Origin of the sequence: Streptomyces sp. AHU1 (genome assembly GCF_045343905.1) — a bacterium.
GTDB lineage: Bacteria > Actinomycetota > Actinomycetes > Streptomycetales > Streptomycetaceae > Streptomyces > Streptomyces triticiradicis.
Map to the genome: position 1 here is coordinate 1787501 of NZ_CP174283.1, position 57671 is coordinate 1845171.

The window sequence follows — 57671 nt, forward strand, 5'->3', positions numbered from 1 at the left end:
CAGGACCCCGAGCTGACGGCCGATGTGAACCGGCGGATCGCCGTCGGCAGCACGGCCGAGCGCGCGGTCTACGACGCGCTCGCCGCCTACCGGGCGCTGCTGGCCGGTGCCGGTGAGTACCTCGCCGGTCGTGTGGCCGATCTCGACGATGTGCGGAACCGTATCGTCGCCCGACTGCTCGGCGTGCCCATGCCAGGCGTTCCGGACAGCGACGAGCCCTACGTCCTCATCGCGCGTGATCTCGCGCCCGCCGACACTGCGCTGCTGGACCCGACCCTGGTCCTCGGCTTCGTCACCGAAGAGGGCGGGCCGACCAGCCACAGCGCGATCCTGGCGCGTGCGCTGGGTGTACCGGCCGTCGTGGCGCTCCCCGGCGCGAGTGAGCTCGCCGAGGGCACCGTGATCGCCGTCGACGGCAGCACGGGTGAGATCTTCGTGGAGCCGAGCGCGGAGAAGAAGGCGCAGATGGAGGCCGCGGCCGCCGAGCGCAAGGCCGCGCTCTCCGCGTCGACCGGCCCGGGTGCCACCTCCGACGGGCACAAGGTGCCGTTGCTGGCCAACGTCGGCGGCCCGGCGGACGTGCCGGCGGCCGTGGAGGCCGGTGCCGAGGGCGTCGGCCTGTTCCGTACCGAGTTCCTCTTCCTCGACGACAGCAAGACGGCGCCGTCCGAGGAGAAGCAGGTCGAGGCCTACCGTCAGGTGCTCGAAGCCTTCCCCGAGGGCCGTGTCGTGGTGCGGGTCCTGGACGCCGGCGCGGACAAGCCGCTGGACTTCCTGACCCCGGCCGACGAGCCGAACCCCGCGCTCGGCGTGCGGGGACTGCGTACGCTGCTCGACCACCCCGACGTACTGCGTACACAGCTCACCGCTCTCGCGAAGGCCTCGGACGGACTGCCGGTCTATCTCGAGGTGATGGCGCCGATGGTCGCGGACCGTACGGACGCGAAGGCGTTCGCGGACGCGTGCCGTGAGGCCGGGCTGCGGGCGAAGTTCGGCGCGATGGTGGAGATCCCGTCGGCCGCGCTGCGGGCGCGGTCGATCCTGCAGGAGGTCGAGTTCCTCTCCCTGGGGACCAACGACCTCGCGCAGTACACGTTCGCCGCCGACCGGCAGGTGGGTGCGGTGTCCCGTCTGCAGGACCCGTGGCAGCCGGCCCTGCTCGACCTGGTCGCGCTGTCCGCCGAGGCGGCGAAGGCCGAGGGCAAGAGCTGTGGTGTCTGCGGTGAGGCCGCGTCGGACCCGCTGCTGGCCTGTGTGCTGACCGGTCTGGGCGTCACCTCCCTGTCGATGGGCGCCGCGTCGATTCCCTATGTGCGGGCGACGCTGGCCAAGTACACGCTGGCCCAGTGCGAGCGGGCCGCCTCGGCCGCGCGTGCCGCGGACACGGCGGAAGAGGCGCGCATCGCGGCGCAGGCGGTGCTGTCCGGCGAGTGAGCCGGACGCTGTCGTCGGCCGACGACAGCGGTTGACGGTACGGAGGGGCGCTCCATCGGTGGACGGGGCGCCCCTTTTCGCGTCAGTGCGTGTGGCCCGTCCGCTTTCCCTCGTCTCCGAGGTCGGGCGGTACGCAATAGTCGACGCCCGATTCCGGGGAGACCAGATCCCCGGATTCGATGTCGGTGCAGTAGGCGTCGAACACCTCCCCGGCGGTGAGGGGCTCCAGGTCGCCGCCGCGCAGGCGCCATCCGTAGACACGGTCGGTGGTGCCGGGTGCGGTGGTGCGCATGACGAGTCCGCAGGCGCTTCGGGTGGCGATGCCGAGAGCCAGGACAGTGGTGAATTCGAGGGCTTCTGATTCGTCGAGGTGTGCGGTGCCTTCGGTGCGTCCTTCTGTCCGCAGCACGGCGACGAGCGTGTCGGGGACGGTCGAGACGCTGCACACCAGGTGGAGGTCTCCCGGGCTCGCGGTGTCGACGACACGGGTGAGCAGGTGGGTGGCGCGGACGAAGGAGGCGCGGCCGATGTCCTCGCCGCAGGTCGCACAGGTACCGATACGGGCCAGGAGAGTGGTGGCGTACTCCCAGGTGGCCCGGCGGACCGCTTCGTCGACGAGGTCGGGGACCAGTTGGTCGAGGGGTTGTCCGTCGTAGGGGATGGTGGGGCCGGTCGCCGCCAGTCGGGCGGTGAAGCGGGTTCGGCTGACCGGGGTGTCGGGTTCCAGGCCGCTTTCGGCGCAGAATTCGGCGTACTCCTCGGGGTCGAAGAGTGCCACCGTGGTGTGGCCGCCCTGGGCCGCGAGGGTCTTGAGCAGGGCCTCGACCTGCTGGAGATAGGTCGTGTGGTCGTCGAAGGCGAAGGTGCGGTAGCGCCGCATCGCCCGGAAGTCCTGTTCGTCGGTCAGCAGGCCGATGGTGCCGGCGATTTCGCGGCGCAGGACGCGTCGCATGCCGTGGTTCTGGGTGTGTGCCATGTTTCCCCCTGTGCACGGTCGATCAATGCTCACTCACAGTAACTGGCGGCACTGACAATGCGGGGCGGGTGAGTCGGTCGCGCACGAGGCGGTGTTGAAACATGCAGGTCAGGGCTATGGTGGCGCCGAAGAGGGTCCATCCGAGGGGGCCGGTGGCGATGGCCGCTGTGACGGTGAGTGGTCCGACGCTGCGCTGCGCGGCCTGTGCCAGTCCGTGGACGCCGAGGTAGGCACCCTGTGCGGTGTCCGGGGCGAGCGCGACGGAGAGTTCCCAGGAGACGGTGGCGTGGAGCATCTCGGCGACCGTGAAGGCGATGGCCGCCGCGGTGAGGGAGAGGGTCACGGCCGCGGTTCCTCCCGTCGTGGAGAGGGCCATGGCGGCACCGCCGAGGGCGAAGAAGGCGGAGAGCGGGACGAGCAGCGCACGCGCGGCGGCTGTCGTGGCGCCGAACCGGGCCAGGGGGACCTGGAGGGCCACGACCATCACGCTGTTCAGGACCTGCAGCAGGGGTGCGAGGCCGTGGGGCGCGCGGTCGGAGTGGGCGATGCACAGGGGCAGTCCGACCTTGAACACGGCGTCGTCGAGGAAGAGGACGGTCTCGGTGGCGACGTAGGCGAGGTAGGTGCGGTCGCGCCAGGGGCCGACGGGCCGTGCCGCGGGGGCGGGGGTCTTCGACGCGGTGACCGTGCGGGCGGCCGAGGGCGGTTCGCCGCAGCGGGCGGTGGCGAGAGCCACGATCACGAACGAGAGGGCGTCACCGGCGAGCAGCCACTGGTACGCGGCCGTGGTTCCGAGGGCCAGTGCCGCTGCCGCCACGAGGCCTCCCAGGGCCCAGCCGGCGTTGGCGACGGTGCGGTTGAGGGCTTGGTAGCGGACGCGGTCGGGTCCCGAGACGCGGGTGGCGTAGAGCTTGGTCAGGACGTTCGCAGCGCGGTCCCCGAAGCCGCCGACAGCGGAGAACACCATGAGGAGGGCGTAGTCGTCGGTGGTCAGCAGCGCGAAGGAGGCGAAGGCCCGCAGGAGTTGGAGCGCGATGAGGGCGCGGGTGAGCGGCAGGCGGTCGGCGACCATCCCGCCCAGGGGCGGGCCCGCGATGCCGACCGCTCCGGCCACGGCCGCGACGGTGCCGATCTGCGCGACCGAGAGACCGGTCACGTAGGTGAAGTACAGGACGGAGACGGATGCCCACAGGCCGCTGCCGACGCGGTCGGCCAGGGAGATCCAGAGCATTCTCCGTCCGTCGGGGCCTCCTGGTATGCGTGCCGGCCGTGCGGCTGCGCGACGCGTCGGACTCACTGCTCCCCCTTGCCTCGAATTATGTATTGATACATACTTAGAAACGTGGCAGCACAATATTCGATCACTGGTACGACAGCCAAGGGAATTGCCGCGTCCGTCGAACGGGGCGTGGCCGAGGGTGCGTTGGAGCCGGGTACGGCGCTGCCTCCGGTGCGCGCGCTCGCCGACCGGCTCGGAGTGAGTCCCGGGACGGTCGCCACGGCGTACAAGGAGTTGCGGCAGCGCGCGATCGTGGTGACCCGCGGGCGGGGCGGGACCGTGGTGGCCGCCGCACCCGCGGTGGCGTCACGGCGGCCACCACGCGTGCCGGACGGGCTGCGCGACCTGGCGGGCGGGCACCCGGACCCCGGGCTGCTCCCCCACCTGGTGCCGCCGTCGCGGCTCTCCCCCGGTGCCCGTTCCCACCGCAGTACGCCGCGTCTGGCACGGCTGGAAGGAGTCGTGCGCGACTGGCTGGAGCCCGATGGGGTGCCGGCGGAACACGTGACGTTCGCTCATGGTGCGCTGGACCTGATCGGACGGCTACTGTCGGTGGAGCTGCGTCCGGGGGACGCGGTCGCGATGGAGGACCCCGGCTATCACCATCTGCTGGATCTGGTCACGGCACTGGGACTGCACACGGTTCCGGTCGCGGTGGACGACCAGGGCATCCGCCCCGAGGCCTTGCGGGCAGCGCTGCGGGCGGGGGTGCGCGCGGTGGTGTGCAGTCCGCGGGCGCAGAACCCCTGCGGGGGCAGTTTCTCGGGAGCCCGGCGGGACGCGCTCGTGGAGGTGCTCCAGGAGGCACCCGATGTGCTGGTCGTGGAGAACGATCACGCGTCGTCGGTCGCCGACGCGCCGCTGCGCACCCTGACCGCGGGCGGTCTGAACCGCTGGGTCCATGTGCGCACGGTGAGCAAGTTCCTGGGGACCGACCTGCGGTGGGCGGCCGCGGCGTGCGATCCGACGACACTGGCCCGTCACGACGGCCGCCTGCTGCTGACCTCGGGCTGGGTCAGCCATCTGCTGCAGGAGACGGTGCACGGGCTGATGACGGACGACGGCACGCGCGCGTTGGTGGCCCGCGCCCGGGAGACGTACGCGCTGCGCCGGAACGCGCTGCTCCGTGAGCTGGCCGACCGCGGCACGAAGGCGCACGGTGCGAGCGGGATGAACGTCTGGGTACCCGTGCGGGACGAGTCGGCGGTCGTGAACGGGCTGCGTTCCCACGGATGGTGGGTCGCGGCGGGCGCGCGTTTCAGGACCTCGGCCGCGCCCGGTGTACGGATCTCGGTCGCGGAACTCCCGCCCGCCGACGCCGCCCGCCTGGCCTCCGACTTCACCGCCGTGCTCGGCGAGTCGGAGACCACCTACGGAGGCTGATCAGCCGCGCTCGCGGGCCAGCTTCTCGTAGAAGCGCAGGAGTTCGACGTCGTCCACGGAACCGACGTTGACGGCCTTCTCCATGGACGCGCCCTGGAGGAGACGTTTGACCGGTACCTCGATGCGCTTGCCGGTCAGGGTGTGGGGCACTCCGGGCACTTCGATGACCTCGTCGGGGACGTGGCGCGGGGAGAGCTGCTCTCGGATGGTCCCCTTGATGCGGTTCAGAAGGTCCTCGTCCAGGACGGCTCCGGGAGCGAGGTGGACGAACAGCGGCATCCAGTAGCCGCCGTCGGGCTGCTCGACACCGATGACGAGCGACTCCTTGATCTCGGGGAGGCGCTCGACGGCTTCGTAGATGTCGGCCGAGCCCATCCGCACGCCCCCTCGGTTGAGCGTGGAGTCGGAACGGCCGTGGATCACGACGGAGCCCCGTGAGGTGATGGTGATCCAGTCGCCGTGGCGCCACACTCCGGGATACGTGTCGAAGTAGCTGTCGTGGTAGCGGCTGCCGTCGGGGTCGTTCCAGAAACGGATGGGCATGGACGGCATGGGGTTGGTGACGACCAGTTCGCCGACCTCGTCGGTGAGGGGCTTTCCGCTGGGGTCCCAGGACTGGAGGTCGGTGCCGAGGCCGGCGGCCTGGAGTTCGCCGATGTACACCGGGAGCGTCGGCACCGCTCCGGCGAAGCAGGAGCACACGTCGGTGCCGCCGCTGACGGAGGCGATCCACAGGTCCTCGCGGACCTCGTCGTGCAGCCAGCGGAATCCGTCGGGCGGCAGGGGCGAGCCGGTCGTGGCGACGCATCGCACCCGGCCGAGGTCGAAGTCGCGCGAGGGGTGGACACCCGCCTTGCGGCAGGCCATCACGTACGCGGCGGACGTGCCGAAGAGGGTCGCCCCGGTGCGTTCGGCGATGCGCCACTGGGCACCCGTGTCCGGATACCCGGGGCTGCCGTCGTACAGCACGATCGTGGTGCCCGTGAGCAGGCCGGAGACGAGGAAGTTCCACATCATCCAGCCGGTGGACGTGTACCAGAAGAAGCGGTCCCCGGGACCCAGGTCGCAGTGCAGGCCGAGCTGCTTGAGGTGCTCGACGAGGATGCCGCCCTGGGACTGGACGATGGCCTTGGGGAGGCCGGTCGTGCCGGAGGAATAGAGCACCCACAGCGGGTGGTCGAAGGGAACCTGCTCGAAGACGGGCTCCACGTCGGCGGCGGTCAGCGCCGACCAGTCCAGGGCACCCTCGGGAGCCTCGGTGCCCAGCAGCGGGATGTGCACGACGGCGCTCAGGGTGGGCAGCTCACGGCGCAGCTCGGCGACCGTGTCACGGCGGTCGTGCTCCTTGCCGCCGTAGCGGTAGCCGTCGACGGCGAACAGGACCACGGGTTCGACCTGCTGGAAGCGGTCGAGGACGCTGCGGGCGCCGAAGTCGGGGGCGCAGGAGGTCCAGACTCCGCCCACGGCGGCCGTGGCCAGCAGGGCGACCACGGCCTGCGGGACGTTCGGGAGGTAGCCGCTGACACGGTCTCCGGGACGTACCCCGAGGGCGCGCAGCTCGGCGGCCAGGGAGCCGACCTGGCGGCGCAGCTCGGACCACGTCACGGGGACGGACTCGTGGGTCTCGTCGACATGCAGGAGGGCCGGTTCGTCCGCACGGGTCTCCGCGGCGCGCAGGGCGTGCTCCGCGTAGTTGAGGGTCCCCCCGGGGAACCACTCCGCGCCGGGCATGGCGCGATCGCCGAGCACGCGCGCGTAAGGGGTCGAGAACCGTACGTCGAACCATTCGGTGACGGCTTTCCAGAACGTGTCCAGCTCGTCGACCGACCAGCGGTGCAGGGCCGCGTAGCCCCCGTCGGACGGGGCTCCGTGCCGTTCGGCCGCCCAGGCCTGGAACTTCGTGACCTGCGCCTTGCCGATGCCCTCGGCGGTGGGCTGCCAGAGCGGTGAGGGGTTCGTGGTGGACATGGGGCGTCTCCCGGGCTGTGCGCGTCGTGGGCGTCGGTCGCGCACGAGCGGGGGTGTGCGCGTCACGCGGCTGACACGGACGATGCCATGTGATCGACTTCTTTACCAGGGCACGCCCCACATAGTCGGCTACATGAAGATGTGGCGTCGCAACAGGTGAACGGCAGTTGAACGACGCACTCGACGAGCGTCGGTAGTGGCAGGGTGAGCGGCATGGACGGTCGTGACCTGGTGCGTTCGGTGAAAGCGGTCGGCTCGGGGGGTACCGCTCAGAGGTTCCTCACCGTGCGGGCCGCGTGGCGTAGGAGGCGTGCGGATGCCACCGGGCTGCCGCGGCGGGGCTCGGAGCGGGCGCGGGTACCCGGGCCGGTGCTCGGTGTGGAGCCGGGCCCCGGTGGCGGGGTCGTCCGCTTCACGCGCTCGGAACTGCGGATCACGGTCACGGTGGGCGGGGCGGTCTTCTGGGGCTGGGACGCGGCCGCGCCGGAGCCGTCGTACGCCCTTGCCGACCGCTCCCCCGAGCCGGACCCGCGGGCCGTTCTGGAGCCGGACAAGGACGGCGGCTGGCGGGTCGTGGCCGAACGGGTCACGGTCGTGGTCTCACGGCACGGCGCGGTCCAGGTCCTCACCCCCGGCGGAGTGGTCCTGCGCCGGGATCTGCCGCCCCGGTGGTGGGAACCCGTCGACGGTGGCGAGGGCCGCTGGATGCAGCGTTCCGAAGTGGCGGCCGACGCCCGGTTCTTCGGTCTGGGCGGCCGGGCGGCGGGGCTCCGGCTGCGTGAGGGGACGTACCGGCTGTGGAACACGGATCCGGGACAGGCCTTCGGGCAGGGCGACGATCCGCTGTACCTCACGATGCCCGTGCAGATGGTCGTCGCCGACGCGGGCACGCACCTCGTGTTCCACGACACGTCGTGGGACGGCACCGTGACCCTGCGGGAGGGCGAGGAGGGCGCCGGCTCCGGACACGACCGGGCGGGCTCGTGCGAGCTGCGCATGGACGGCGGCCCGCTGCGCTGCTGGGTGGTGGTGGGGACTCCCGCGCGCGTGCTGCACTCGTGGGCGTCGCTGACCGGTGCCGCGGCGCTGCCGCCCGCGTGGGCGCTGGGGTACCAGCACGCGCGGTGGGGTTTCGGCAGTGAGCAGGAGGTGCGCAGGATCGTCGCGGGCTACCAGGAGCGGGACCTGCCGCTGGACGCCGTGCACCTGGACGTCGACCACCTCGACGCCCACCAGGCGTTCACCGTCGATCGCGACCGCTTCCCGAAGCTTCCGCTGCTCGCCGACGAACTGCGGCGCGACGGGATACGTCTGGTGTCCGTCGTGGACCCGGCGGTCAAGGCGGAGCCGGGCAACGCCGTGTACGACGGTGGTCTCGCCGAGGACGCCTTCGTGCGGGACGCCTCGGGACAGCTCGTGCGCGGCGTCGCACGGCCCGGGGAGGCCGTTTTCCCGGACTTCACGGACGCGCGGGCGCGCGCGTGGTGGGGCAGGCTCTACGAGGAGCGGCTCGCGCAGGGGTTCGCGGGGTTCTGGCACGCCACGAACGAGCCGACGTCGTTCACGGCCTTCGGGGAGTCGACGCTGCCGCGTTCGGCCCGGCATTCCCTGGAGGGCCGCGGCGGTGACCACCGCGAGGCCCACAACGTGTACGCGCTGGGCATGGCCCGTGCCGCCCACGAGGGACTGCGTGAACTCGCTCCCCAGGAGCGGCCGTTCCTGTTCTCACGCTCCGGATGGGTGGGACTGCAGCGCTACGCGGGGACGTGGTCCGGGGACGTGGCCACGGGCTGGCCCGGGTTGCGGGCGTCGTTGTCCCTGGTGATGGGGCTCGGACTGTGCGGAGTGCCCTACTCGGGGCCCGATGTGGGCGGCTTCGACGGCAGCCCGTCGCCCGAGCTCTATCTGCGGTGGTTCCAGCTGGGGGCGTACCTCCCGCTGTTCCGCACGCACGCGAGTGCCCGGGCCGGGCGCAGGGAGCCCTGGGAGTTCGGTGACGAGGTGCTGGAGCACGCGCGCGTGGTGCTCGCCGAACGGCGGCGGCTGCTCCCGTACTTCATGACGCTGGCGCACACCGCGCGCCGCACGGGTGCCCCGTACGTCCGGCCGCTGTGGTGGGGCAGCCCCGAGGACCGGGCACTGCGCGACTGCGAGGACGCCTTCCTGCTCGGCGACGGCCTTCTGGTGGCACCGGTGCTGGACCACGGTGCGCTGCGGCGGTCGGTGCGACTGCCGCGGGGGCGTTGGTACGACACGCTCACCGAGGAGGCGTACGAGGGGCCGGCTCAGGTGGCCGTCGACGCTCCCCTGTCGCGGATCCCGGTGTTCGCGCGGGCCGGTGCCGTCCTGCCCGTGCGCGGCGCCGACGGTGGTCCGGAGCTGGAGGCGTGGGCACCCGCGCGCGGAGGCGGTGGGGGCGGGGGCGGGCTCGTCGTGCCGGACAGCGGGGACGGACGGGAGGAACCGGAGGCCGAACGCTACGTGTCCCGCTGGGAGGGGGACGAGGTGGTGGTGCGACGGACCGACGGCGCGGGGGGCCTGAGCGGGCCGTCGTACCCGGTGCGGGTGCGGGGACTGGGGAAGGCCGGACCCTGACCCTCAGATGTACCGTCCCTCGAACCAGGCGCGGGCCGCCGAGGTGTGCAGCGGGAAGGCGAGTTCGGCCGGGCGGCGCAGCAGGTGCCAGCCTTCCGTCTCGTCCGTGGCGGCGGACCGCGGCAGTTCGGCGGCGGGACGTTCCGGGAGGAGCCCGAAGAGCAGCAGATGACCCGCGGGAGAACTCATCGCGTCGGCGAGCCGCACGTCCCTGCTCGCCGCGTCGATCCCCGTCTCCTCCTTGAGCTCGCGCACGACGGCCTGCCGCCAGTCCTCCCGGTGGTCGATGAATCCCCCGGGCAGCGCCACGCCCCCGCGCGCGGGGGCGATGGTCCGGGTGATGACGACCAGGGAGGCGCCCTTGTCGTCGTACACGGGTTGCAGGGCCACCGCGACCGGCAGCGGATTGCGGTAGGCGACCGTGCCGCAGGCGGCGCAGGTGCGGGGCCAGCCGGAGACGCCCTCTCCGTAGGGAGCGCCGCAGCTCGAACAGTGGGAGCCGGGCGCGAAGTCGGCGGGTGGGTGCGGGGTTTCGGACACGCCGCGGACTGTAGCCCATCACGGAACGGACGTCTTCGGATCGGGACGGATGACGGACCGGGGCGGAGCGGTCCAGGACGGAGCGGTCCGGACGGGGTGTCCGGAATCGTTCCCGTGGTCCCGGACGCCCGGCAGGCGCTCCCCCTCCCGGGAGCACCCGTGGGTCCGTCCGGACGCCCTGCCCAATTCGCGGCGCCCGTGGCACACTTCTGACGTTCCGTCAGATCGAGCGCCCTGGAGGGACCGTGCCGCGCACACGCACACCTGTCGTCGCCGGGTGGTTCACCGGGGAGGGGGACGGCTTCCGCCTGCTCGGCACACGGTGCTCGGCCTGCTCCTCGGTGTTCTTCCCCCGCGAGGACGCCTTCTGCCGCAATCCGGGGTGCGCCGGCGGCGAGCTGACGGAGGTGCCGCTGTCCTCCCGGGGGCGCGTCTGGTCCTACACCGACAGCCGGTACCGGCCTCCGTCACCCTATGTGACCGACCCGGAACTCTCGTGGGATCCCTGCGCGTTGATCGCTGTGGAACTGGAATCCGAGCGCCTCGTGGTGCTCGGCCAGGCGGTCCCCGGGATCACCGTCGCGGATCTGGCGGTGGGCATGGAGGTGGAGGTCGTCCCCGGTGTGCTGCACGAGGACGAGGAGACGACCTGGACGACGTGGCACTGGCGGCCGACGGGGATGACGGCGTGAAGGACACGAGGCGGACGGAGGTGACGGCGTGACCGGTGATGTGGCGGTGCTCGGTGTGGGGATGCACCCGTGGGGCAAGTGGGGTCGCCGTTTCGTCGAGTACGGTGTCGCCGCGGCGCGCGCGGCGCTGACCGACGCGGGTATCGGCTGGCGGGACGTCGACTCGACCGTGGGCGCCGCCACCGTGCGCGGAGGCTATCCGGGGTACGTGGCGGGGGCGACGTTCGCGAAGGCACTGGGATGGCAGGGAGCACGGGTGGCGAGCGCCTACGCGGCCTGTGCCTCCGGGGCGCAGGCACTGGACACGGCGCGTGCGCAGATACTCTCGGGCCTCGCCGAGGTGGTCCTCGTGGTGGGCGCGGACGCGGCGCCCAAGGGGTTCTTCCGCCCCGCCGGCGGGGACCGGCCGGACGATCCGGACTGGCTGCGCTTCCGTGTCCTGGGGGCGACGAATCCGGCGTACTTCGGTCTGTACGCGCGGCGCCGGATGGCCCTGTACGGCGACACCCCGGAGGACTTCGCCCAGGTGAAGGTGAAGAACGCGGCTGTGGGCGCGCTCAATCCCAACGCCCGCTACCGCAAGAGGGTCACGGCCGAGGAGGTCGCCGCGTCGGCCGTCGTCGCCGATCCGCTGCGGCTGCTCGACATCTGCGCGACGTCGGACGGCGGTGCCGCCGTGGTGCTGGCCGGCATGGAGTTCGCCCGGCGGCACGGGGTCGCCGAGCCCGTACGGATCCGCGCCGTGTCGACCGTGTCGCCGCGCTATCCGAACACCGTGCTGGATCTGCCGGACATCGCCACGGACTCCGCGGCCGGCGCGGAGCCGGCCGCGGAGACCTTCCGGGCGTCCATCGCCCGAGCGGCGTACGAGGAGGCGGGCATCGGGCCCGAGGACCTCTCGTTGGCCGAGGTCTACGACCTGTCGACCGCCTTGGAACTGCAGTGGTACGAGGACCTGGGGCTCTGCGGGGAGGGCGAGGCCGCCAAACTCCTGCGGGAGGGCGCCACGGCACTCGGCGGGCGCATACCGGTGAACGTCAGCGGCGGGCTCGCCTCCTTCGGGGAGGCCGTTCCCGCGCAGGCCATCGCCCAGGTGTGCGAGCTGACCTGGCAGTTGCGCGCCGGTGCGGGGGACCGGCAGGTCACCAGGGCGCGGGTGGGGATCACCGCGAACCAGGGATTGTTCGGCCACGGCTCCTCGGTCGTGGCGGTGCGGTAGCGCCGCGGCGGCGGTCCCGGCCGATCCGTGCGTGTGCGCGCCCGGGCCCCTCCCGGACTCGCCGTGACGACCCGGGAATCCTGCGTGAACACCTCGTGAATCGCCCACCGGCGCACGCCGGCAGCGACACCATGCTGTTGTGCCCTCCTGGACGGATATGATCCGTTTCGCCTTCCAGCCGGTCGTCAATCTGACGACCGGAGGGGTCGCGGCGCTGGAGACACTCGCCCGTCCGGAGTCCGGCGACATCCTGGCGCGGGCGCGTCGCGATCCCGAACTGGACGGCCGGCTGGCCGCGTTGGCGATCAGGGCCGCCGCCCGCAAGGAGACGCTGCTGCCCCTGCACGTGAACGTGTTCGCCGGAACGCTGGCCGACCTCGGCCGGCTCTCGGCGCTGCGCGACGAGGTGCGGGAAGCCGGACGGCTGCCCTGCGAGGTCACCGTCGACGTCGTCCCGCCGTACACGCACGTGCCCCAGCGCGCCCTGCTGGAGGCGGTGGCCGCGGTGCGCGGCGAGGGTTTCCGCATCTGCGCGGACGGGATCGGCGACGGCGACGTACCGCTGCGCCTGCTCACGGATCTCGCCCCGGAGCTGATGAAGCTCGACGTGTCCCTGTTGTCGCGGCCCGCGGCGGTGCGCGCGATGCGGACACTGTGCGAACAGCTCGGCGCGCTGCTGTCCGTCGAAGGCGTCGAAACGGAACTGCAGTGCGCCGCCGCGCTGTCGGCGGGGGCACAGCTCGCGCAGGGCGACCTGTTCGCACCGCCCGCCCGGCGGCCCTCGGCGGACGTATACGTTCCGCCGCTGTCGCCCGACGTCCGTGGCGCGCCCCGGTCCGGGCCGTCCGTGGGGCAGTTCGTCCGCCCGGCCGCGCTGCTGCCGGCCACCGCGTCGGCCGGACAGGTCAGGGCCCTGCTCACCGGGTCGCCCGACGTGTCCGGTGTGCTGCTCGTGGATCCGTCCGGGACACCGGTCCGCTCGGTGCACCGGTCGCGCTTCCTGCTGTCGATGTCCGGGCGCTACGGGCATGCGCTGTACGCCGACCGGCCGGCCGCCAGACTGGGTGACGTGCCGCGTACGGTCGGCGTCGACGCCACGGCCTGGGAAGTGCTCGATGTCGTCGCGGACGGGGACCGGGACCGTACGTCCGACGATGTCGCGGTCGTCGACCGCCACGGGCGGTGCGTGGGCGTCGTACGCCTGGCGGACCTCGTACGGGCGCTGTCGGAGAGCCGGGTCGAGGAGGCCGCCGGGCTCAACCCGCTGACCCGGCTGCCCGGCTCGGACACCGTCACCGGGGAGGTGGACCGGCGGATCGCGGACGGCCGGATGTTCGCGCTGAGCTGGCTGGACATCGACCACTTCAAACAGGTCAACGACGGAGCGGGGTTCGCGGCCGGCGACGAGCTGATCCGGTCGGTGGGACGGATGCTGCAGCACGCGGCGTCCGGAGCGACCCTGGTCGGGCACATCGGCGGCGACGACTTCCTGGTCCTCGCCGACCCGGACACCCTCGACCCGCTGGCCGCCTCGGTGCTCGACGCTCCCTGGGCAGCGGGCGGCCGTGCCGTCACCCTGTCGCTGGCCACGGTGCTGTGCGCGCCCGGCAGCGTGGTCGACCACCGGCAGGCGGCCACCTCCCTGGCTCCCCTCAAACAGGCGGCCAAGGCTCTGGACGGGGCGAGTTGGGTGCTGGGACGCGCGGGGCTTCCCGGTCATGAGGTCCGCCGCGGCACCGGGACCGGGATGGGACACGGCCCGGTGGAGCCGTACGGGCAGACACTGACCGGCTGACCCGGCTGACCCGTACGGCGCCGACGCCCCTTCGCGGCGCGTCTTCTTCGCACCCTCCAACCGGTGCGGTCCACGACCTTGACGCCCCCTGGGCGCCGGTGAACACTTCCGGGTGTCAGTCGGCATCGCCGCAATCGGACGCTGTCAGGCGCCGTACCGCTCGGGTTTCCGACCTGCGCCCAGGGCCGTTGCCCACAGGCGATTCCGCTGCGACGGCACGCTCGTCACGGACGCCGGGCGGGGCGCGGAACCTCCCTGCCTCCGGCTGAAGCAGCCATGGGAACGCACTCTGCACGGTGGCCCGGAGCGGATCGTTCCGGGCGAGAGCCTAGGAGCCGCCATGAGCAACGGAGACATCTTTGTCGGCGAGTTGATCGGCACGGCGATCCTGATCCTCTTCGGCGCGGGTGTGTGCGCCGCCGTCACCCTGAACAGATCGAAGGCCCAGGGAGCGGGCTGGATCGTCATCACCTTCGGGTGGGGCTTCGGTGTCCTGGCCGGTGCCTACACCTCGGCTCCCCTGTCGGGAGGGCAGATCAACCCGGCGGTCACCATCGGATTCGCGATCGAGGGTTCCACGAAGTGGTCGGACGTACCCTTCTACGTCCTCGGGCAGCTCACCGGGGCCGTCATCGGGGCGGTCCTGTGCTGGCTGCTCTACCTCGGCCAGTTCAACCTCAACGCCGAGGACGACGGGGCCATCGAGACGCTGGGGATCTTCTCCACGCGTCCCGAGATCGACAACCCGGTACAGAACCTGATCACCGAGATCATCGCCACCGCCGCCCTCATGCTGCCCATCCTCGGAATGGTCGGCGGCGGCAAGCACGTCGCCGGCATCGGTGACGCGGGTCTGCCGGTCCTGCTCATCTCCTTCCTCGTCGTCGGCATCGGTCTCTCGCTGGGCGGACCCACCGGGTACGCCATCAACCCGGCCCGCGACCTGGGACCACGTCTCGCCCACGCGCTGCTGCCGATTCCCAACAAGGGCACTTCGGAGTGGGGATACTCCTGGATTCCGGTGGTCGGCCCGATCGCGGGTGCCGCCGTCGGCGCCGGCATCTACAACCTGGCCTTCTGACCGGACACCGTCACCGCCGCAGTCCGGCCTCCTGACGAGAACACAGCCTCCTGACGAAGAACACGTAAGGGGACGACATGACGGACAACGCCGAGAAATACGTCGCCGCGATCGACCAGGGCACCACTTCCAGCCGTTGCATCATCTTCGACCGGGGCGGCGCGATCGTCGCCGTCGACCAGCGCGAACACCGCCAGATCTTCCCCAAACCGGGCTGGGTGGAGCACGACGCCACCGAGATCTGGTCCAAGGTGCAGGCCGTGGTCGCGGGAGCGGTCGCCAAGGCCGGGCTGCGCACCGACCAGCTCAGCGCGCTCGGCATCACCAACCAGCGCGAAACGACGGTCCTGTGGGACCGCGCCACCGGCAAGCCCGTCCACAACGCGATCGTCTGGCAGGACACCCGCACGTCGGCACTCTGCAACGAACTGGGCGGCCCGGACGGCCAGGACCGTTTCCGCGAACGGACCGGACTCCCGCTCGCGAGCTACTTCTCCGGGCCCAAGGCGGCCTGGCTGCTCGACAACGTCCCGGGCCTGCGCACACGCGCCGAACGCGGCGAGATCGCCTTCGGCACCATCGACTCGTGGCTCATATGGAACCTGACCGGCGGCACCGACGGCGGGCGGCACGTCACCGACGTGACCAACGCCGGGCGCACCATGCTGATGAACCTCGACACCCTCCAGTGGGACCCGTCCATCCTCTCCGCGATGGACATACCTGAGGCGGTGCTCCCCGAGATCAGGTCCTCCGCCGAGGTGTACGGCACCGCCGTGGGCCAACTCGGCGGTGTGCCGGTCGCGTCGGCGCTCGGCGACCAGCAGGCGGCGGTCTTCGGCCAGGCCTGCTACGACGTCGGCACGGCCAAGAACACCTACGGCACCGGCAGCTTCCTGCTGCTGAACACCGGCGACAGGCCCGTTCCGTCGAAGAACGGGCTGCTGACCACCATGGGCTACAAGATCGGTACCGAGGCGCCGGTCTACTGCCTCGAAGGGTCGATCGCGATCACGGGCGCGCTGGTGCAGTGGTTCCGGGACCAGCTGGGCATCATCCGTTCCGCAGACGAGATCGAAACGCTGGCCGCGAGCGTCGAGGACAACGGCGGCGCGTACGTCGTGCCCGCCTTCTCGGGCCTGTTCGCCCCCTACTGGCGCTCGGACGCCCGCGGCGTCATCACCGGTCTCACGCGGTACGTCACGAAGGCGCACCTCGCCCGTGCGGTCCTGGAGGCCACGAGCTGGCAGACGCGTGAGGTCGTGGACGCCATGTACCAGGACTCGGGGGTTCGGATCACCACCCTGAAGGTGGACGGCGGCATGACCGGGAACAATCTGCTGATGCAGCACCAGGCGGACGTCCTCGGCGTGCCGGTGATCCGTCCGAAGGTCTCCGAGACGACCTGTCTGGGCGCCGCGTACGCGGCGGGGCTGGCGACCGGCGTGTGGAACGACCTCGACGAGCTGAAGTCGCACTGGCAGAAGGACGTCGAATGGACGCCGTCCATGGCGGCGTCGGTGCGCGACAGCGAGTACCACAACTGGCGCAAGGCGGTGGAGAAGAGCTTCGGCTGGCACGACGACACCGTCGGATGACCCCCGCGCCCGCGTCGTCGGAGCGGCGGCGCGGGCGCGGAGCCGGCGCGGGACGGGGGTTCACACGCGCGTACGGTTCGGGTGAACCACGCGCGCGTGCATGACCGCGGCCCGTACCCCGGTCGGCGGGGGTACGGGCCGCACCTGCGCGCCGTGACGGCGGCGGCGACCGGGCGTCAGGTCGTTACGGCCTCACGGACGGCGGCGGCATGCTCCATCGCGTGCTGGACGACGCGGATGAGCACCTCCTTGACGGACTCTCGGTCCCGCGCGTCGCAGAGGACGACAGGCACACCCGGGTCGAGGTCGAGGGCCTGGCGGACGGACTCCGCGGGATAACGGGCGGCGTCCTCGAAGCAGTTGACTCCGACCACGAAGGGTATGGAGCGCCGTTCGAAGTAGTCGACCGCGGCGAAGCAGTCCTCCAGGCGGCGGGTGTCGGCCAGCACGACGGCACCCAGGGCACCGGTGGCGAGCTCGTCCCAGAGGAACCAGAAACGGTCCTGTCCGGGGGTCCCGAACAGATACAGCACCAGGTCCTCGCGCAGCGTGATCCGGCCGAAGTCCATGGCGACGGTCGTGGTGTGCTTGCCCTCCACACCGCTGGTGTCGTCGATGGGCCGGCCCGCCTCGGTGAGGAGTTCCTCGGTGCGCAGCGGCCTGATCTCGCTGACCGCGCCGACGAGGGTCGTCTTGCCCACGCCGAAGCCGCCCGCTACCAGGATCTTGAGCGTGACGGGCTCGACCGGAGGCTTCCCGCGCTCAGAACGCCCGAAGATCATCGATCTCTTCTCCTGCTGTGTGGGGTCGTGCGGCGGTGGGCCGTAGCCCCCGCCGCCGGGGGTTTCGACGACGAGTACGTCGCCGGGTCCGACGTCCGCCGCGTCGCTTCCGCCGAGTTCCGTGACGGTGCCGTCGGCGCGCTCGACCCGGTTGGCGCCGAGAGCACCGGGCTCGCCGCCCGCCATGCCGTACGGCGGCACCCTTCGGTGCTGTGAGAGCGTCGAGACGGTCATCGGCTCCAGGAACCGGATACGTCGTACGGCGCCGTCGCCGCCCCGCCAGTTTCCGGGGCCGCCGCTGCCGTGTCGAATCGCGAACTCGTCGAGCCTGACGGGCAGTCGCCACTCCAGGACCTCGGGGTCGGTGAGCCGCGAGTTGGTCATGTGGGTCTGCACGACGGGGACGCCGGGGAAACCGTCGCCCGCGCCCGATCCGGAGGCCACGGTCTCGTAGTACTGGTGGTGCTCGTTGCCGAAGGTGACGTTGTTCATGGTGCCGGAGCCCTCGGCCTGCACTCCCAGGGCCGCGTAGAGGGCTCCGGTGATCGCCTGGGACGTCTCCACGTTGCCCGCGACGACGGCGGCCGGGGGCTCGGGGGCGAGCATCGACCCCGGCGGCACGACGATGCGCAGGGGGCGCAGACAGCCGTCGTTGAGCGGGATGTCGTCGTCCACCAGGGTGCGGAAGACGTACAGGACCGCGGCGTTGACCACGGCGAGGGGCGCGTTGAAGTTGGTGGCGAGCTGTGCGGACGTGCCCGTGAAGTCGACGGTGGCGGAGCGTGCTTCGCGGTCCACGGAGACACGGACCCGGATGACCGCCCCGGAGTCCGTCTCGTAGGCGAACTCGCCGTCTTCGAGCGTGTCGACGACGCGGCGCACCGCTTCCTCCGCGTTGTCCTGGACGTGCTTCATGTACGCCTGGACGACATCGAGCCCGAAGTCCTCGATCATGCGGCCGACTTCGTCGACGCCTTTCCGGTTGGCGGCGATCTGGGCGCGCAGGTCGGCAAGGTTCGTCTTCGGGTTGCGCGAGGGGTGGGGAGGAGCGGTGAGCAGGGTCAGTGTCTCCGCCTCCCGGAAGCGTCCGTTCTCGGCGAGCAGCCAGTTGTCGAAGAGGACGCCCTCCTCGTCGATGGTGCGGCTGTTCGCCGGCATGGAACCCGGGGCGATGCCGCCGATCTCGGCGTGGTGGCCGCGCGAGGCCACATAGAACAGGATCCGCTCACCCTCCGTGTCGAAAACCGGGGTGATCACAGTGACGTCGGGGAGGTGGGTGCCACCGTGATAGGGGTCGTTGACGGCGTAGGTGTCGCCGGGCCGCATGGTGTCGCGGCGCCGCCGGACGACCTCCTGCACGCTCGTCCCCATCGAGCCCAGGTGGACCGGGATGTGCGGGGCGTTGGCCACCAGGCTCCCGTCGGAATCGAACAGGGCGCAGGAGAAGTCCAGGCGCTCCTTGATGTTGACGGACTGGGCGGTCGATTCCAGACGGGCGCCCATCTGCTCGGCGATGGACATGAAGAGGCTGTTGAAGACCTCCAGCAGAACGGGATCCGCTTGCGTGCCGAGATCGGAACTCTCCGTGATCGCCGCGCGTTCCATGAGCAGATGCCCGTCGTCGGTCGTCACGGCCCGCCAGCCGTCGTCGACGACGGTGGTCGCGCCCGCCTCGGCGATGATCGCGGGTCCGTCCACGCTCTCGCCGGGCGGGAGTTCCTCGCGACGGTGCAGGGGTACGTCGCGCCAGGCGCCGCCCGTGTGCAGTCGGACGGCCGGCGTGGTGGCCGGGCGCGAGGCGCGTGCGGCTTCACGGGGGACGAGGGCGGAGAGGTCGGGGGGTTCGGTGAGACCGGTGGCTTCCACGGAGAGGGCTTCGACGACGACCGGACGGTCGAGGGTGAAGGAGTAGGTGGCGCGATGACGTTCTTCGAAAGCGCGGGTCATGGTGTCGGGCTCGGTGAGCTCGACGGTCAGTGCCGTGTCCGTGCCGTCATAGCGGAGCTGGGCCCGGCGGGTGATCCGGATGCGGTGCTCGGGAACGTCCTCGTCGAGGAGTTCGGCGCGGGTGGCGCTCTCCAGATCGTCGGCCGTCTTGAGGATGCCGGGCATCGCGGAGGGTTCGAGGCGGGTTTCGACGGACTGTTCGCGCATGGCCGTCGTGTCGGCGAGTCCGATGCCGAGGGCGGACAGGACGCCCGCCATGGGCGGGACCAGGACGGTGCGGATGCCGAGCGAGTCGGCGACCATGCACGCGTGCTGGCCGCCGGCGCCACCGAACGTGGTGAGCGCGTAGCGGGTGACGTCGTGGCCCTTCTGCACGGAGATCCGCTTGACGGCGTTGGCGATGTTGGCCACGGCGATCTGCAGGTAACCCTCGGCGACCTGCTCCGGGGTGCGGTCGTCGCCGGTCCTCTCGTGGATCTCGTGCGCGAGGGCGGTGAACCGGTCGCGGACGAGAGCGTCGTCGAGGGGCTGGTCCCCGCCGGGGCCGAACACCTTCGGGAAGTGGGCGGGCTGGACGCGGCCGAGGGCGACATTGGCGTCGGTGACCGTCAGCGGACCGCCGTTGCGGTAGCAGGCGGGTCCGGGGGCGGCTCCGGCCGAGTCGGGGCCCACGCGGTAGCGGGAACCGTCGAAGTGGAGCACCGATCCGCCGCCCGCGGCGACCGTGTGGATGTCCAGCATGGGGGCGCGCAGCCGGACCCCGGCGATCCGGGTGGTGAAGGTCCGCTCGTAGTCTCCGGCGAAGTGGGAGACGTCCGTGGACGTACCGCCCATGTCGAAGCCGATGACACGGTCGTGGCCGGCGAGCTGCGACATCCGGGCCATGCCGACGATGCCGCCCGCGGGGCCCGACAGGATGGCGTCCTTGCCGCGGAACTGGCCGGCTTCGGCGAGGCCGCCGTTGGACTGCATGAACATCAGCCGTACGTCCCGGAGTTCGGCGGCGACCTGCTGGACGTAGCGGCGCAGCACGGGCGACAGGTAGGCGTCGACGACGGCCGTGTCGCCGCGCGGCACCAGCTTCATCAGCGGGCTGACCTCACTGGACAGAGAGACCTGCGGGAAGCCGACACGTGTCGCCAGCGCGCCCACGGCCTGTTCGTGGGCGGGGTGGAGATGACTGTGCATGCAGACCACGGCGACCGCGCGGATCCCGTCGTCGTACGCCTCCTGGAGGGAGACGGCGAGGGTGTCCAGATCGGGAGCGCGCAGGACGGTGCCGTCGGCGGCGATCCGTTCGTCGACCTCGACCACCCGCTCGTGGAGCAGCTCGGGGAGTTCGATCTCCCGGGCGAAGATGTCCGGGCGGTTCTGGTAGGCGATGCGCAGGGCGTCGCGGAAGCCCCGGGTGGTGACGAGGAGCGTGCGCTCGCCCTTGCGTTCCAGGAGGGCGTTGGTCGCGACGGTGGTGCCCATGCGGACGGCGTCGACCGGGGCGTCCGTGGAGTCCCCTTCACCGCCGAGGAGTTCACGGACGCCCGCGACGGCGGCGTCGGAGTAGCGGGCCGGATTGTCGGACAGCAGTTTGTGCGTGAGCAGCCGGCCGTCGGGACGCCGCGCGACGATGTCCGTGAAGGTACCGCCCCGGTCGACCCAGAACTGCCAGCCTGTCACGTCTGTTCCCCGTTTCCGCCCAGCTCAGAGCGCCCGGAGGCCGCTGATCACGTCGCGCAGAATACTCTCGTCCGGCAGCTCGGCAGGGGGTACGGGGCGTGTCACGTGGACCATTTCGTCATCCACCAGGTCCCCGATCAGGACCCGTACCACTCCGACGGGCAGGTCGAGTCCGGCCGCGAGTTCCGCGACCGACTGGGGGACGTCACGGCAGAGTTCGACGATGTCCACGTGTTCCGGGGACAGCGTGTGGTCCGCCTCGGGGTCCTCGGCGTGCTGTTCCGTGACCACCAGCGCGATCAGATCGAGGCGGTGCTGAGCCGCGCTGGTGGTGCGGCCGCGGGTCATGGCGTACGGGCGGACCACCGGTCCGGCCTCGTCGTCGAACCAGTGGCGTCTTCCCTGACCGTCTCCGCTCATGCCATCCCACTACCCGCCCGAAGGCAGATCGGTGCGCGGACTGGAGCCCAGATGCACGCCGACCCGCTTGACGAGGAGCGTCATTTCGTACGCGACCTGGCCCACGTCGGAGTCGGCGTCCGAGAGGACGGCGAGGCAGCTGCCGTCGCCGGCGGCCGTGACGAACAGGAACGCCTCGTCGAGTTCGACGACGGTCTGGCGGACACCGCCCGCCTCGAAATGCCGCCCGACACCTTTGGCGAGGCTGTGGAAACCGGAGGCGACGGCGGCCAGGTGCTCGCTGTCCTCCCGGGTGAGGTCCTTCGAGGCCCCGGTGGGAAGGCCGTCTCCGGAGAGCACGATCGCCTTCTGGATACTGGCGACACGGTCCACCAGTTCGTCGAGCAGCCAGTTCAGCTCGCCGGACGCGTTACCGGTCGCGGCGGGCCCTGCGGCCTTCGGTGCGGTCATCGACCGTCCCCCTTTGTCGTTCCTCTTGCTGAGCCGTCCTGGGCCTGGTCGCCCGCGGCGTTCTCTTCGCGGCCGCGCTGCCAGCCACGCTGGAGCGAGGCCATGCGGCTGCGTACTTCGTCGGCGTCCCGTTCGGCGGGATCCGGCCCCGCGCCGTCGCGGCCGTTGCCGCGCTCGGCGAGCCGTGCCGGTCCGTCCTTCAGCTGCGGAGCCAGATTCGCCTGCCGGACACGCCGGGGCAGCGGTGCGGTACCCGGTTCCGCCTGCCCCTCCGCGGTGTCGCGGCGGGAAGTCGTGTCGTCCGGTGCCGCGGCGGACGCGGTGGTGCGGGTGCGCCGGGGCAGAGCCGGGGCGTCCTGGGAGCCCGGGGCGTCCGGACGGCCGGTGCCCTCCCGGAGACCGGGCGCTCCGGGGAGTTCCCCTGCCTCGTGAAGAGCGGGCCTTCCGGGCGTTGCGAAGCTCCCGCGCGGACCGGAGGCACCGGAGCGTTCGCCGCGCCGGGCCGAGGCGGCGGACCGCTCGCCGCGCCGCTCGGGCAGGGGCTTCGCGCCTTCGAGTCCGGGCCCCCGGCGTTCCCGGTGATCCGCGTTCCCTCCCGGCTCCGGGTCCCGTGCCGATTCGAGGTCCTGGGCCGTGGTCTCGTCCGTCTGCTCGCGCCACGACCCGGACCGGGTGACGGAACGGCCGTGGGAGCTGACGAGCTTGGGCGCCCGGCGTCGCGGCAACGGGACGGGAGCTGTGTCCGGACGGTCGTCCTCCGCGGGGCGGGCGGTGTCCTCGCCGTCGCCGGTCCGCTGGTGCCGCCCCGCGGGAACCCCCGCGATGGAGCGCCGCGGGCGGAACAGTCCTCCGCGTTCGCTGTCGTCGTCGCCGAGGGCGCCGGGGAATCCGGTGAGCGTGTCCAGGTCGACGGGCTCGTCCAGTTCGACGGGGCCGTCCAGGACCGAGGCGGGCAGGCCCGGCAGCCGCGCCGACGACTCGGTGAGTGCCGCGCTGCGGCGTTCCCCGGTCTTGCGCTCCTTGGCGGACGGGGTGCGGTCGAGACGGAATCCGATGCCGTTGGTGTCCGGGACGTCGTCGCTGAGCAGGGCGTCCGGCATGAAGACGACCGCGGTGGTGCCTCCGTAGGGGGAAGGCTGCAGCGAGACGCGGACGTTCTGCCGCTGGGCGAGCCGGCTGACCACGAAGAGGCCGAGCCGGTCGGTGTCGGAGAGCTCGAACTCGGGGGTCTCGGCGAGCCGCAGGTTGGCGTCGAGCAGTGCCTCGGCGGTCATGCCGAGGCCGCGGTCGTGGATCTCCAGGGTGAAGCCGTTGGCGACACGCTCGCCGACGACGTGGACGGCCGTGTGCGGAGGCGAGAACACCGTTGCGTTCTCGAGGAGTTCGGCCACGAGATGGGTGACGTCGGTGACGGCGGGACCCGTGACGGCGACGCGCGGCAGCCGGCGCACCTCGACGCGTTCGTAGTCCTCGACCTCGGCGACGGCGGCGCGCACGATGTCCATGAGCTGGACCGGCTTGCGCCACTGCCGGGACGGTGCCGCGCCGGACAGGATGACCAGTCCCTCGGCATGGCGGCGCATTCGGGTGGTCAGGTGGTCGAGGCGGAACAGGTCGGCCAGTTCGTCGGTGTCCTCGGTCCTGCGTTCCATGGTGTCGAGGAGGGTGAGCTGTTTGTGGAGCAGCACCTGGCTGCGGCGCGCGAGATTGACGAAGACCTCGGAGACGCCCTCGCGCAGTTCGGACTGCTTGACGGCCGCCTCGACGGCGGCGCGCTGAAGGGTGTTGAGTGCCTGGCCGACCTCGCCTATCTCGTTCCTGTCGTACTCGAGGCGCGGCACCTCGGTCTCGACGTCGACCTGCTCACCCGCGGAGAGCCGCCGCATGACGCTGGGCAGCCGCACACCGGACGCCTCGTGGGCCTCTGTACGCAGCCGCCGCAGGTCGCGGATGAGGCTCCGGCCGATGCGTACGGACATGACGAGCGAGATCAGCAGAGCGATCAGGCCGACCACGCCCGCGCCGACGGCTTGGAGGATGACACCCATGGCCACCGGCCTGATCCGGTCCCGGTGGTGGTCGCCCGCCCGGTCCTCCAGTTGACCGAGTTCGGCGAGCACATGGCCTGCCGCGCCGTCCCAGCTCTTCGCGGTGACACCGCTCGGCGAGCCGGCCGTGGAAGCGGCGACGGCCTGCTCCGCCGCGCGCAGCGGCCCGGTGCCGGCGTTCTTCCAGTAGCGCTCGAAGCGCTCGCGGTCCGGCGAAGGCAGCGACGGCAGGCTGATCTCGTACAGCAGGGTGCGCTGGGCCACGAGGTCGGAGATGTCGCGGAGTTCGTCCCGGGTGATGTGCCCGGCGACCAGTGCGGAGCCGAGAAGGGCGTCCTCGCGGGAGAGCAGTTCCCGGGCGCGGGAGACATTGACGAGGGCGCGGGCCTCTTTGTCCAGCTCTACGTCGTCGACGACGTGGAGGTTGGCCAGCAGGACGTAGCAGGGATCGATCAGACGGTCGTAGAGGCCGAGTGCCTGGGCACGGTTGATGGTGCCGTCCTCGACACCGGTGCGCAGCGAGGAGATCCCGTCGACCGCGTCGAGGAGGGAGGTGAGGCGCTCCGCGGTGCCCTCGCCCAGTTCCTCGCGCACGCTCTTGTCCCTGGCGTTCCTGCGGACCTTCACCAGGACGCGGTCCGTGGCACCGCGGCTGCGCTCGAGTGCCGCGAGCCCGTCGGACGCGCGAGGATCGGCCAGGTAGACAAGTGTCTGGCGGCGTTCCCGCTGGAGGACCCTGACGGTGTCCTCGGTCGGACGGCCGATCTTCTTGACGATCTCGGAGACGCTGAGGAGCTGGCCGGCCTCACGCCCCGTCAGCATGGTCGCGAAAGCCCAGATCGCGGTCAACGACACCAGGGGCACGAGGAGCAGCGCCACAATCTTCCGGCGGATGGACTTCCCGCGAAAGCGCATGGCCTCCCCCAGCTCGACCCCCACCGGCCGGGGGCACACATGTGCGTCAACAAACGGCGTGAGCCTACTACTGACGCGGAGGTAACTCGAAGACCCGTCTGAGCACGATCCCGGCCCGACGGGGAACGAGAGATGGGGAGTTGTCCGTTCATTGGGGGAGATTGCTCCCCTGGATCCGGCACTTGGGGCCGGATCCCATCGGAGTGGGGAACTTCGTCAGTTGGCCGAAATTCTTCGCTCGACGGGAATCTTCGGGACAGGCCACTCGTCTGTATGTACGGGAATTGAGGGCGGAATCGGCCACAGGCGCCGCATGCCGCTCTCAGTCGGCGTAAAAGAACGCAAGCCGGGCAGCCACTGGGGGGCGGGGGTCTCGAGGACACCCGTGCGAGAGGGCTGCTGGGCGGTGGGGAGTGACAAGTTGATGGGCACGGCGGAGCGGAGCGGGTCACCCGCTGCTGAGGTCGCGACACGAAAGGCGGCACAACTGGCCACCCGGGAGCCGGACGACAGTGTTCCGGCAGCGGGACACGGCCGTCCGGACGCGCGGTTTACGGCGGACAGGCCCGGCAAGGCGGACCTCCAGGACACCACCCCGGACAGGGGAGGCCGAGTCGAGGAGAAGGGCGCTGCCACGAACGGACACGAGGACAACGAAGAGCGTGCGTACTACCGGCCGTTGTGGATCGAGGAGCCCGCGCGAAGGCGTCGGCTGCCCGATCCGGTGCGTACGTCCGCCGTGCGCGCGGTGCTGGTCATCTCGGTCACGCTGATACAGGCCGTGGTGGCCTTCCTGTGCACGATGGCGGAGTCCTGGCTGGCTTTCCCGATGGTCCTCAGCAGCGTGGCCAGCACGGTCGTCGCCACCTGGGCCGCCCTGGACGTCTGGGTGACACGACAGGTCTGGAACCAGCGGAACGGTGTGGTGTCGGTTCCCAGCAGCACGGCGCGGGCACTGCGGCGTGAGCGTCGCAAGGCCAGGCGTCAGGCTCGGATCACGGCGCGGGCCCAGGAGCGGATACGCAGGCGGGGCGGGGCCGGGCAGTTGTCGCACTCGTAAACGGAGCGACGGCCCTCTCCGCCGCGGTCCCTCGGTCGGCCGTCTTCGGTGATCCCCGCCCTTGCGGACCATGTCCGGTTCCTGTCGCCGGTCCGCGAACCGGATCCGCGCGTCAGGCAGTTCGGTCCGGAGCCGGGCGGGGACGGCGAAGTCGCCATGGTGCGGCAGGCGGGCGACTCCCGGACCGCGACGTGGGGTTGCCCGGTGGCGCAGGCCCCGTGTCCGGTACGGAGCCGGGCCGCACAGCACCCTCACGCAGCACGCTGTCGCTGCCGACAGGTGCCGATGCCGGCTATCACGACTTCGGCGGGCGGGGAGCGGCCGTCGGACAGTTTCGCTCCGGTGACCGTGCCGGGAGACGTTCCGTGGTCCGACGACGAGTTGCCGGACCAGGCGGACGAGCGCACCGCGAGGAGGGCGGGGAACCACGCGGCCGGCTGCTGACGGCACGCGGTTCCCCGCTGCTCGATCGCTACGGGGCGACCGGCGCCGGACGCTTGAACATCCGGGTCGCGGTGATCTCGGTGTGCACGGCCTCTCCGGCGGCCGCCTCACGCGGCAGCCCCGGCCGCAGATGCTCCTCCACGCTGATGTACTTCAGCCCGGCACGAAGGTCGGCGTCGTTGCGCAACCGGATGACGAGGGGGAACTCGGCGAGCGCGGTCGTGTCGAACAGGCCGGTGGTGTAGAGAAGCTGAACGCCCAGCGCGTCCGAGACGGCCCGCTGGAGCTCCAGCAGATAGGTCGCGTTGGCGCGCCCGATGGGGTTGTCGAGGAACAGGGTGCCGGCGTGCCGGTGCTTGTCGCGGCCGCGGTCGTTGCTGCGCAGCGCGGCCATCGTGCAGTACAGCGCGATGGCCGCGGTGAGCAGCTGGCCGCCGGAGAACACGTCGCCCATCTGTCCGACGGGGACACGTTCGGCGCGCAGTACGGCGTCCGGCTTGAGGATCTCGACGGCGACGCCCTTGGGCTGGAGCGCGGCGCTGACCCCGCGCAGCAGCAGCGACATGCCGTCGCGCCGCATGTCGGAGTTCTTCTTGACCGCCGCGCGGGTGGCCTCGTCCACGACCTCGCCGAGCCGCTCGGTGAGGGTGGCCTGGTCGGGTTCCTCGAAACGGATGCGCAGGAACTCCTGTCCGGACCACTCCCCCAGTCCCTCCGGCAGCCGGGACAGCCGCTGGGCGGAGCGAAGGGTGGCGAGGGAGGACTCGACGAGCCCGCGCAGCCGGTCCACGATCGAGTCGCGGTTGCGTTCCAGCTGCGCCAGTTCGTCGGTCAGCACCCGCAGCCGGGGCGCGAAGGCGTCCGCCCACTTCTGCGCGTGCTCGGGCAGCGAGGAGGCGGGCAGCTCGCGGATCTGCTGCCGGGCAGGGGTGCGCACCTGCTCGTAGCGCGTGGAGTTGGCGTGGCGTACGAGGATGTCGCTCGCCTCGCGGACCGCGGCCTCGGCCGTGGACAGGTCGGTGGCGCAGCCGCGCAGCGAACGGCGGCTCTCGGCCGCGGAGTTCCGCGCCTCCTCAAGGGTGCCGGAGTAGGGCTCGGGCTCGTCCTGCTCCTCGTCGACGTGGTCGCGGAGCAGGTCCCTGAGGAGCGCGGCGACCTCGTCGAAGCCGCCGGCCGCGTCCTCGGCGGAGCGGTGGGCGTCGAGGAGCTCCGCGTGTGCCTCGCGGGCGTGGTTCAACGCCTCGGTCCGGGAGGCGAGTTCGGTCGTGGCGGTACGCAGCAGGGCCTGGGCCTGCTCGGCGTCGCCCGGGACCAGCTCCTCGGCCAGCTCGGTGTGGACCTCGCCCTCCTCGGGCGCGTGCCGCTCGGCCTCGCCGCGCAGCCGCCCGAGCTGTTCGCTCGCGGTCGACATCCGGGTCTCCAGGAGCTGCACCAGCTCCTCGGCCCGTGCCGCGGCCGCCTGCCGGGAGGGGCCGTCCGAGCCGTCGGGTGACTCCAGGAGCTGCTCGGCGCGGGTGCGGACCTTGTTGCTGAGCCGGTCCAGCTCCGCGAGGGCCGCGGTCTCGTCACTCTCGGCCCGTGCCTGCTCCGCGCGCAGGTCGGCGCCCACGCCGACCTTCTCGTAGAGCTGCGACGCGGCCCGGTAAGCCTCGCGCAGGGCGGGCAGCGAGGCCTTGGCCGCCGCCGTCCCGTCCTGTGTCACGTCGTCGGGGGCGCCCGCGATCTCCGCGCGTTCGGCGCGCAGCGCGCGGGCCGTACGGCGGGCGTCGTCGGCGGCGCGCTGGGCGGCGCGGCGGTCCTCGTCGGCGGCGCGGGCGCGCTCCAGGCACACCTGGGCGCGGGCCTCCGACTCCGCCGCCTCGTCGGCGAGTTCGCGGAGTTTGACCTGCCATCCGGCGCGTTCGCGCAGCCGGAAGGCGAGTCCGGCGAGCGCGTCGGCGGCGCGCCGGGCCTTCTGCGCGGCCTCCTGCCGCTCGTCGCGTACGTGGGCCGCTTCGGCCGCCGTCTCCTCGGCCTCCGCCCGGACGGTGCGGGCCTCGGCCAGCTCGGCCTCGGCCTCCTCCGCGAACGCGCGGGCGTCGCGGGCGGTCGCGGCCAGTTCGGCGAGCCGTCCGGCGGGGCAGCCGGTGCGCCAGGACGCGAGGCGGGCGGCCAGCTCCCGGTCCTTGCCGAGTCGGGCGGCGAGGGCGCGGATCTCCTCGTCCCGCAGGACCGTCCGGGCCCGCAGTGCCTGGCGCTCCTCGTCCGCCGCGTGTTCGTCGTGCATGGCGGGGTTCGGCGGTACGAGGAAGACACCGCCGTCGTCCGTGTCGGCGGCCGGGGTGGGGGCGAGCAGGGCGGCGGCCGTTCCGACGGCCACCGTCGAGCGCGGCAGCAGCGCCGCGTCGCCGAGGACCTCGCGGGCCCGCGCATGGGTGTCGGGGTCGGTGATGATCACGCCGTCGACGAGCTCGGGCCGGGCGGCCAGTACGCGCGCGTGGTCGACGGGGTCCACGGCCTGCGCGAGGTAGCGCCACCCGGGCAGTGCGGGGATGCCGTGCTCGCCGAGGTACTCGACGGCGGCGAGGACGTCGGGGCCGGGCGGCAGCAGCCCGCCGTCGCCGAGCGCCCCGAGGATCCGCGCGTCGTCGGCCGCAGCGGTGCGCAGGTCGAAGAGCTGGCGCTCGGCGGAGGCGACCCCTTCGTCGAGCAGTGCGCGGAGTTCGTCGGCGTACCGGTCGAGCTCTTCGGGAGCCAGCGGCGCGCCCGGCGAACCGGCCGGGCCGTCGGACTCCTCGTCGCGGTGCGGCTGCGGAACATCTTGGCGGGTGTCGGTGCCCGGCAGGCCCAGCAGTTCCGCGAGCCGTTCCTCCTGCGCCAGCGCCTCGGCCGTGCGCCGCTCCGCTTCGTGCGCCCGCTCGGCCGCCGTCGCCGCGTCCGCCGCGCGGGCGGCCGTCAGCTCGGCGCGGGACTCGGCGGACGCCGCCTCCCGCGCGTGATCGGCGGCGCGCCGCGAGGCCTCGCGCGCGGTGTCCCAGGCGGCGACGGCACTCTTCTCCGCGTCGCTGGCGGCGAGCGCGGCCCGGGCCGGATCGGCGTCGGGGGCGCTGTCGTCGAGCCAGCCGGCCCGGACCGCCTCGGCGGTCTCCTGCTCGACCTCGGCCAGCCGCTGCCGCAGGTGCCCGATCTCGCTGCGGGCGCGCTGCGCGGCGGTGGCGGCGGCCGTCGAGTCGGCGTACGCCGTCTCGCCGGCCTCCAGGAGGCCGGCGGAGCGTTCCTCCTCCTCGTTGGCGAGCGACTCGGCGCCCTCGGCGGCCCGGTGCAGCGCGCGGACGAGGTCGACGGCGGCGGTGGCACGGGCCGCGAGCGCGGGGGCGGCGTCCCGTTCCGCCTCGCGGATCGCGTCGGCGACGCGGGTGGAGCGGTCCGCGGCGGCACGGTGGCGCAGCACGGCCTCGGCGGCCTGCCAGGCCGCGTGCAGGGTGCGCGCGTCGGCGAGCTCGCGCTTCTGCGCCGCGGCCGACTTCTCCGCGCCGGCGAGGGCCAGCGAGGCGTGGCGGTAGGCGAGTTCGGCGGCGATCAGCGCGCTGCGCTCACGGGCGCCCTCGGCGTGGGTGACGGCGTACGCGGCGGCGGTCACGCGCTGGGCGAGCTCACCGGCGCGCACGCGCTCCTGCACGGCCCGCGCGGACAGCCGGCGTGCCAGGGTCCTGGTGCGCCGCTCGGCACCGGTGTGGATGTCACGCGCGCGTGCCCGCGCCCCGGCGGCGTCGACGATCCGGCCGAGCAGATCCACGGAACCGGCGGTGAAGTCGCGCTCGGCGATGAGTTCGGCGCGGCGCCCCAGCTTGTTGCCGAAGCCGCCGACCAGGTCGGCGAGCCCGTCGGTGTCGCGGGTGTCGGTGACCGCGCGCAGCAGCAGATCGGTGAAGTCGGAGTCCTTCTTGACCGCGAAGAGGCCGGCGGCCTCACCCTCGTCGGCGTTCATCTCCCGCTGGTAGCGGAAGAGTTCGGGGTCCAGGCCCAGGTCGCCGAGGTGTTCGTTCCAGCGGTCGTGGATCTCCTCCCAGTGCACCTCCAGGTGCGGGTAGGCCTTGCCCGCCTCGGTGATCGCGTCGCGGAAGCCCTTCATGGTGCGCCGCCGTCCCTGCGCCCCGGAGGCGCCCTCGACGGGAGGGCGGACCGAAGTGGCCTCGGCGACGGGCAGGTTGTCCAGGCTGAGCCCGGGGCCGGGCCGGAACGAGTACCAGGCTTCGGCGAACTTCCGCGGGTCGTTGGAGACCTGGCGCCCCCGCCACTCGCTCGCCTTGCCGACCACCACGCACTCGCCGGTCAGCGTGTGCTGCCACTCCAGCGCGACGTGTCCGCAGTCGTCGGCGAGCAGGAACTTGCGCAGCACGCCGGAGCTGGCGCCGCCCAGGGTGTTGCGGTGGCCGGGGAGCATGACCGAGAAGATCAGCTTGAGCAGCACCGACTTGCCGCCGCCGTTCTCCAGGAAGAGCACACCGGCGGGCGCGGGGCGGCGCGGCGGGCCGACGGGCTCCTCCTCGAAGAACTCCGCCTGGGTGGGCGCGGGGTCGGGCACGGGTTCGCCGACTCCGCGCAGGTCCAGCACGGTGTCGGCGTAACGCGCACCGGCGGGCCCGATGGAGTAGAGGCGGACCCGGGACAGCTCGTACATGGCGGCGGACTCTCGTAGTCGAAAAGCGGGAGATCGTGGAGCGGGAGGTCGTGGAGGGGAGCCGGGAAGGACGGGCGGACGTCAGGAGTGGAACGGCAGTCCGGCGCCGGCCACGAGCTCCAGGTCGTCGGTGTCCTCGGCGGGCAGCAGCGTCGCCGTGCCGTCCGTCACCGGGACGATGCCCAGCTCCAGCAGTTCGGCCATGGCCGCGCTGCCCGCCATGTCGCGGACCTGGAGCTGGTAGCGGGCCGTCGTCCGGTACGTCCCGCCGGCGTCGTCGCCGGTGCGCTGGAGGAACCCGGAGTCGGTGAGGAAGGCGACGGCCTTGGCGATGATGCCCGTCGTCGAGCCCGCCAGTCTTCGCGCGTCCTTGGTGGCCCCGGTGGAGCTGCGCCGTGCCCAGATCCGCCAGGCCGCCTCCAGTCCGGGCGCGTCGGTCGCCGGGTCGGTGTTCTCGCCGGTCTCCTCGGCCCGCTCCTCCAGGCGCCGGCAGGCCTGTCGTACGAAGGCGTCGACGCCGTTGACCGAGACGCGCCCGATGTATCCGTCGTCGGCGAGGTCCTCGGGGCGCGGGAAGGCCAGGGCGGCCACGGCGAGGTGGGCGAGTCCGTGCAGGAACCGGTCCCCGGAGTCGGTCGAGGCGCGTCGCGCGTAGTCGCCCATGCGGACGGCGAAGACCGAGTCCTCGGCGGCGGTCACCGCCATCCCCGCGCGCGGGGACACCTCCAGGACGACGAGCCCGAGGCCGGCGGCGACCGCGTCGGCGAGCCGCGCGAAGGGCGGGTCCTCGCGGTAGCGACGCAGCAGCTCGGTGTACTCCTGGTCGCGCGCGGGCTGCAGTTTGGGCTGGAGCCCGAAGGCGACGAGCCGCGCCGCGTCGGCGGCGTCGGCAGGGGTGACGGGGGCGTTCGCCGGTGCGGCGGTGGCCTCCGGTTCACTCCACTCGACGTGCTCGGTCACGGCTGGGACTCCTTGTTCGAAAGTACGAGGGTACGTGCACGGACGGGGGCGGGTGCCCCGCGCGGGGCTCGCGGACCGGAGGCGTGCGGCTCCGCGGGACCGGTGAGACCCGTGGCACCTGACGCGGGGATCCGGGGTGTCCTGCGGCGCCCGGGGTCCCGTGGTGAACGGCTCATGACCGGTCCGCCTTCATCCCCGCCGCGTCGAGTAGGGCCATGCCCACGATCAGATCGGCCCCGCCGAACTCCGGGTCGTCCAGCTCGGTCCCGTCGTCCACGGCGAACAGCAGGCGTTCCTCGCCCTGCCGGTAGGCGGTGCCGACCGGCGGACTCGCGGCGTGCACGGCCAGGAGGGCCACCAGATAGGGCAGCTCGGGATCCTGGCGGCGGGCCTCCGCGAGCAGCCCGGACAGCCGTCGCGGCGCGTCGGGGGGAAGGTTCAGCAGTTCCTTGGCCGCGGCCAGCTGCTCCTCGCTGAAGCGGCTGTCGTCCGGTGTGGCGATCAGGTCGGGCTCGGGCATCTCCGCACCGAGGTGCTCGCGCTCCAGCGGCGGCGTCAGCAGGATGTCGACGAGGTCCGCGACCCGCACGGCGACGGGGGTGCGCAGGCCCGTCCCGTGCTTGAAGAAGGCGTCGGTGACGCATAGCGCCTGCTCCACCGGCAGGGGCAGCACCGGCGCGACCAGATGGCCGTAGAGGTCGATCCCCGAGGTCGTCATGGGGGTACCGAAAGCCTGCCGGTCCTGCTCGGCGCGGAACAGGGGGCCGGCCTCGAGGAGGCGGGACTGGAGCTGGGTGTGCCGGCGGATGCAGTCCTTGACGATGTCGACGAGCTCGGCGGCGCGCCGCTTCTGCTCGGGGTCCTCCGACTCGTCACGGGCCTTGCGGATGTTGGTGAGGATCGCGTTCTCGTGGCGGTACCGGTCGGCCACGTGGTCCAGGGCCTCGGCGATCATGTCGGGCACGGCCTGGAGCCAGTCGACGGCCCGCACGTTGCGCCGGGTGGCGTCGAGGGCCTTGCGCAGCGTCTCCGCGTACTGGACGGTGCGGTAGCGGGCCTGCTCGGCGGCGAGCTGCGCGTCGGCCAGCCGGCCGCGGCTGATCAGAACCTCCAGCTTGACCTCGGCGGCGATCTGCGCGCTGGTGACATCGGTGTCGAGGGCGCCGACGAGGACGTTGACCGCCTCGTCGGTCGTACGGAGGTAGACGCCTCCCCCGTAGCCCGGCACTTCCTCGATCAGCTTGAAGTCGTAGTCGCGGCGCACATAGGTGCCGTCGGGGGCGAAGGTGCCGTACACCGCCCTGAAGCCCCGGTCGACGCTGCCGACGTTGATCAGGTTCTCCAGGACCCAGCGGGCCACGCGCTCGTGCTCGGCGACCGGGCGGCCGGGGGCCTGGGCGGCGATGCGCGGGATGAGCCTGGCCACTATCTGGTCGTGGTCGGCGCCCGTGTCGAAGTCCATGTTCAACGTGACGAGATCGATGGCCGCGAGGGCGACCTCGGCCATGCCGTACACCGTGTACTCGCCCGCGAGATTCGCCTTGCGCATGTCCAGGTCGTGCAGCGGCGCAGTGCAGGCGAGCGCGCGCAGCCGCCGCGCCAGGCCCTCGTCGGCGGCCGGGCCCGGTGCCGGGCGCGGTCCCGCGCTGAGCTGGGGCGGAACGCTGTCCGTCGATGCAGGCGAAGTCACGGTGCACAGACTAAATCCTCGGTCCGACAACGGCCGAAACGGCGCAGAAGCGACCGCCGTCACGACCGCGCCACAACCCGCCGGCCCCGCTCCGGCCCACCGGTCCGCCCGGTTTCGGACCCACCGCCCCTCCGGTCCGCGAACCGTCGGCCGACCGTCCCCGCGCCCTCAGTCCCTCACGGCCCGACCCCGTGGCGCCTCAGGGGATCCCGCCCCGGCCCCGTGGCGCCTCAGGGGTGTCCCGCCCCGGCCGGAGTCTGCGGTGGCTCCCCGGACGCGGGCGGCCGCTCACACACCCGCTCCACGCGGCCGACGCCCTGGCACCCGCCCCGCGTGGCGGCGCCATGACACCCACCCCCGTGACCGAACGCACAGCACCGGACCCGGGCGACCGCCGCCATGGCGTCCGCCCCCGTGACCGAACGCACAGCACCGGACCCGGGCGGCCGACGCCGTGGTGCCCGCCCGCACGGCCGGCGCCGGGCGTCGGCCCGCACGGCACGCCCGCCCGTCAGACCGTGCCCTGCCCCCCGTCGGCCACCCGGCGCGCGTACACCTCGACCAGACCCCGGAGCGAGTCGTCGAGGTAGGCCGCGAGGAGGCGCTCCGCGCCGTCCCGGTCGCCCGCCCGGAGGGTCTGGAAAATCTCGTGGTTGCGCGCGAGGTAGGGCTCGTGGAGCCGCTGGGGGTCGTCCACGACGTGGAAGGCCAGACGCAGCTCCGCGAAGACGCTGCGCATCACCTCGTCGGTGCGGGCGCTGCCGGCGAGCGCGACCAGCTCGCGGTGGAAGTGGATGTTGGCGGTCGACACCCCTTTCCAGTCACCTTCGCGCGCGGCCCGCTGCCCGTCGGAGACGGCCTTGCCGATCCCCTCCACGGCGTACGGCGGACTGCCGAGCCCACGGACCACGGCGCACTCGACGAGGGACCGGGTGCGGTAGATGTCCTCGACGTCCTCGACGGTGAGCACCCGTACGAAGACCCCTCGATTGAGTTCGTGCACCAGCAGCCGCTCGTGCGTGAGCAGCCGGAACGCCTCCCGCAGCGTGTTGCGCGAGACCCCGAGGGCGCCGCCGATGCTGTCCTCCGACAGTCGCGTCCCGGGCGGGAAGAAGCCCTCCGCGATCCGGCTCCTGAGGATGTCCGAGACCCGTTCGGCGGTGCTGGTGCGGCCCAACAGGGCGCGGTCGTCGGCCAGTTCCGTGAGCTCTGCCATGCCCGGAATTCAACCGCAGACACAGGAACGAAACAACACGGGTATTGAGGGATCGTTCAACGATCCTCTACCTTGTCGGACAGGCGCTCTCCGCACACCGCTCCGCACCACCCCGAACTGCCAAGCGCCCCAAGGCTTCCGCACGGCTCGGCTCAGTCCTCACGCACCCTCCGTCCCTCATTGCGAGGTGCCCATGAGCACGACCCCTCCACCCCAGGCCCTGACCTCCGACACCGCACCCGTCACGGGTGAACCCGCCGCCCGGGAAGGCGCGTTCGGCTGGCTGCGCGCACTCGGCCCGCGGGGCCGGCGCGCCTTCGGCGGCGCGTTCGGCGGCTACGGCCTCGACGCGTACGACTACTTCACCCTGCCGCTGAGCATGGTCGCCCTGGCGGCCTACTTCGGCCTCGACAGCGGCCAGACCGGCCTGTTCACCACCGTCACGCTGGTCGTGTCAGCGGTCGGCGGCGCGCTCGCGGGCGTGATCGCGGACCGGATCGGGCGGGTCAAGGCGCTGATGATCACGGTGATCACCTACGCGGTGTTCACCGTGGCCTGCGGCTTCGCGCCGAACTACGAGACGCTGCTGGTGTTCCGTGCCCTCCAGGGCCTCGGCTTCGGCGGCGAGTGGGCGGTCGGCGCCGTCCTGGTCGCGGAGTACGCGAGCCCCCGGCACCGGGGGCGCACGCTCGGCGCGGTCCAGAGCGCCTGGGCCGTCGGCTGGGGCCTGGCGGTCGCCGTCTACACGCTGGTCTTCCAGTACCTCGACGACGGCCTCGCCTGGCGCGTGATGTTCTGGACCGGCGCGCTGCCCGCGCTGCTCGTGGTCTGGGTACGGCGCGAGGTGCGGGACGCCCCCGAGGCGGCCGCGGTCCGCGAGAAGAGCGCGGACAAGGGGTCGTTCACCGCGCTCTTCAGGCCCGGCACGGCGAAGGCCCCGGGCCTGCTGCGCACCACGTTCTTCGCGGTCCTGCTCTCCACCGGCGTCCAGGGCGGTTACTACACGCTGGCCACCTGGGTGCCCACCTATCTGAAGACGGAGCGCGGACTGTCCGTCGTCGGCACAGGCGGCTATCTGACGCTCCTGATCTCCGGAGCCTTCCTCGGCTACCTCACGGGCGGTCTCCTCACCGACAGGCTGGGCCGCAAACGCAACATCCTGCTGTTCGCGGTCCTCTCCTCGGCCTGCATCCTCGCGTACGCCAACATCCCGAGCGGCGCCGACACCCTTCTCCTGGTGCTCGGGTTCCCCCTCGGCTTCTGCATGTCGGCGATCTTCAGCGGCTTCGGCTCGTTCCTCAGCGAGCTGTACCCGGTGGCGGTGCGGGGCACGGGACAGGGCTTCGCGTACAACACCGGGCGCGCCGTCGGCGCGGCCTTCCCCACCACGGTCGGCTTCCTGGCCGACAGCTGGGGCGTGGGCGGAGCGCTGGTCTTCGGCGCGATCGGCTACGCACTCGCCGCACTCGCCCTGACCGGACTCCCCGAGACCCGTGGCAAGGAGCTCCTGTGAACGACACCGTCCAGGTCCGGCCGTCCGCCCTCTCCGGCGACGGCTCGCCCGGCCCGCTGACATCCCCCGTCCACGCGCGCGCGTGGACCCCCGCCAGAGCCCGCAGGCGGTTCCGTTCCGGACTGTCGGTCCCCACCGCCGGAATCGCCGCGGGCCACGCCCAGGCCAACCTCGTCTCGGTGCCCGCCGACTGGGCGTACGACATGCTGCTGTTCTGCCAGCGCAACCCCAAACCGTGTCCCGTCCTCGACGTCACCGACGCCGGTTCCTGGACGACCGTGCTCGCCGCGGACGCCGATCTGCGCACCGACCTGCCGGGCTACCGGGTGTGGGAGCACGGCGAGCTGGTGGCCGAGCCCACGGACGTCGTCGCCCACTGGCGGTCCGACCTGGTGTCGTTCCTGATCGGGTGCAGCTTCACCTTCGAGTGGGCGCTCGGCTCCGCGGGCGTCCCGATGCGCCACATCGAGCAGGGCCGCAACGTCTCGATGTACGTGACGGCACGTCAGTGCCGGCCCGCGGGACGGCTGCGCGGCCCCATGGTCGTCTCGATGCGCCCGGTGCCGCCCGAGCACCTGAGCACGGCGATCCGGGAGAGCAGTCTGCTGCCCGCCGTGCACGGCTCCCCGGTGCACTGCGGCGATCCGTCGGGGCTGGGCATCGAGGATCTCTCGCGTCCCGACTTCGGCGATCCGGTGGTCGCGGCCCCGGACGACATCCCGGTGTTCTGGGCCTGCGGGGTGACGCCCCAGGCGGCCGTGATGGCGTCCCGTCCGCCGTACGCGATCACCCACGCGCCCGGCCGGATGTTCATCACCGACACCCGCGACGAGCAGTACCGAGTGGCCTGAACGGGCCGGAGGAGGAGGAACGGCAGCCCATGACCCCCATCGATCTCAACGCCGATCTCGGCGAGGGCTTCGGCCGCTGGCGGCTGACCGACGACGAACAGCTGCTGTCCGTCGTGACCAGCGCCAACGTGGCCTGCGGCTTCCACGCCGGGGACGCGGCCACCATGCGGCGGGTGTGCGAGCTGGCGGCGGAGCGGGGCGTACGGATCGGCGCCCAGGTCTCCTACCGTGACCTGGCGGGGTTCGGGCGGCGGGCGATGGACGTGCCGTCCGACGAGCTGACGGCCGAAGTCGCCTACCAGATCGGCGCCCTGGAGGTCTTCGCGCGCGCGGCGGGCTCACGGGTGGCGTACGTGAAACCGCACGGCGCGCTCTACAACCGCGTCGTGCACGACGAGGAGCAGGCGGCGGCGGTCGTCGACGGCGTCCTGCTCGCGGGCGCGGGCCTGCCGGTGCTCGGTCTGCCGTCCTCGCGCTTCCTGAAGATCGCCGAGCGGGCCGGACTGCCCGTCGTCGCCGAGGCGTTCGCGGACCGCGCGTACACCGGGGAGGGCACTCTGGTGCCGCGGTCCCAGGAGGGCGCGGTGATCGCGGAGGCCGACGCCGTGGTCGAACGCTCCCTGGGTCTGGCGCGCTCCGGAGTGGTCGTCTCCCTCTCCGGGGAGCGCGTTCCGGTCCGGGCGCGCTCGCTGTGCCTGCACGGGGACACGCCGGGTGCGGTCGGACTGGCCCGCCGGGTGCGGGCCCGGCTGGAGTCGGCGGGCGTGCGCGTGGAGGCGTTCGCGTGAGGGCCCTGCCCGTGGGCGACCGGGCGCTGCTCGTCGAGGTCTCCTCGGGAGAGGCCGCCCAGGCGCTGCACGCCGAACTGGTGCGGCGCCGCGCGGAGGGCTCGCTCACCGTGCGGGAGATCGTCCCGGCGGCCCGCACGGTGCTCCTGGACGGACTGGACGACCCCGCCCGGCTCGCGGAGTCGCTGCCCGGCTGGGAGATCCCCCCGCTGAACGCGCGCGCGGAGGGCACGATCGAGATCCCGGTACGGTACGACGGTCCCGATCTGGCGGACGTGGCGGCCTTCTGGGGGGTGACGGTGCGCGAGGTGCCGGAGATCCACGCGGCGGCCGGGTTCCGGGTCGCGTTCTGCGGGTTCGCGCCCGGCTTCGGCTATCTCACCGGGCTGCCGGAGCGGTACGCAGTGCCGCGCCGGGCGACCCCGCGGACGGCGGTGCCCACGGGCTCCGTGGCGCTCGCGGGCCCGTACACCGGTGTGTATCCGCGCAGTTCGCCGGGCGGCTGGCAGCTGATCGGCACCACGGACGCGGTGCTGTGGGACCACGCGCGCGTGCCGGCCGCGCTGCTGGCCCCCGGCGCGCGGGTGCGTTTCGTGCCGGAGGGACGTCCATGAGCGACCGGGCCCTCGCGGTGGTGCGGGCCGGGGCCCTGACCACCGTCCAGGACCAGGGGCGGACGGGTCACGCCCATCTCGGCGTACCGCGCTCCGGAGCGCTCGACGCGCCCGCGGCGGCACTGGCCAACCGGCTCGTCGCCAACCCCGTGGAGGCCGCCGTGCTGGAGACGACGGTCGACGGCTGTGCCCTGCGCCCCCGTTCGACGGTCACGGTGGCGGTGACCGGGGCGTCCTGCCCGGTGAGGGTGGACGGCCGCCCGGCCGCCTGGGGGGCTCCTGTCCGGGTGCCCTCGGGGGCGCTCCTGGACGTCGGTTCCGCGCGCGCGGGGCTGCGGAGCTATGTGGCCGTGTCCGGTGGCGTGGCGGTCGATCCGGTGCTCGGCAGCCGCTCGACCGACCTCCTCTCCGGGCTCGGCCCCCCGCCCCTGACGGACGGCGCGGTACTTCCCCTGGGGAGCCCCGGCGCCCTTCACGCGCGCGTGGACGTCGCCGCGCACCGCGCACCGCCCGCCGAACTGATCCTGCACGTGACCCTGGGCCCGCGCGACGACTGGTTCACCGGGCCGGCCCTGCGGACGCTCACGACGCGCGCCTACCGGGTGTCGGCGGCGAGCAACCGCATCGGCCTGCGCACGGAGGGGCCGTCGCTGGAGAGGGCCGTGTCCGGCGAACTCCCCAGTGAGGGCATGGTGCTGGGCGCCGTCCAGGTGCCGCCCGACGGCAGGCCGGTCGTCTTCCTCGCCGACCATCCGACCACCGGGGGCTACCCGGTGATCGCGGTCGTCCGTCACCGCGACCTCCCGGCGGCCGCTCAGGCGGTCCCGGGGACCCCGGTGCGCTTCGTGGCCGTACACCGCCGCTGACACCACCGCGGACGGGCGTTCGCGAGGCGGGCACCGGCCCGTGCGGCCGGTACCCGCCTCGCGCGTCCGCCCGTCCGCCGGACCACGGCCACGCCGTCCGTCAGACCGCGTCAGGCCGTTCCGGCACGGACAGGGCCGCCAGGGCGGACGCGACGGCGTGCGAGGCGCTCAGGTCGAGGCGGGCGCTGGTGCCCCGGGCCCGGTGGCGCACCTCGGACGCGGCGAGGGTGAGCAGCTGGGGCAGCAGGTCCGTGCAGCGCCGGGCCACCCAGCCCGTTCCCGCCGTGGCCAGCCACAGCAGGCTCGCGGAGCGGGTCGGCGCGGGGAATTCGGCCTCGGCCGAGGGGGTGGTCCCGTCGGCGAGGCCCTCCTCGGTGAGCAGCGCGTGGAAGCGCAGGGCCAGTTGACGGTGCCCCAGCTCCCCCGGGTGCAGCCGGTCGGCGCTCCACACCGCGCGGTCCTCGATCCACTCCTCCTCCGCCGCGTGCAGGTGCATCGCCCCGTGCCGCTTCGAGAGCGCGTGCACCACCGCGTTGACCGCGTGCTGACGCCGGGCCAGCGGGCGGGCCAGGGCTCCCGGCAGTCCCAGCATCGAACCGGGGTCCGGCAGGCAGGCCGTCAGCACGGTCGCGTCCCGCGCGCGGAAGGCCGCGTACACCGTGTCGAGCCGTTCGGCCACCGCGTGGATGTCGAAGGTGTACCGCAGGGTGTCGTTGACGCCGATCACGACGGAGACGATGTCGGGCTCCAGGGCGAGCGCCGCCGGGTCTGCCGTTCGAGGACGTCCCGTGTCTGTGCCCCGCTGACCGCGAGGTTGGTGAAGTCCACGGGCGCATCCGCCGGGGCGAGCCCGGGGGCGAGGAGTTCGGCCCATCCCCGCCACCGGTCCCCCACGGGGTCGCCCACTCCTTCGGTGAGGGAGTCCCCGAGGGCGACGAACCGCACCGGTCTCATGCCACGCCCTCCTGGAGACGCGGCCGCGGCACGGCCACCGCGTCGTGCGCGGCGAGGAAGCCCGTCACGGCGGCGTCCCAGCCGAAGCACTCGGCACGCGCGCGTGCGGCCTGCCTGCGCTCGCTCTCGGCGCGGCCGAGCAGCAGCCGTACCGCGTCCGCGAAGGAGTCCCCGCTGTCGGCGGCGGTGGCTCCGGCGGAGCCGACGATCTCCGGCAGGGCGGAGTGCGCGCTGGCGACGACGGGAGTGCCGCAGGCCATGGCCTCCAGGGCGGCGAGCCCGAAGGTCTCCGCGGGCCCGGGTGCCAGGCACACGTCCGCCGAGGCCTGGAGCGAACCGAGCAGGGCGCGGTCGGCGACGTGCCCGAGGAAGGTGACGGGCAGCCTCCGCTCCCGGGCGCCCTGCTCCATCCGGGCCCTGAGCGGTCCGTCCCCGGCGACGACGAGCACGGCCCGCTCACCGCGCCGCAGCAGCGCCTCCAGCGCGTCGAGCGCCGTGCCGGGGCGCTTCTCCACCGAGAGGCGGGAGCACATGACGAGCAGGACCTGGTCCGCGCGCGCGTGGCGGGCGCGCAGCGCCGGGTCGCGCAGGGCGGGGTGCCGGTCCACCAGGTCGACGCCCAGGGGGGCGCGTACGACGTTGCGGGCTCCGATCCGCACGAACTCGCGCTCGGCGAACTCCGTGGTGCACACCACGCGCGCGTAGGTGTGCGCGGTACGGACGTTGAGGGCGTCGGCGGTCCGCCGGGCCATCGCCTCGGACAGTCCCCAGGTCCGCAGGACGCCGTCGGCGGTCTCGTGGGAGACCATCACCGCGGGCACCCGGGCCCGCCGCGCCCAGACCCCGGTCCAGCGCAGGGTGGTGCGGTCGGAGACCTCCAGGCGGTCGGGGGCGAGCGACTCCAGGAGCCGGGCGACCCTCCGTCTGTCGGTGAGGACGCGGTAGCCGCCGGTGCCGGGCAGCAGCGGGCCGGGCAGCGTGATCACCCGTCCCTGTCCGGTGTCGCGGTCGCTCGCGCGCTCACCGGGTACGACGAGGACCGGTTCGTGGCCGGCGGCCAGGTAGCCGGTGCCCAGCTCCCGCAGCGCGGTGCGCAGCCCTCCGGAGGCGGGGGCGACGAAGTTGGCGAGCCGTACGATGCGCAGGCTCATGCCGCCACCAGCTTCCGCGCGGAGAGCACGTCCTCGTAGTGGCCGATGAGCTGGTCGCCCACCACGGCCCAGGTGCGGCCCTCGACCATGGCACGGCCGGCGGCGCCGTAGGCCGCCCGCAGCGCGGGATCGGCGGCCAGGGCGCGCACCGCGTCCCGTACGGCGTCGGCGTCGCGGGGCGGGACCAGCAGTCCGGTGCGCCCGTGGGCGACCAGGTCGAGCGGTCCGCCCGCGGCGGGCGCGATCACGGGCACTCCGGCGGCCATGGCCTCCTGGACGGTCTGGCAGAAGGTCTCGAAGGGGCCGGTGTGCGCGAAGACGTCCAGCGAGGCGAAGATCCGGGCGAGTTCGTCGCCGGTGCGCCGGCCGAGGAAGACCGCGCCGGGGAGCGCGCCGCGCAGGGCGGTCTCGCTGGGGCCGTCGCCGACCACGACGAGGCGGACGCCGTCCAGCGCGCAGACTCCGGAGAGCAGTTCGACCTGCTTCTCCGGGGCGAGCCGGCCGACGTAACCGACGATCAGCTCGCCGTTCGGCGCGAGCTCGCGGCGCAGCGCCTCGTCGCGGCGGTCGGGGCGGAAGCGGGCCGTGTCGACACCGCGGGCCCACAGCCGCACCCGGGGCACGCCGTGTGCCTCCAGGTCGCGCAGGGCCGCGCTGGAGGGAGCGAGCGTCCGGTCGGCCGCGGCGTGCACCGAGCGGATGCGCCGCCACGCGGTGGCCTCACCCGCGCTGATGTACGTGCGGGCGTATCCGGCGAGGTCGGTCTGGTAGACGGCCACGGCGGGGATGCCGAGCCGGGAGGCGGCCGCCATGCCGCGGACGCCGAGGATGAAGGGGCTGGCCAGGTGGACGATGTCGGCGCGGTGTTCGGTGATGGCCGCGGCGACGCGCCGGCTGGGGAGAGCGACGCGGACCTGGGGGTAGCCCGGGAGCGGGAGGGAGGGGACGCGGACGACCGGGCACGGGGCGAGGGTGTCGGGCCCGTGCCCGGCGGGGGTGCCTCCCTGGTCGGGGGAGGCCGAGGACCTGGGCGAGGCCGCCGGGGCGACGACGAGGGGAGCGTGACCGCGATCGACGAGGTGCCGGGCGGTCTGGAGCGCGCAGTGGGCCACGCCGTTCACATCGGGGGGAAAGGATTCGGTCACGATGACGACACGCATACGGGTGTTCTCGCCGCACTGGACGTGGCCGCGTCAACGTCGATCTATGCGAACGATGAACGTCCCGTGAGCGTTGCCCTCCGCCCCCGAGCAGGTCAGCCCCCGTCCACGCGCTCCTGACTCCCGGGTCACCGAACGTTCATACGGCCGGCATGTCGGGCCCGATCCTGCTCCGTACCGCTGTCTGGACCTCGGCCTCCTCGGCCGGATCCGCCGCCAGCCGGCGCAGTTGGTCCACCACGCGCGCGTCACCGGTCTCGGCGTGCCGGGCGGCGATCTCCCGGGTGGTCTCCTCGCAGTCCCAGAGGCACTCGACGGCGAAGCCCGCGGGGAAGGAGGGGTCGGTGGCGGCCAGGGCGCGGGCGGCGCGCTGACGCAGGTGCGACGACGCGGTCTCCCGGTAGACGTGCCGCAGCACGGGGGCGGCGCAGGCGATGCCGAGCCGTCCGGTGCCGTCGACGAGGGTCCACAGGGTCGGCGCGTCGGGGCCCTCGCCCCGTACCGCCTCGCGCAGGGCCGCCAGGACGAGATCACGGTCCTGCGCGCCGCCCCGGCAGGCGAGCACACGGCCGGCGGCGGCACCGAGGGCGTCGGGCCGGTGCGCCCAGCCCCGCGCCCGGTCGACGGCGGCGACGCTCCGCATCCGTTCGAAGGCGTCGACGGCGGCCTCGGAGACGGCCGTCGAGACGTCCGCGGCCGCCGCCTCGATCAGGTCGAGGGCGTCCGGATCATTGCCGTCGGCGAGATAGCGCAGGGCCGTGCAGCGTGCGCCCTCCGTCCCGTGGCGCGCGGCCTCGACGATCTCGGGACGGTCCTCCGGCCCGGCGACGGCGGTCAGGCAGCGGGCGGCCGGGACGTGCAGTGCGGCCCCGCGTTCGAAGCCCTGCTGGGCCCATTCGAAGACGGCGCCGACGCTCCACCCGGGGCGGGGTCCCGACGGCCGCATCTGGCGCTGCCAGCGGTCGAAGGACCCGGCCTCCCGGGCGGCACGCACACGGGTGGCGACGGACTCACGGGAATCGTCGGCCCACAGCCGCCAGGGCCGTGGCTCGAAGGCGTCGCGCACCGCGGCGGCGAGGGCGGCCTCGCCGTCCGGGTCGGCGGGGAACCGGGCGAGCACGGGGGCGGCGAGGGCGCGCAGGCCCGCGTCGTCGTCGCGCAGGGCCAGCTCGTCCAGGGCCCAGGCCCAGTTGGAGCCGACCGCCGCGTACCTGCGCAGCAGCGCGAGCGCGTCACGCCTGCCGTACGAGGCGAGGTGCCCGAGGACGGCGAGGGCGAGCCCCGTGCGTGACTCGCAGTCGTCGAGGATGTCCTCGGCGTCGAAGAGGTGACGCTCGATCTCGTCGAGTTCACCGTTCAGGTCGAGGTAGAGACGGGCGTAGTACAGGGAGCGGTTCTCCACCTGCCAGTCGTGGCGGGGGTCCCTGAGAACACAGTGGTCCAGTGCCGCGAGCGCTTCGGCCCGCGGTGCGGTGAGCGCGTGCAGCGTTCCGTCGCCGCGGCCCCTCTGGAGCAGGCCGAGCAGGGTTCCACTGGGCGCTATGACCGGATCGAACATGGGAAACAGCCTCACATCAAGCGTCGACGCAACCGGGATCCTGCATTACCTGGCCGCGTGACAACACGTCGGGGCGCCCGCCGTCTCTTGCTTGCTGTAGACCATCTTCCTCTGCCTCTCGTCGGTGGCCCATGCGGGCCGAGTCACGGCCCGCGCGGTGCGGCAACTCCTGCCCAGCCATCGCGTCCGTGAATCACGTCGTCATGATGACTCGGTCGTTCTTCCTGCCGCGACCGTATTTCCGGCGGCCCCGTTCCGCCTCCCTTTTTTCCTGCGTATCGCCTGGTCAGAGCGTTCGATTCATGATGTGCCGAACAATTCGAGCAGGTCCGTCTTGGCGAACATGCGTGCCGTGTCGACGGCCGAGGGAGTGCCCGCGGCCGGATCGGCGCCGGCGGCCAGGAGGACCCGGATGACGGCCTCCTCGCCCTTGAAGACGGCTCCGGCGAGGGGGGTCTGGCCCCGGTCGTTGACGCGGTCGGCCTCGGCGCCGCGCTCCAGCAGGGCGCGGACCGCCCCGGCGTGACCGTGGTAGGCGGCGAGCATCACGAGCGAGTCGCCGCGGTCGTTGGTGAGGTCGGCCGGGACACCCGCGTCGACGTACGCCACGAGCGTCTCCGTCTCGCCGCGTCGCGCCAGATCGAAGATCTTGGTCGCGAGCTCCACGACCTCGGGGTCGGGGGCTTCGCTCATCGGCCGGACCGCCTCTCACTGCAACCGTTCGGGTGAATCGACAGGGTACTGGCTCCGGCGGCGCACGACAGGCATCCTCCGCTGCAAAGATCACAAAACGCGCATCGGGCGCAACGGAGCAGCTCAGGCGGCGCAAGACCGTTCCGTCACACGGATGAAATGCGCCATTTTTCACCCAGTTGCACCTTTTATCGTATGGATACATGCTGTGATCCTGGAACAACTCATGGTGACCGTCCCCACGAACCAGGAGAGCTCAAATGATTCTGTCCATGTCAGGCGTCGTCCTTCTCGGCATCATCGTCTTCCTCTTCTTCAAGAAGGACGGACTGAAGGCGTCGCACGCTTTCGTGGCCGCGCTCTTCGGCTTCTACCTCGCGAGCACGGCCATCGCGCCGAGCATCAAGGCCGGCGGGGAGAGCCTGGCCGGCCTCCTCGGCGGAATCAAGTTCTGACGACGCCCCCACCTCGTACGCACCTCCAGGAGACAGCAGTGGCCCGGCGCCCTCTCCCCCGCATCCTCAGCAACGGCACCGCGCAGATCGCCAAGAGCCGGGAGCTGGCCCGGACGGCGGCCGACAGCGCCACCGATGTCCTCCATCCGCTGATCACGGTCACCCGTGGACTGCGCCGGCTGGCTGCCGCCGGGCGGCGCAGGTGGGCCGCCACCCCCAAGGACCGGCGCGGGCCGCTGCTGTTCCTGGTGGCCTCGGTGATCCTGATCGTGGCTCTGGTGCCGTACGGACCGCTGCTCGCCGTCATCGGTCTGATGGCGGCGGCGGCCTGGACCGGTCGCGAGCGCACCCCACCGCCCGCGACCGGCCCGGACGAGGCGCAGGCCGGACGCCTCCAGTCCCTCTACGACGCTCTCGTCCCGTACTTCTCCGCGGCCGAGGACCCCGCTCCCCTGTACGCCCACGGCGGCGACTGGGAGAAGGCCTTCGCCTCGTACGACTTCGACGACGACGGGCGGATCTCCCGGCTGCTCGTCCACTACCCGGCGTACTTCACGGACGGCGAACCCGACTCCCGCGCCCGCATCGAACAGCTCCTGCACGCCAAGTCGGGCCGCGGCCGTGAGTACCACTTCGACTGGGACGAGGAGGGCAACGAACTCACCGTCACGGTCCTTCCGCCCCTGCCCACCGACATCGCCGCCCAGCGCTTCGTCACCGCGCCCGGCGAGACGGTCCTCGGGTTCACCGATCCGGCCGACGTCCAGCGCACGCTCCCCCTCACCCACGGCGAGGAGCGGCGTGACGTCCCCCCGGTCGTCTGGCGCACGGGTGCCCGCTCCACCGAGCCGCACCTGCTGGTCACCGGCGAACCGGGCACCGGTACGACCACCCTCCTGCGCTCCATCGCCCTGCAGGTCCTCCAGTACGGCGATGTCGTCGTCGTCGACGGCGGGGGCACCGGCGAGTACGCGTGTCTGACCGGGCGGGAGGGCGTCCTGGCCGTCGAGTGCTCGACGGGCGGGGCGCTCGCCAGTCTGGAGTGGGCGGCGCACGAGACCGAGCGGCGGCTGACCGCCGCGAACCGCGCCCGCCAGGCGGGACATCCCGCCCCCGACGACATCAGGAACCCGCTGTGGATCCTGCTGGACCGGCCGAGCGCGCTCGGTCATCTGGCCGCCGCCGACGGCCGCGAGGATCCCCAGTCGCTGCTGCAGATCCCGCTGCGGCACGGCCGTGCGGCGGGCGTCACGGTCGTGGTCGCCGAGCACTTCGAGAACCTCGACTTCGTCGGCGACGCGGTACGGCAGCACACCCGCGCGCGCGTGGTGCTCGGCCCCGCCTCGGCCGCGCAGCTGGAAGAGGTCCTGGGGGCGCCCCCGCACACCACCCCGACCCGGAACGTGCCGCCCGGCCGCGGCTACGCCCGGCTGGGCACCGGGCCCGTCCTGCGCCTCCAGGTCCCCGCGACACCGGACCCCTACGACAGCGCCACGAGCGAGGCGCAGCGGCAGGCGGTGCTCGACCTGCTGCCGGAACGGACGACACCGGCGGACGCGTCGAAGCCGGCGCCCGCCGAAGCCGCCGGGGTCGCCGGGGTCGCGGTGGCGGAGGGATAGCCGGGGGCGGACGGAAGACGGAGCGCGCCCCCTGGGGTCAACGCACGGATGTCCGACGGGCGGAACCCGACCCAGGTTCCGGCCCGTCCGACGTGCGGGCGAGCGACCCCGTCCAGCACACGGCAACCGGACCAGCCCGGCACACGGGCAACCGGACTCAACCGACGCGCAGACGACCAGACCCATCCGACATGCGGACAACCGGACCCCTCCGGCGTACGCGCAACCGGGCCCGCCCGACACACGGGCAACCGGACTCAACCGACGCGCAGACGACCAGACCCATCCGACATGCGGACAACCGGACCCCTCCGGCGTACGCGCAACCGGGCCCGCCCGACACACGGGCAACCGGACTCAACCGACGCGCAGACGACCAGACCCATCCGACATGCGGACAACCGGACCCCTCCGGCGTACGCGCAACCGGGCCCGCCCGACACACGGGCAACCGGGCTCAACCTGCGCGCAGGCAACCAGGTCCATCCGACGTACGGACAACCGGGCCCGTCCGGCGTACGCGCAACCGGACCCGTCCGACGTGCGGGCAACCGGACCCGTCTGGACGGGCGAGCGGGCGCCCCCGGCGTGCGTTCCCAGGGCGCTCGTGCGGTCACGCCACGAACGTCCGGGGGCCCTCGCCCCCTCCGCTCGCACCGGTCTCCACCAGCCGGGCGGCGGCGGCCAGCCGTGTCGCCGCCTCGTCCGCGACGGCGCCGCCCACGGTGAACGGCAGCCGCACGTACCCCTCGAAGGCGCCGTCCACCCCGAACCGGGGTCCGGAGGGCACCCGTACGCCCACGCGCTCGCCGACCTCGGCCAGCCGCGACCCGGACAGGCCGCCGGTGCGCACCCACAGGGTGAGACCGCCGCGCGGCACGGAGAACTCCCACCGGGGCAGCTCCCTGCGGACGGCCGCGACGAGGGCGTCGCGGTTCTCCCGGGCCTGGCCGCGCCGGACACCGACGGCCTCCTCCCAACCCCCCGTGCTGAGCAGCCAGTTCACGGCGAGCTGTTCCAGCACGGGCGTGCCGAGGTCGGCGTAGGCGCGCGCGGAGACCAGGCTGCGGATGACGTCGGGGGCGGCCCGCACCCAGCCGATCCGCATGCCCGCCCAGAAGGCCTTGCTCGCCGACCCCACGGTGATCACGGTCGAGCCGGCCGGGTCGAAGCCGCACACGGGGCGCGGCATCTCCAGCCCCTCGTCCAGGTGCAGCTCGCTCATCGTCTCGTCGGCGACGAGGACGGTGCCCGCCGAGCGCGCCGCTTCCACGAGCCCGCGCCGCTGTTCCTCGTCGGCGAGCGCGCCGGTGGGGTTGTGGAAGTCGGCGACGACGTATGCGAGCCGGGGCGCGGCGTCGCGCAGGACCTGGCGCCAGCGGTCCATGTCCCAGCCGGCCAGTCCCTCGGCCATCGCGACGGGCACCAGCCGGGCGCCGGCCTCCCGCATGAGCTGGAGGATGTTGGCGTAGGAGGGGGACTCGACGGCGATGCGCTCACCGCGGCCCGCGAAGAGATGACAGATCGCGTCGATCGCGCCCATCGCACCGGTGGTCACCATGATCTGCTCGGGCATGGTCGGGATGCCCCGTGCCGTGTACCGCTCGGCGAGCATGGCGCGCAGCGCGGGAAGGCCCGCGGGGTAGTCGCCGTGCGTGTGCGCGTACGGGGGCAGCTCCTCCAGCGCGCCCTGGACGGCCCGGGTCAGCCACGGCTCCGGGGCGGGCAGCGCCGCGCAGCCGAGGTCGATCATCGAACCGAGGGTCTCGGGCGGCAGCGGTTCCAGGCCGCGCGCGGGCAGCGGATTCCCGGCGGGGACCGCGGTCCAGCTGCCGGCTCCGCGGCGCGACTCCAGGAAGCCCTCCGCCCGCAGGGCCTCATAGGCCGCGGCGACGGTCGTACGGCTGACCGACAGGGCGAGGGCCAGCTCCCGTTCCGCGGGCAGCCGCGCGGCGACCGGCACCCGCCCCTCCAGCACGAGCAGCCGCACCCCGTCGGCGAGGGCACGATAGGCGGGCGGGCGGCGGGTCCCCGGCCCGGCGGGCCGCTCCTGCTGGGAGTTGAGGAGCCGGGCCAGTTGCGCGGCCCCCACCGCCGAAGTCCACTGCGCCATGATTCCAGTCCACCTTCCCCGAATTGGCCATGGTTGAAGCCAGTTCCCAAGCCACAGAGTGTCATGCGCCAGGCCACTGTCACCACTGGGGAGCATCACGTGTCCACACATTCCGACTCCGCGCCCGCCGGGGCGCCCGGCCCCGGGCGGCTCCCCGGCCGCCTCGTCCAGCTCTACGCCGGCCTCGCCCTGTACGGCGCGAGCTCGGCGCTCCTCGTGGAGGCGGGTCTCGGGCTGGAGCCGTGGAACGTGCTGCACCAGGGGCTCGCCGAGCTGACCGGTCTGACCATCGGCGTGGTGTCGATCGTCGTGGGCGCCGCGGTGCTGCTCCTGTGGATCCCGCTGCGCCAGCGGCCGGGCCTCGGCACCGTCTCGAACGTCTTCGTGGTCGGCCTCGCCATGGACGGCACGCTCGCACTGGTGCCGGACGTCCGCTCCCTGGCCCTGCGGATCCCGCTCCTGGTGGCGGGCGTCGTGCTGAACGGCGTGGCCACGGGCCTGTACATCTCCGCCCGCTTCGGCCCGGGTCCCCGCGACGGCCTGATGACGGGGCTGAACCGGCGCACGGGCCGCTCGGTCCGCCTGGTGCGCACGGTCCTGGAGGTAGCCGTCGTCGCGACCGGCTTCGCGCTCGGCGGCACGGTCGGCGTCGGCACGGTGCTCTACGCCGTCGCCATCGGCCCCCTGGCGCAGCTCTTCCTGCGGGTGTTCGCCGCCCGTCCGGCACCGGTCGTCAGCGCCGTTGTCGCCCCAGGTCAACCCGAGCGCGCCATACTGCCCGGGTGAGCACCCGCACCCTTCACCCCTACCTCGACCACCCCGGCCCGATCCCCTTCGCGCATCGCGGCGGGTCCGCGGACGGCCTGGAGAACACCCTGGCGCAGTTCCGCCGGGCGGTGGACGCCGGATACCGCTACATCGAGACCGACGTGCACGCCACGGCGGACGGCAGGCTGGTCGCCTTCCACGACACGACCCTCGACCGGGTGACCGACGGCGCGGGCAGGATCGCGGACCTCCCCTGGGACGACGTGCGCCAGGCGCGCGTGGCGGGCAAGGAGCCGGTCCCCCTCTTCGAGGAGCTGCTCGAGGAATTCCCCGAGACGCGCTGGAACATCGACGTCAAGGCGGAACCCGCGCTCCTCCCGCTGCTCGACCTGATCGGCCGCACCGACGCCTGGGACCGGATCTGCGTCGGTTCGTTCTCCGAGGCCCGTGTGACCCGTGCCCAGCATCTGGCCGGACCGCGCCTCGCGACCTCGTTCGGCACCCGGGGGGTGCTCAACCTGCGGCTGCGCTCCTGGGGCGTTCCGGCCGCGGTGCGCCGCTCCGCGGTCGCGGCCCAGGTCCCCGAGACGCAGTCGGGGGTGCCGGTGGTCGACCGCCGGTTCGTGCAGGCCGCCCACGCGCGCGGGCTCCAGGTGCACGTGTGGACCGTAAACGAATCGGAACGCATGCACCGGCTCCTGGACCTGGGGGTCGATGGCATCATGACCGATCACATCGACACACTGCGCAAGGTCCTGGAAGACCGGGGCACCTGGTTCTGAGCCTCCTCGCGCGGTCCGTTCACGGGGAAGCGAGGGGCACGGGTGAGCACGGACACCGTGCGGGCGGGGGCGGCCGACGAGGCCGCGGAGCGCCGGCGAGAACAGCGCGGCTGGTACTTCTACGACTGGGCCTGCTCCGTCTACTCGACGAGCGTGCTCACCGTGTTCCTCGGCCCCTATCTGACGGCGGTGGCCAAGCACGCGGCGGACGCGGACGGGTTCGTCCACCCGCTGGGGGTACCGGTCCGCGCCGGTTCCTTCTTCGCGTACGCGGTCTCCGCCTCGCTCGTCGTGGCGATCGTCGTGATGCCGATGGCGGGCGCCGCCGCCGACCGAACGGGCCGCAAGAAGCCGCTGCTCGCGGCGGCGGCCTACCTGGGCGCCGGGGCCACCACGGGCATGTTCTTCCTGGACGGCGACCGCTATCTGCTGGGCGGGCTGCTGCTGGTCGTCGCGAACGCCTCGCTGGCCGTGTCGATGGCCCTGTACAACTCCTACCTCCCGCAGATCGCCCCGCCCGAGGAGCGCGACGCCGTCTCCTCCCGGGGCTGGGCCTTCGGGTACGCGGCGGGCTCCGTGGTCCTGGTGGCGAACCTGGTCCTCTTCACGGCCCATGAAGATTTCGGCGTGTCCGAGTCGACGGCCGTGCGCATCTGCCTGGCCTCGGCGGGTGTCTGGTGGGGCGCCTTCACCCTCGTCCCGCTGAAGCGGCTGCGCGACCGGCGTACCGCCTTCGCGGGACAGACGTCCACCCACGGATGGCGGCAGCTCGCCGCCACGGTGCGCGACATGCGACGGCAGCCCCTCACACTCTGCTTCCTGCTCGCCTACCTCATCTACAACGACGGCATCCAGACGGTCATCTCGCAGGCGTCCGTCTACGGCTCCGAGGAACTGGGCCTCAGCCAGTCGACCCTGATCGCGGCCGTACTCCTGGTGCAGGTGCTCGCGGTCGGAGGCGCACTGGGCATGGGCCGGCTGGCCCGTGCGTACGGCGCCAAACGCACCATCCTCGGATCGCTCGTCGCCTGGACGCTCATCCTCGCCGTCGGGTACTTCCTGCCCGCGGGCGCGCCCGTGTGGTTCTTCGTCCTCGCCGCGGGCATCGGACTGGTCCTGGGCGGCAGCCAGGCGCTGTCGCGCTCCCTGTTCTCGCACCTCGTGCCCAGCGGCAAGGAGGCCGAGTACTTCTCGGCGTACGAGATGAGCGACCGCGGGATGAGCTGGCTCGGCCCGCTGCTGTTCGGACTGACCTACCAGCTCACGGGAAGCTACCGGGACGCGATCGTCTCGCTCGTGGTCTTCTTCGTCATCGGCTTCGTCCTGCTGGCGCGGGTCCCGGTGCGCCGGGCGGTGCGGGACGCGGGCAATCCCGTACCCGAGATGATTTAGCGTCCGGGGCCAAAGAGCGGTAGTGTACGCGTTTGGCCTGCCTGGCGTACCGTTACTGCGCGTCAATGATACTGAAGCGTTGGGTGACATCTGATGCCAGATGTGACAAACCGGGCGACGGTGGGTACAACAAGGGGCGGCTACGACGGCGACGCATGACCCACAACGGGAATCTTTACCGCCGACCGGACGTTGACCGGATGACGACGACAGCGACACCTGTCCTGTGGGCGACAAGCCCGGGAGGCACGATTCATGAGTGAGCGAGCTCTTCGCGGCACGCGCCTCGTGGTGACCAGCTACGAGACGGACCGCGGCATCGACCTGGCCCCGCGCCAGGCCGTGGAGTACGCATGCGAGAAGGGGCACCGCTTCGAGATGCCCTTCTCGGTCGAGGCGGAGATCCCGCCGGAATGGGAGTGCAAGGTCTGCGGGGCGCAGGCACTCCTGGTGGACGGCGACGGCCCTGAGGAGAAGAAGGCCAAGCCCGCGCGTACACATTGGGACATGCTGATGGAGCGGCGCACCCGCGAGGAACTCGAAGAGGTCCTCGAGGAGCGCCTGGCCGTCCTGCGCTCCGGCGCGATGAACATCGCGGTGCATCCGCGGGACAGCCGCAAGTCCGCCTGACCCCTTCGAGGGTCGAGCGGCATACACCGCACGCCGAGACCGCGGGCACCGTACCTGGTACGGGCCCGCGGTCTCGTGCGTCGTGGCGTCTCGTGCGTCGCGGCGAAGGCGGTTCCGCCGCTCTTCCCCGGGCCGTGTCACGGCCCGGGGAAGAGCGGCGGCTAGCGGTTCAGGGGCGGATAGTGGCCGCCGGGCTCGCTCGGGGTCTCGTCCCTGATGACCTCGCCCTGGACCACCTTGCCGTCGGGGCGGTGGATACGGGCCTGCTGGAAGGCGTCGCCGACGGAACCGGGGGCCGCCAGTCGCATCCTGCGCTCGAAGGCGCCCTGCGCGTAGCGGCTGACGCCCTTCTGGACCGGCGGGACCAGCAGGAGCAGGCCGATCGCGTCCGAGATCAAACCCGGGATCATCAGGAGCAGGCCGGCGAGCATCGTCAGGCCATTGCCCCGGCCGCTGTCGCCCGGTGACGCCACACCGCCCTGTGCCTGCTGGAACGTCCGGCTCAGGTTCTGGAAGGCACGGCGGCCGGCCCGCTTGATGACCACGGAGCCGAGGACGAACCCGGCGACCAGCAGCAGGAACACCGTGAAGCCGCTCGTGGCGTGCGCGACGAGTGTCAGCAGCCAGATCTCCAGCACCATCCACACCGCGACACCGAGCGGCAGGAAGGTGCGCAGCCGCGAGCGCCGCGGGCGGGAGGGAGCGGGGGTCGGAACGCCTGTCGTCATGCTCCCAGTGTGCCTGGGCCCGCCTCTGTTCGGGATAAGCGCACGCTCAATCCCTGCCGCCGGGCGGCCGGCCCCACCGTGACGGCACCGCTCGCCGGCCCCGGCGACAGCGCGGGCCCACCGGCCCGTCCTGTCGCCGCGAGGGCCGGTGGGCCCGCCCGCGCGGTACCGGGACAGTGCCGGACGGTGTCAGGGCTGCTTGCGGCGGCCCGTGATGCGGCCGACGCGCTCGCCCACGCCCCACGTGGTGACGCGCCACAGCGCCTCCACGAGGATGTCGCGGCTCATCTTGGAGTCGCCCAGCTCGCGTTCGACGAAGGTGATCGGGACCTCGACGACGTGGTAGCCGGCCCGCACCGCGCGGCGGGCCAGGTCGACCTGGAAGCAGTAGCCCTGGGAGGCGACCTCGCCGAGGCCGAGGCCTTCGAGGGTCTCGCGGCGGAAGGCGCGGTAGCCGCCGGTCACGTCCCGGATCGGCACGTCGAGCAGGACACGGGAGTAGAGGCTGCCGCCGCGCGAGATGAACTCGCGGGACTTGGGCCAGTTCACCACGCGGCCGCCCGGCACCCAGCGCGAGCCGAGGACGAGGTCGGCGCCCTTGAGCGCGGTCAGCAGACGGGGAAGTTCCTCCGGCTGGTGCGAGCCGTCGGCGTCCATCTCGATGAGGACGCCGTAGCCGTGCTCCAGGCCCCAGCGGAACCCCGCGAGGTAGGCGGCACCGAGCCCTTCCTTGCCCTTGCGGTGGAGGACCTGGACGTTCTCGTCGTCGGCCGCCAGCTCGTCGGCCAGCTTGCCCGTGCCGTCGGGGCTGTTGTCGTCCGCCACCAGGACGTGCGCCTCGGGCACGGCGGATCGCACCCGGCCGACGATCTTCTTGATGTTCTCCGCCTCGTTGTAGGTCGGAATGATCACCAAGGCCGTGCCGAGCGGGCCGAACCGCCTCCCCTGGGCTTCCGCCGCGAGGGTCCCGTCGCCGTCGTTCACTGCTGCCCCTTCGTATCCGTACGCAGGGGTCCACCATAGTGCGCCCAGCCTGCGCTGTTGCGTCGCAGCATGCCTACGGGGGTGTCGATTCGCCAAGAGGCGGGTAAGACGGGCACCCCGTGGCGGAAAACGCGTCCTGCGGATCGGGGCCCGGCGCCCTTCGGGCCGGCCCGGGACCCGCTGGCTGCGGATCGACCGAAAGCCGTTGTCTACTGAACGTCCGGGCCCCACCCGGGTCGCACCTGCCGACCTGTCGGAACGTTCCATCTCCTCGCGGCGCCGACGCTGGGCCTGGCTCCCGGCGGCGGGTGCGCCGGTCGGCGCACCACCCCTGACCCAGCGGCGCCGCAAGGCCGTGCGGAAGTTCCCCGGCCGGCCGTCCGGTGGTGGACCCGGCCGAACCTACCCGCCCCCTGCGGTCGGCTGTCAACACTGGCTTGATCTGCACCTTTCCGGCAAAGCCCAGGTCAGCGCCGAGGAAACGCAGGTCGAACGACGGGGTGCCGGGCCCCCGGCGCGACCCTGGCACCCCGGTACATCACTCGTTGGGCCGTACGAACACCGTCCGTCCGCCGACCACCGTGCGCAGACAGAGGGGGAGGTCGCCGCCGGGGGTCAGATCCGGCAGTCCGGGGGTGCCGGAGCGGGGGTCGGTGGACCAGCGCGCGACCCGGTCGTCGGGGGCCTGCACGAGGAGGCGGCCGGTGCGCCACACCGCGTAGTCCGCGGGCGCGCCCGGCACCAGGATGCCCGCGTCGTCCCGTCCGACGGCCCGCCAGCCGCCCCGCGTGTGGGCCGTGAAGGCGGCCCGCACGGACACCCGGTGTCCGGGCGTGCGGTGGAAGGCCGCCGCGCGCACGGTGCCCCACGGGTCGAGCGGGGTCACGGGGCTGTCGGAGCCGAAGGCCAGCGGCACGCCGGCGCGCAGCAGGGCCGCGAACGGGTTGAGCTCCCGGGCCCGCTCGGCTCCGAGCCGCTGGGCGTACATGCCGTCCTCGCCACCCCACAGCGCGTCGAAGGCGGGCTGCACGGAGGCGGTGAGGCCGAGCTCGGCGAAGCCCGCGACGGTCTCCGGGGTGAGCATCTCGGCGTGCTCGACGCGGTGCCGGGCGGCGCGCACGCGTGCCAGGCCGACCTTCTCGGCGGCGGCGCGGACGCCCTCGACCACCGAGGTCACCGCGGCGTCCCCGATCGCGTGGAAGCCCGCCTGGAGGCCCGCCTCGGTGCAGGCGACCACGTGCGCGGCGACGGCGTCCGCGTCGAGGTGGGCGACGCCCGTGTGGTCCGCGTCGAGGTACGGCTCGCGCAGACAGGCGGTGTGGGAGCCGAGGGAGCCGTCGACGAACAGGTCGCCGGCCGCGCCGACGGCGCCCAGGGCCCGCGCCTTCTCGACGTCGCGGTCGGCCCAGTAGCCGACGACCCGTGGTCCGGGCTCCTCGGCGGCGAGCCGCAGCAGTCCGGTGAAGTCGTCCTCGGAGGAGATCTCGGGGCCCGCGCACTCGTGCACGGAGCCGATGCCGAGCGAGGCCGCGTGGGCGAGCGCGGCGCGCTGGGCCTCCGTGCGCTGCTCGGCACCGACCGCGCCGAGGGCCGCGGCACGCACGGCGTGGTGGGCGTCGCGGGTCAGGGGGCCGTCGGGCGCGTACCCGGCGAGTGCCGTGACGCCGGGGACCAGGTCCAGGAGCGCGCTGGTGGCCACGGCGGAGTGCACGTCGATGCGGGAGAGGTAGAGCGGGCGTCCGCCGGTCGCGGCGTCGAGTTCGGTGCGGGCCGGGGGCCGGCCGCCGGGCCAGCGGGCCGCGTCCCAGCCGTGGCCGAGCAGCACCCGGTCGGCCGGACGGGCGGTGGCGAACTCGCGTACGAGGGCGAGGGCCGCCTCCAGGGACGGCGCGTCGGACAGGTCGAGGCCGGTGAGCGCGAGCCCGGTGGCGGTGGTGTGCACGTGCGCGTCGGTGAACGCCGGGGTGACCAGGGCGCCTTCGAGGTCCACGACCTCGTCGACGCCACCCGCGAAGGCGTCGGCGGCCCCTTCCGAGCCGACCCAGGCGACATGACCCCGTTCCACGACCATGGCGGTGGCGAAGGGGTCGGCGGGGCTGTGGACTTCTCCACCGCGCAGCAGCACGGTGTCCGACGGGGCGGTGCTCTCACTCATGGGAACAGTCTCGCGCCTGCCGGCGTCCGGCCGTCGCCCGGGTGGGGGCGACACGGCGGGGCGGCCGGGGAGACCCGCCCGTCCGGACGGACCCGCGGACCGGACGCCCGCACCCCGGAGGGACCCTCAGATGCGGGGCGGGCGGGACTCGTACGGTGTCGACAGGACGACCGTGGTGCGCGTCGACACGCCCGCGAGCGCCCGCAGCCGCCCGAGGAGTTCCTCGAGTTCGTGCGGGGTCGAGACACGTACCTTGAGGATGTAGTTCTCGTCGCCCGCGACGCTGTGGCAGGCCTCGATCTCCGGTACGCCCGCGAGGCGTTCGGCGATGTCGTCGGGGGCGCTGGGGTCGAACGGCTTCACCGAGATGAAGGCGGTCAGGGGCAGCCCGACGGCCTCCGGATCCACGACCGCGGCATAGCCCCGGATGACGCCGCGCTGCTCGAGACGGCGCACCCGCTGGTGCACGGCGGACGTGGACAGGCCCGTGGCCTTGCCCAGGTCGGTGTAACTCATCCGCCCGTCTGCGACGAGCAGCTGCACGATCTGTCGGTCCAGCTCCTCCATGGCGCAAGAACCTACAGGGCCGCCGATCCCCCGGGATACCTCAGCGGTGCAGGTCATACCCGCTTTGTGATGTGCCCGGTCCCGGTCGCGCGCCACCTGGCCGACAGAAACTCCGCCGGGGCCGGGCACCTGCGGGCGGCATGTGACGAAGGACACACGGATGCAACCGGGTCCGCGATGTTCGCGTGATTACCCCGGAGACGGGACGGGAAGTGCTTGCTGTGGTCGAGGTCGCAGCGCCTTGTCGGCCCACCCGAGGGGGAGAATCCCATGCAGAGTCTTAAGCGCCCTGGTCGTACCGCACCCAAGCGGCAGCAGGCCGTTCTCGAGCCCGAGCCGGAGGATGTCGAATCCGACGCCCTGGACGGTGACGAGTTCGACGCGTACGACACCTTCGAGATGTACCGGGTCATCTGCCCGGACTGCGCGCAGCCCATCGCGCTGCTGGCGGACGAGGAGGTCCTGCCGGAGCACGCCCTGTGCGCCTCCCCGTGGAACCCGTTC

The 57671-nt window shown here is 72.8% G+C and carries 42 protein-coding genes and 2 pseudogenes (2 of these 44 running past the window's edge); 21 read left to right on the forward strand and 23 right to left on the reverse strand.

Annotated features, from left to right (window positions below):
• A protein-coding gene (gene ptsP, locus ACICHK_RS08210; RefSeq protein ID WP_406836399.1) for a phosphoenolpyruvate--protein phosphotransferase crosses the window boundary here: on the forward strand, window positions 1–1434 show its 3' portion. It extends 237 nt beyond the left edge of the window; only the last 1434 of its 1671 coding nucleotides appear in the window; its start codon lies beyond the left edge, outside the window; the stop codon is at window positions 1432–1434.
• Window positions 1435–1516: 82 nt separating this feature from the next.
• On the opposite strand, the gene ACICHK_RS08215 is transcribed toward ptsP, so the two are convergent.
• Window positions 1517–2410 carry a hypothetical protein gene (locus tag ACICHK_RS08215; RefSeq protein ID WP_151468563.1) on the reverse strand — a complete coding sequence of 298 codons (894 nt, stop codon included), beginning with the start codon at window positions 2408–2410 and terminating at the stop codon, window positions 1517–1519.
• Window positions 2411–2432: 22 nt separating this feature from the next.
• Window positions 2433–3641, reverse strand: coding sequence for an MFS transporter (locus ACICHK_RS08220; protein WP_406836400.1), 1209 nt, complete (start codon window positions 3639–3641; stop codon window positions 2433–2435).
• Between the two features lie 111 nt (window positions 3642–3752).
• Here ACICHK_RS08220 and ACICHK_RS08225 point away from each other — a divergent pair, with 111 nt between their 5' ends.
• Window positions 3753–5072, forward strand: a complete 1320-nt coding sequence (locus ACICHK_RS08225; protein ID WP_406836401.1) for an aminotransferase class I/II-fold pyridoxal phosphate-dependent enzyme — start codon at window positions 3753–3755, stop codon at window positions 5070–5072.
• Here the strand turns inward: ACICHK_RS08225 and ACICHK_RS08230 are convergent, their stop codons facing one another.
• Window positions 5073–7040, reverse strand: coding sequence for an acetoacetate--CoA ligase (locus ACICHK_RS08230; RefSeq protein ID WP_406836402.1), 1968 nt, complete (start codon window positions 7038–7040; stop codon window positions 5073–5075). It lies immediately after the preceding gene.
• 213 nt (window positions 7041–7253) lie between these two features.
• Here ACICHK_RS08230 and ACICHK_RS08235 point away from each other — a divergent pair, with 213 nt between their 5' ends.
• Window positions 7254–9635 carry a TIM-barrel domain-containing protein gene (locus ACICHK_RS08235; RefSeq protein WP_406836403.1) on the forward strand — a complete coding sequence of 794 codons (2382 nt, stop codon included), beginning with the start codon at window positions 7254–7256 and terminating at the stop codon, window positions 9633–9635.
• A 3-nt stretch (window positions 9636–9638) separates the two neighbouring features.
• Here the strand turns inward: ACICHK_RS08235 and ACICHK_RS08240 are convergent, their stop codons facing one another.
• A complete protein-coding gene (locus ACICHK_RS08240; protein ID WP_151468558.1) occupies window positions 9639–10175 on the reverse strand; it encodes an NUDIX domain-containing protein in 537 nt (178 codons plus the stop codon).
• A 245-nt stretch (window positions 10176–10420) separates the two neighbouring features.
• Between ACICHK_RS08240 and ACICHK_RS08245 the strand changes: the two genes are divergently transcribed.
• The 5 genes from ACICHK_RS08245 to glpK all read left to right on the forward strand — a co-directional run bounded on the left by ACICHK_RS08245 (window position 10421) and on the right by glpK (window position 16560).
• Complete coding sequence (locus tag ACICHK_RS08245; RefSeq protein ID WP_406836404.1) at window positions 10421–10867, forward strand: Zn-ribbon domain-containing OB-fold protein; 447 nt, start codon at window positions 10421–10423, stop codon at window positions 10865–10867.
• Between the two features lie 28 nt (window positions 10868–10895).
• Entirely contained in the window at window positions 10896–12086 is a 1191-nt protein-coding gene (locus ACICHK_RS08250) for a lipid-transfer protein (protein WP_406836405.1), read from the forward strand.
• Between the two features lie 139 nt (window positions 12087–12225).
• Complete coding sequence (locus ACICHK_RS08255; RefSeq protein ID WP_406836406.1) at window positions 12226–13881, forward strand: EAL domain-containing protein; 1656 nt, start codon at window positions 12226–12228, stop codon at window positions 13879–13881.
• A gap of 340 nt (window positions 13882–14221) precedes the next feature.
• Complete coding sequence (locus ACICHK_RS08260) at window positions 14222–14962, forward strand: MIP/aquaporin family protein (RefSeq protein WP_406836407.1); 741 nt, start codon at window positions 14222–14224, stop codon at window positions 14960–14962.
• Window positions 14963–15039: 77 nt separating this feature from the next.
• Window positions 15040–16560, forward strand: coding sequence for a glycerol kinase GlpK (gene glpK / locus ACICHK_RS08265; RefSeq protein ID WP_406836408.1), 1521 nt, complete (start codon window positions 15040–15042; stop codon window positions 16558–16560).
• A gap of 176 nt (window positions 16561–16736) precedes the next feature.
• Here the strand turns inward: glpK and ACICHK_RS08270 are convergent, their stop codons facing one another.
• The 5 genes and pseudogenes from ACICHK_RS08270 to ACICHK_RS08290 all read right to left on the reverse strand — a co-directional run bounded on the left by ACICHK_RS08270 (window position 16737) and on the right by ACICHK_RS08290 (window position 24796).
• Window positions 16737–17342, reverse strand: a complete 606-nt coding sequence (locus ACICHK_RS08270) for a GTP-binding protein (RefSeq protein ID WP_406836409.1) — start codon at window positions 17340–17342, stop codon at window positions 16737–16739.
• Window positions 17323–20963: pseudogene (locus ACICHK_RS08275) on the reverse strand (hydantoinase B/oxoprolinase family protein). Before ACICHK_RS08275 ends, ACICHK_RS08270 begins: the two are co-directional and overlap by 20 nt.
• A 24-nt stretch (window positions 20964–20987) precedes the next feature.
• Window positions 20988–21383 (reverse strand): DUF742 domain-containing protein, encoded by a 396-nt coding sequence (locus ACICHK_RS08280; RefSeq protein WP_103553894.1) that lies wholly within the window; start codon window positions 21381–21383, stop codon window positions 20988–20990.
• A 9-nt stretch (window positions 21384–21392) separates the two neighbouring features.
• A complete protein-coding gene (locus tag ACICHK_RS08285; RefSeq protein ID WP_151468550.1) occupies window positions 21393–21833 on the reverse strand; it encodes a roadblock/LC7 domain-containing protein in 441 nt (146 codons plus the stop codon).
• The gene (locus ACICHK_RS08290; protein ID WP_406836410.1) at window positions 21830–24796 is read right to left on the reverse strand and encodes a nitrate- and nitrite sensing domain-containing protein; all 2967 of its coding nucleotides are present in this window, start codon (window positions 24794–24796) and stop codon (window positions 21830–21832) included. Before ACICHK_RS08290 ends, ACICHK_RS08285 begins: the two co-directional genes overlap by 4 nt.
• A 424-nt stretch (window positions 24797–25220) precedes the next feature.
• On the opposite strand from ACICHK_RS08290, the gene ACICHK_RS08295 reads away from it, so the two are divergent.
• On the forward strand, window positions 25221–25856 hold the full coding sequence (locus ACICHK_RS08295) for a hypothetical protein (RefSeq protein ID WP_406836411.1): 636 nt from the start codon (window positions 25221–25223) through the stop codon (window positions 25854–25856).
• A gap of 472 nt (window positions 25857–26328) precedes the next feature.
• On the opposite strand, the gene ACICHK_RS08300 is transcribed toward ACICHK_RS08295, so the two are convergent.
• The 4 genes from ACICHK_RS08300 to ACICHK_RS08315 form a co-directional block, all read right to left on the reverse strand.
• Complete coding sequence (locus ACICHK_RS08300; RefSeq protein ID WP_406836412.1) at window positions 26329–30960, reverse strand: hypothetical protein; 4632 nt, start codon at window positions 30958–30960, stop codon at window positions 26329–26331.
• A gap of 81 nt (window positions 30961–31041) precedes the next feature.
• Window positions 31042–31920 carry a hypothetical protein gene (locus tag ACICHK_RS08305; protein WP_151468546.1) on the reverse strand — a complete coding sequence of 293 codons (879 nt, stop codon included), beginning with the start codon at window positions 31918–31920 and terminating at the stop codon, window positions 31042–31044.
• 172 nt (window positions 31921–32092) lie between these two features.
• A complete protein-coding gene (locus ACICHK_RS08310; protein ID WP_406836413.1) occupies window positions 32093–33610 on the reverse strand; it encodes a hypothetical protein in 1518 nt (505 codons plus the stop codon).
• A 511-nt stretch (window positions 33611–34121) separates the two neighbouring features.
• A complete protein-coding gene (locus ACICHK_RS08315) occupies window positions 34122–34826 on the reverse strand; it encodes a GntR family transcriptional regulator (RefSeq protein ID WP_406836414.1) in 705 nt (234 codons plus the stop codon).
• A gap of 193 nt (window positions 34827–35019) precedes the next feature.
• Between ACICHK_RS08315 and ACICHK_RS08320 the strand changes: the two genes are divergently transcribed.
• From ACICHK_RS08320 to ACICHK_RS08340, 5 genes are read left to right on the forward strand one after another with little or no spacing between them, the layout of a single operon-like run.
• Entirely contained in the window at window positions 35020–36339 is a 1320-nt protein-coding gene (locus ACICHK_RS08320; protein WP_406836415.1) for an MFS transporter, read from the forward strand.
• Window positions 36340–36395: 56 nt separating this feature from the next.
• Window positions 36396–37190, forward strand: coding sequence for a putative hydro-lyase (locus tag ACICHK_RS08325; protein ID WP_406841177.1), 795 nt, complete (start codon window positions 36396–36398; stop codon window positions 37188–37190).
• A gap of 29 nt (window positions 37191–37219) precedes the next feature.
• On the forward strand, window positions 37220–37978 hold the full coding sequence (locus tag ACICHK_RS08330; RefSeq protein ID WP_406836416.1) for a LamB/YcsF family protein: 759 nt from the start codon (window positions 37220–37222) through the stop codon (window positions 37976–37978).
• Window positions 37975–38592 (forward strand): allophanate hydrolase subunit 1, encoded by a 618-nt coding sequence (locus tag ACICHK_RS08335; protein ID WP_406836417.1) that lies wholly within the window; start codon window positions 37975–37977, stop codon window positions 38590–38592. The genes ACICHK_RS08330 and ACICHK_RS08335 overlap by 4 nt, the downstream gene beginning before the upstream one ends.
• A complete protein-coding gene (locus ACICHK_RS08340) occupies window positions 38589–39458 on the forward strand; it encodes a biotin-dependent carboxyltransferase family protein (protein WP_406836418.1) in 870 nt (289 codons plus the stop codon). The genes ACICHK_RS08335 and ACICHK_RS08340 overlap by 4 nt, the downstream gene beginning before the upstream one ends.
• A gap of 100 nt (window positions 39459–39558) precedes the next feature.
• Here the strand turns inward: ACICHK_RS08340 and ACICHK_RS08345 are convergent.
• The 5 genes and pseudogenes from ACICHK_RS08345 to ACICHK_RS08365 all read right to left on the reverse strand — a co-directional run bounded on the left by ACICHK_RS08345 (window position 39559) and on the right by ACICHK_RS08365 (window position 44974).
• A pseudogene (locus ACICHK_RS08345) lies at window positions 39559–40412 on the reverse strand (SGNH/GDSL hydrolase family protein).
• Complete coding sequence (locus ACICHK_RS08350) at window positions 40409–41563, reverse strand: glycosyltransferase (RefSeq protein WP_406836419.1); 1155 nt, start codon at window positions 41561–41563, stop codon at window positions 40409–40411. The pseudogene ACICHK_RS08345 and the gene ACICHK_RS08350 overlap by 4 nt, the downstream one beginning before the upstream one ends.
• A complete protein-coding gene (locus ACICHK_RS08355) occupies window positions 41560–42723 on the reverse strand; it encodes a glycosyltransferase family 4 protein (RefSeq protein ID WP_406836420.1) in 1164 nt (387 codons plus the stop codon). Before ACICHK_RS08355 ends, ACICHK_RS08350 begins: the two co-directional genes overlap by 4 nt.
• A 139-nt stretch (window positions 42724–42862) precedes the next feature.
• Window positions 42863–44281 carry a HEAT repeat domain-containing protein gene (locus ACICHK_RS08360; RefSeq protein WP_406836421.1) on the reverse strand — a complete coding sequence of 473 codons (1419 nt, stop codon included), beginning with the start codon at window positions 44279–44281 and terminating at the stop codon, window positions 42863–42865.
• Between the two features lie 300 nt (window positions 44282–44581).
• Window positions 44582–44974 (reverse strand): ankyrin repeat domain-containing protein, encoded by a 393-nt coding sequence (locus ACICHK_RS08365; protein ID WP_151468535.1) that lies wholly within the window; start codon window positions 44972–44974, stop codon window positions 44582–44584.
• Between the two features lie 260 nt (window positions 44975–45234).
• Here ACICHK_RS08365 and ACICHK_RS08370 point away from each other — a divergent pair, with 260 nt between their 5' ends.
• Both ACICHK_RS08370 and ACICHK_RS08375 read left to right on the forward strand, forming a co-directional pair.
• A complete protein-coding gene (locus ACICHK_RS08370) occupies window positions 45235–45429 on the forward strand; it encodes a hypothetical protein (protein WP_103549671.1) in 195 nt (64 codons plus the stop codon).
• 38 nt (window positions 45430–45467) lie between these two features.
• A complete protein-coding gene (locus ACICHK_RS08375) occupies window positions 45468–47048 on the forward strand; it encodes a hypothetical protein (RefSeq protein WP_406836422.1) in 1581 nt (526 codons plus the stop codon).
• A 613-nt stretch (window positions 47049–47661) separates the two neighbouring features.
• On the opposite strand, the gene ACICHK_RS08380 is transcribed toward ACICHK_RS08375, so the two are convergent.
• Complete coding sequence (locus ACICHK_RS08380; protein WP_406836423.1) at window positions 47662–49161, reverse strand: PLP-dependent aminotransferase family protein; 1500 nt, start codon at window positions 49159–49161, stop codon at window positions 47662–47664.
• A gap of 63 nt (window positions 49162–49224) precedes the next feature.
• On the opposite strand from ACICHK_RS08380, the gene ACICHK_RS08385 reads away from it, so the two are divergent.
• The 4 genes from ACICHK_RS08385 (at window position 49225) to ACICHK_RS08400 (ending at window position 52733) form a co-directional block, all read left to right on the forward strand.
• Window positions 49225–49947: a YczE/YyaS/YitT family protein gene (locus ACICHK_RS08385; RefSeq protein ID WP_406836424.1), complete on the forward strand. Its 723-nt coding sequence runs from the start codon at window positions 49225–49227 to the stop codon at window positions 49945–49947.
• Window positions 49944–50711, forward strand: coding sequence for a glycerophosphodiester phosphodiesterase (locus ACICHK_RS08390; RefSeq protein WP_151468531.1), 768 nt, complete (start codon window positions 49944–49946; stop codon window positions 50709–50711). The genes ACICHK_RS08385 and ACICHK_RS08390 overlap by 4 nt, the downstream gene beginning before the upstream one ends.
• A 42-nt stretch (window positions 50712–50753) precedes the next feature.
• Entirely contained in the window at window positions 50754–52103 is a 1350-nt protein-coding gene (locus tag ACICHK_RS08395) for an MFS transporter (RefSeq protein WP_406836425.1), read from the forward strand.
• Window positions 52104–52358: 255 nt separating this feature from the next.
• Window positions 52359–52733, forward strand: a complete 375-nt coding sequence (locus ACICHK_RS08400) for an RNA polymerase-binding protein RbpA (RefSeq protein ID WP_003977404.1) — start codon at window positions 52359–52361, stop codon at window positions 52731–52733.
• A gap of 161 nt (window positions 52734–52894) precedes the next feature.
• On the opposite strand, the gene fxsA is transcribed toward ACICHK_RS08400, so the two are convergent.
• From fxsA to ACICHK_RS08420, 4 genes are all read right to left on the reverse strand, one after another.
• Window positions 52895–53461 carry an FxsA family membrane protein gene (fxsA, locus tag ACICHK_RS08405; protein WP_406836426.1) on the reverse strand — a complete coding sequence of 189 codons (567 nt, stop codon included), beginning with the start codon at window positions 53459–53461 and terminating at the stop codon, window positions 52895–52897.
• A 189-nt stretch (window positions 53462–53650) separates the two neighbouring features.
• Window positions 53651–54445 (reverse strand): polyprenol monophosphomannose synthase, encoded by a 795-nt coding sequence (locus ACICHK_RS08410; protein ID WP_406836427.1) that lies wholly within the window; start codon window positions 54443–54445, stop codon window positions 53651–53653.
• A 538-nt stretch (window positions 54446–54983) separates the two neighbouring features.
• Window positions 54984–56600 (reverse strand): amidohydrolase, encoded by a 1617-nt coding sequence (locus tag ACICHK_RS08415; RefSeq protein WP_406836428.1) that lies wholly within the window; start codon window positions 56598–56600, stop codon window positions 54984–54986.
• Between the two features lie 126 nt (window positions 56601–56726).
• On the reverse strand, window positions 56727–57167 hold the full coding sequence (locus tag ACICHK_RS08420) for an Lrp/AsnC family transcriptional regulator (protein WP_037621061.1): 441 nt from the start codon (window positions 57165–57167) through the stop codon (window positions 56727–56729).
• Between the two features lie 270 nt (window positions 57168–57437).
• On the opposite strand from ACICHK_RS08420, the gene ACICHK_RS08425 reads away from it, so the two are divergent.
• A protein-coding gene (locus ACICHK_RS08425) for a hypothetical protein (RefSeq protein WP_406836429.1) crosses the window boundary here: on the forward strand, window positions 57438–57671 show its 5' portion. 201 nt of this gene lie beyond the right edge of the window; only the first 234 of its 435 coding nucleotides appear in the window; its start codon is at window positions 57438–57440; the stop codon falls past the right edge of the window.

Coding starts and splice junctions, on each gene's coding strand:
- ACICHK_RS08215 (WP_151468563.1), bottom strand. CDS start 2,410: ATGGCACACACCCAGAACCACGGCATGCGACGCGTCCTGCGCCGCGAA.
- ACICHK_RS08220 (WP_406836400.1), bottom strand. CDS start 3,641: ATGCTCTGGATCTCCCTGGCCGACCGCGTCGGCAGCGGCCTGTGGGCA.
- ACICHK_RS08230 (WP_406836402.1), bottom strand. CDS start 7,040: ATGTCCACCACGAACCCCTCACCGCTCTGGCAGCCCACCGCCGAGGGC.
- ACICHK_RS08235 (WP_406836403.1), top strand. CDS start 7,254: ATGGACGGTCGTGACCTGGTGCGTTCGGTGAAAGCGGTCGGCTCGGGG.
- ACICHK_RS08260 (WP_406836407.1), top strand. CDS start 14,222: ATGAGCAACGGAGACATCTTTGTCGGCGAGTTGATCGGCACGGCGATC.
- glpK (WP_406836408.1), top strand. CDS start 15,040: ATGACGGACAACGCCGAGAAATACGTCGCCGCGATCGACCAGGGCACC.
- ACICHK_RS08270 (WP_406836409.1), bottom strand. CDS start 17,342: ATGATCTTCGGGCGTTCTGAGCGCGGGAAGCCTCCGGTCGAGCCCGTC.
- ACICHK_RS08280 (WP_103553894.1), bottom strand. CDS start 21,383: ATGAGCGGAGACGGTCAGGGAAGACGCCACTGGTTCGACGACGAGGCC.
- ACICHK_RS08285 (WP_151468550.1), bottom strand. CDS start 21,833: ATGACCGCACCGAAGGCCGCAGGGCCCGCCGCGACCGGTAACGCGTCC.
- ACICHK_RS08290 (WP_406836410.1), bottom strand. CDS start 24,796: ATGCGCTTTCGCGGGAAGTCCATCCGCCGGAAGATTGTGGCGCTGCTC.
- ACICHK_RS08295 (WP_406836411.1), top strand. CDS start 25,221: ATGGGCACGGCGGAGCGGAGCGGGTCACCCGCTGCTGAGGTCGCGACA.
- ACICHK_RS08300 (WP_406836412.1), bottom strand. CDS start 30,960: ATGTACGAGCTGTCCCGGGTCCGCCTCTACTCCATCGGGCCCGCCGGT.
- ACICHK_RS08315 (WP_406836414.1), bottom strand. CDS start 34,826: ATGGCAGAGCTCACGGAACTGGCCGACGACCGCGCCCTGTTGGGCCGC.
- ACICHK_RS08320 (WP_406836415.1), top strand. CDS start 35,020: ATGAGCACGACCCCTCCACCCCAGGCCCTGACCTCCGACACCGCACCC.
- ACICHK_RS08330 (WP_406836416.1), top strand. CDS start 37,220: ATGACCCCCATCGATCTCAACGCCGATCTCGGCGAGGGCTTCGGCCGC.
- ACICHK_RS08340 (WP_406836418.1), top strand. CDS start 38,589: ATGAGCGACCGGGCCCTCGCGGTGGTGCGGGCCGGGGCCCTGACCACC.
- ACICHK_RS08350 (WP_406836419.1), bottom strand. CDS start 41,563: ATGAGCCTGCGCATCGTACGGCTCGCCAACTTCGTCGCCCCCGCCTCC.
- ACICHK_RS08355 (WP_406836420.1), bottom strand. CDS start 42,723: ATGCGTGTCGTCATCGTGACCGAATCCTTTCCCCCCGATGTGAACGGC.
- ACICHK_RS08360 (WP_406836421.1), bottom strand. CDS start 44,281: ATGTTCGATCCGGTCATAGCGCCCAGTGGAACCCTGCTCGGCCTGCTC.
- ACICHK_RS08365 (WP_151468535.1), bottom strand. CDS start 44,974: ATGAGCGAAGCCCCCGACCCCGAGGTCGTGGAGCTCGCGACCAAGATC.
- ACICHK_RS08370 (WP_103549671.1), top strand. CDS start 45,235: ATGATTCTGTCCATGTCAGGCGTCGTCCTTCTCGGCATCATCGTCTTC.
- ACICHK_RS08380 (WP_406836423.1), bottom strand. CDS start 49,161: ATGGCGCAGTGGACTTCGGCGGTGGGGGCCGCGCAACTGGCCCGGCTC.
- ACICHK_RS08385 (WP_406836424.1), top strand. CDS start 49,225: ATGCGCCAGGCCACTGTCACCACTGGGGAGCATCACGTGTCCACACAT.
- ACICHK_RS08400 (WP_003977404.1), top strand. CDS start 52,359: ATGAGTGAGCGAGCTCTTCGCGGCACGCGCCTCGTGGTGACCAGCTAC.
- fxsA (WP_406836426.1), bottom strand. CDS start 53,461: ATGACGACAGGCGTTCCGACCCCCGCTCCCTCCCGCCCGCGGCGCTCG.
- ACICHK_RS08415 (WP_406836428.1), bottom strand. CDS start 56,600: ATGAGTGAGAGCACCGCCCCGTCGGACACCGTGCTGCTGCGCGGTGGA.
- ACICHK_RS08420 (WP_037621061.1), bottom strand. CDS start 57,167: ATGGAGGAGCTGGACCGACAGATCGTGCAGCTGCTCGTCGCAGACGGG.